Source organism: Bartonella sp. AU15XJBT, assembly GCF_028618615.1.
In the GTDB taxonomy this organism is placed as follows: Bacteria; Pseudomonadota; Alphaproteobacteria; order Rhizobiales; family Rhizobiaceae; genus Bartonella.
On record NZ_JAQITG010000014.1, the window covers coordinates 1 to 45,391 of the forward strand.

Annotated in this window: 48 protein-coding genes, 1 tRNA gene and 4 pseudogenes; 20 read left to right on the top strand and 33 right to left on the bottom strand. The window is 36.8% G+C overall.

What is annotated here, in order from left to right; all coding sequences use genetic code 11:
- The 8 genes and pseudogenes from PVV57_RS10440 to lpxK form a co-directional block, all read left to right on the top strand.
- Positions 1-127: pseudogene (locus tag PVV57_RS10440) on the top strand (DNA adenine methylase); the annotation flags it as partial.
- A gap of 63 nt (positions 128-190) precedes the next feature.
- Complete coding sequence (locus tag PVV57_RS06825) at positions 191-559, top strand: helix-turn-helix domain-containing protein (RefSeq protein WP_273783708.1); 369 nt, start codon at positions 191-193, stop codon at positions 557-559.
- A gap of 105 nt (positions 560-664) precedes the next feature.
- Positions 665-1,024: pseudogene (locus PVV57_RS06830) on the top strand (hypothetical protein); the annotation flags it as partial.
- A 1,291-nt stretch (positions 1,025-2,315) separates the two neighbouring features.
- A complete protein-coding gene (locus PVV57_RS06835) occupies positions 2,316-3,647 on the top strand; it encodes a TldD/PmbA family protein (protein ID WP_273719066.1) in 1,332 nt (443 codons plus the stop codon).
- A complete protein-coding gene (locus tag PVV57_RS06840) occupies positions 3,634-4,437 on the top strand; it encodes a 3'(2'),5'-bisphosphate nucleotidase CysQ (RefSeq protein WP_273719067.1) in 804 nt (267 codons plus the stop codon). Before PVV57_RS06835 ends, PVV57_RS06840 begins: the two co-directional genes overlap by 14 nt.
- A 46-nt stretch (positions 4,438-4,483) precedes the next feature.
- Positions 4,484-4,729 (top strand): DUF4170 domain-containing protein, encoded by a 246-nt coding sequence (locus PVV57_RS06845; RefSeq protein WP_273719068.1) that lies wholly within the window; start codon positions 4,484-4,486, stop codon positions 4,727-4,729.
- Positions 4,730-5,911: 1,182 nt separating this feature from the next.
- Positions 5,912-7,234 (top strand): lipid IV(A) 3-deoxy-D-manno-octulosonic acid transferase, encoded by a 1,323-nt coding sequence (waaA, locus tag PVV57_RS06850; protein ID WP_273719069.1) that lies wholly within the window; start codon positions 5,912-5,914, stop codon positions 7,232-7,234.
- Positions 7,224-8,264, top strand: a complete 1,041-nt coding sequence (gene lpxK / locus PVV57_RS06855; RefSeq protein ID WP_273719070.1) for a tetraacyldisaccharide 4'-kinase — start codon at positions 7,224-7,226, stop codon at positions 8,262-8,264. Before waaA ends, lpxK begins: the two co-directional genes overlap by 11 nt.
- A gap of 11 nt (positions 8,265-8,275) precedes the next feature.
- Here the strand turns inward: lpxK and PVV57_RS06860 are convergent, their stop codons facing one another.
- Together PVV57_RS06860 and mutL are read right to left on the bottom strand one after the other, a co-directional pair.
- Entirely contained in the window at positions 8,276-8,515 is a 240-nt protein-coding gene (locus tag PVV57_RS06860) for a DUF2093 domain-containing protein (protein WP_273719071.1), read from the bottom strand.
- A gap of 105 nt (positions 8,516-8,620) precedes the next feature.
- Positions 8,621-10,474, bottom strand: a complete 1,854-nt coding sequence (gene mutL, locus PVV57_RS06865; protein WP_273719072.1) for a DNA mismatch repair endonuclease MutL — start codon at positions 10,472-10,474, stop codon at positions 8,621-8,623.
- 273 nt (positions 10,475-10,747) lie between these two features.
- Here mutL and PVV57_RS06870 point away from each other — a divergent pair, with 273 nt between their 5' ends.
- The gene (locus PVV57_RS06870; protein WP_273719073.1) at positions 10,748-11,836 is read left to right on the top strand and encodes a 2'-deoxycytidine 5'-triphosphate deaminase; all 1,089 of its coding nucleotides are present in this window, start codon (positions 10,748-10,750) and stop codon (positions 11,834-11,836) included.
- A gap of 1,106 nt (positions 11,837-12,942) precedes the next feature.
- Positions 12,943-14,094 (top strand): FMN-dependent L-lactate dehydrogenase LldD, encoded by a 1,152-nt coding sequence (lldD, locus tag PVV57_RS06875; protein WP_273783711.1) that lies wholly within the window; start codon positions 12,943-12,945, stop codon positions 14,092-14,094.
- Between the two features lie 721 nt (positions 14,095-14,815).
- Here lldD and PVV57_RS06880 read toward each other — a convergent pair.
- The 3 genes from PVV57_RS06880 to PVV57_RS06890 all read right to left on the bottom strand — a co-directional run bounded on the left by PVV57_RS06880 (position 14,816) and on the right by PVV57_RS06890 (position 16,042).
- Positions 14,816-15,433 (bottom strand): transketolase C-terminal domain-containing protein, encoded by a 618-nt coding sequence (locus PVV57_RS06880; protein ID WP_273719075.1) that lies wholly within the window; start codon positions 15,431-15,433, stop codon positions 14,816-14,818.
- 5 nt (positions 15,434-15,438) lie between these two features.
- Positions 15,439-15,741: a hypothetical protein gene (locus PVV57_RS06885; RefSeq protein ID WP_273719076.1), complete on the bottom strand. Its 303-nt coding sequence runs from the start codon at positions 15,739-15,741 to the stop codon at positions 15,439-15,441.
- Positions 15,742-15,901: 160 nt separating this feature from the next.
- On the bottom strand, positions 15,902-16,042 hold the full coding sequence (locus PVV57_RS06890) for a hypothetical protein (RefSeq protein WP_273719077.1): 141 nt from the start codon (positions 16,040-16,042) through the stop codon (positions 15,902-15,904).
- A 2,641-nt stretch (positions 16,043-18,683) separates the two neighbouring features.
- Between PVV57_RS06890 and PVV57_RS06895 the strand changes: the two are divergent.
- A pseudogene (locus PVV57_RS06895) lies at positions 18,684-19,132 on the top strand (phage integrase central domain-containing protein); the annotation flags it as partial.
- A 472-nt stretch (positions 19,133-19,604) separates the two neighbouring features.
- Here the strand turns inward: PVV57_RS06895 and PVV57_RS06900 are convergent.
- From PVV57_RS06900 to PVV57_RS06910, 3 genes are read right to left on the bottom strand one after another with little or no spacing between them, the layout of a single operon-like run.
- Positions 19,605-19,820, bottom strand: coding sequence for a hypothetical protein (locus tag PVV57_RS06900; protein WP_273719078.1), 216 nt, complete (start codon positions 19,818-19,820; stop codon positions 19,605-19,607).
- Complete coding sequence (locus PVV57_RS06905; RefSeq protein WP_273719079.1) at positions 19,753-19,980, bottom strand: hypothetical protein; 228 nt, start codon at positions 19,978-19,980, stop codon at positions 19,753-19,755. The genes PVV57_RS06900 and PVV57_RS06905 overlap by 68 nt, the downstream gene beginning before the upstream one ends.
- Positions 19,977-20,639 carry a lysozyme gene (locus PVV57_RS06910; RefSeq protein ID WP_273719080.1) on the bottom strand — a complete coding sequence of 221 codons (663 nt, stop codon included), beginning with the start codon at positions 20,637-20,639 and terminating at the stop codon, positions 19,977-19,979. The genes PVV57_RS06905 and PVV57_RS06910 overlap by 4 nt, the downstream gene beginning before the upstream one ends.
- 1,062 nt (positions 20,640-21,701) lie before the next feature.
- Between PVV57_RS06910 and PVV57_RS06915 the strand changes: the two are divergent.
- Positions 21,702-21,859 (top strand): annotated as a pseudogene (locus PVV57_RS06915) (DNA-binding protein).
- A gap of 131 nt (positions 21,860-21,990) precedes the next feature.
- Here the strand turns inward: PVV57_RS06915 and PVV57_RS06920 are convergent.
- The 7 genes from PVV57_RS06920 to PVV57_RS06950 all read right to left on the bottom strand — a co-directional run bounded on the left by PVV57_RS06920 (position 21,991) and on the right by PVV57_RS06950 (position 28,275).
- Positions 21,991-22,066: transfer RNA gene (locus PVV57_RS06920), tRNA-Thr, on the bottom strand.
- 1,407 nt (positions 22,067-23,473) lie between these two features.
- Positions 23,474-23,782: a hypothetical protein gene (locus PVV57_RS06925; RefSeq protein ID WP_273719081.1), complete on the bottom strand. Its 309-nt coding sequence runs from the start codon at positions 23,780-23,782 to the stop codon at positions 23,474-23,476.
- A gap of 448 nt (positions 23,783-24,230) precedes the next feature.
- The gene (locus tag PVV57_RS06930; RefSeq protein ID WP_273719082.1) at positions 24,231-24,785 is read right to left on the bottom strand and encodes a biotin transporter BioY; all 555 of its coding nucleotides are present in this window, start codon (positions 24,783-24,785) and stop codon (positions 24,231-24,233) included.
- A 133-nt stretch (positions 24,786-24,918) separates the two neighbouring features.
- A complete protein-coding gene (locus tag PVV57_RS06935) occupies positions 24,919-25,473 on the bottom strand; it encodes a biotin transporter BioY (RefSeq protein WP_273719083.1) in 555 nt (184 codons plus the stop codon).
- 15 nt (positions 25,474-25,488) lie between these two features.
- On the bottom strand, positions 25,489-26,130 hold the full coding sequence (locus PVV57_RS06940) for an energy-coupling factor transporter transmembrane protein EcfT (protein WP_273719084.1): 642 nt from the start codon (positions 26,128-26,130) through the stop codon (positions 25,489-25,491).
- Positions 26,127-26,807, bottom strand: a complete 681-nt coding sequence (locus PVV57_RS06945) for an energy-coupling factor ABC transporter ATP-binding protein (protein WP_273719085.1) — start codon at positions 26,805-26,807, stop codon at positions 26,127-26,129. Before PVV57_RS06945 ends, PVV57_RS06940 begins: the two co-directional genes overlap by 4 nt.
- A 40-nt stretch (positions 26,808-26,847) precedes the next feature.
- Positions 26,848-28,275, bottom strand: coding sequence for an amino acid permease (locus PVV57_RS06950; RefSeq protein ID WP_273719086.1), 1,428 nt, complete (start codon positions 28,273-28,275; stop codon positions 26,848-26,850).
- A gap of 165 nt (positions 28,276-28,440) precedes the next feature.
- On the opposite strand from PVV57_RS06950, the gene PVV57_RS06955 reads away from it, so the two are divergent.
- On the top strand, positions 28,441-28,758 hold the full coding sequence (locus PVV57_RS06955; RefSeq protein WP_273719087.1) for a hypothetical protein: 318 nt from the start codon (positions 28,441-28,443) through the stop codon (positions 28,756-28,758).
- Between the two features lie 1,017 nt (positions 28,759-29,775).
- On the opposite strand, the gene PVV57_RS06960 is transcribed toward PVV57_RS06955, so the two are convergent.
- The gene (locus tag PVV57_RS06960; RefSeq protein ID WP_273719088.1) at positions 29,776-29,979 is read right to left on the bottom strand and encodes a SlyX family protein; all 204 of its coding nucleotides are present in this window, start codon (positions 29,977-29,979) and stop codon (positions 29,776-29,778) included.
- A gap of 937 nt (positions 29,980-30,916) precedes the next feature.
- Here PVV57_RS06960 and PVV57_RS06965 point away from each other — a divergent pair.
- Positions 30,917-32,074 carry a site-specific integrase gene (locus PVV57_RS06965; protein WP_273719089.1) on the top strand — a complete coding sequence of 386 codons (1,158 nt, stop codon included), beginning with the start codon at positions 30,917-30,919 and terminating at the stop codon, positions 32,072-32,074.
- A gap of 130 nt (positions 32,075-32,204) precedes the next feature.
- Here PVV57_RS06965 and PVV57_RS06970 read toward each other — a convergent pair whose 3' ends face one another.
- Genes PVV57_RS06970 through PVV57_RS06985 form a run of 4 tightly spaced genes read right to left on the bottom strand, consistent with a single transcriptional unit; the run spans position 32,205 to position 33,432 of the window.
- A complete protein-coding gene (locus tag PVV57_RS06970) occupies positions 32,205-32,417 on the bottom strand; it encodes a hypothetical protein (protein ID WP_012230750.1) in 213 nt (70 codons plus the stop codon).
- Positions 32,410-32,613, bottom strand: coding sequence for a hypothetical protein (locus PVV57_RS06975; protein WP_273783712.1), 204 nt, complete (start codon positions 32,611-32,613; stop codon positions 32,410-32,412). The genes PVV57_RS06970 and PVV57_RS06975 overlap by 8 nt, the downstream gene beginning before the upstream one ends.
- Complete coding sequence (locus PVV57_RS06980; protein WP_273719091.1) at positions 32,546-32,773, bottom strand: hypothetical protein; 228 nt, start codon at positions 32,771-32,773, stop codon at positions 32,546-32,548. Before PVV57_RS06980 ends, PVV57_RS06975 begins: the two co-directional genes overlap by 68 nt.
- Positions 32,770-33,432 carry a lysozyme gene (locus PVV57_RS06985; RefSeq protein WP_273719092.1) on the bottom strand — a complete coding sequence of 221 codons (663 nt, stop codon included), beginning with the start codon at positions 33,430-33,432 and terminating at the stop codon, positions 32,770-32,772. Before PVV57_RS06985 ends, PVV57_RS06980 begins: the two co-directional genes overlap by 4 nt.
- A 106-nt stretch (positions 33,433-33,538) precedes the next feature.
- Between PVV57_RS06985 and PVV57_RS06990 the strand changes: the two genes are divergently transcribed.
- Both PVV57_RS06990 and PVV57_RS06995 read left to right on the top strand, forming a co-directional pair.
- Entirely contained in the window at positions 33,539-33,862 is a 324-nt protein-coding gene (locus tag PVV57_RS06990; protein ID WP_012230755.1) for a type II toxin-antitoxin system RelE/ParE family toxin, read from the top strand.
- An 11-nt stretch (positions 33,863-33,873) separates the two neighbouring features.
- Positions 33,874-34,185 (top strand): DNA-binding protein, encoded by a 312-nt coding sequence (locus tag PVV57_RS06995; protein WP_120101720.1) that lies wholly within the window; start codon positions 33,874-33,876, stop codon positions 34,183-34,185.
- 53 nt (positions 34,186-34,238) lie between these two features.
- Here PVV57_RS06995 and PVV57_RS07000 read toward each other — a convergent pair whose 3' ends face one another.
- Genes PVV57_RS07000 through PVV57_RS07010 form a run of 3 tightly spaced genes read right to left on the bottom strand, consistent with a single transcriptional unit; the run spans position 34,239 to position 35,471 of the window.
- Positions 34,239-34,517 (bottom strand): hypothetical protein, encoded by a 279-nt coding sequence (locus tag PVV57_RS07000; RefSeq protein ID WP_273719093.1) that lies wholly within the window; start codon positions 34,515-34,517, stop codon positions 34,239-34,241.
- A complete protein-coding gene (locus tag PVV57_RS07005; RefSeq protein ID WP_273719094.1) occupies positions 34,514-35,275 on the bottom strand; it encodes a phage antirepressor KilAC domain-containing protein in 762 nt (253 codons plus the stop codon). Before PVV57_RS07005 ends, PVV57_RS07000 begins: the two co-directional genes overlap by 4 nt.
- Positions 35,268-35,471 (bottom strand): Arc family DNA-binding protein, encoded by a 204-nt coding sequence (locus tag PVV57_RS07010; RefSeq protein ID WP_273719095.1) that lies wholly within the window; start codon positions 35,469-35,471, stop codon positions 35,268-35,270. The genes PVV57_RS07005 and PVV57_RS07010 overlap by 8 nt, the downstream gene beginning before the upstream one ends.
- Before the next feature lie 75 nt (positions 35,472-35,546).
- Here PVV57_RS07010 and PVV57_RS07015 point away from each other — a divergent pair, with 75 nt between their 5' ends.
- Positions 35,547-35,771 carry an Arc family DNA-binding protein gene (locus PVV57_RS07015; RefSeq protein WP_273719096.1) on the top strand — a complete coding sequence of 75 codons (225 nt, stop codon included), beginning with the start codon at positions 35,547-35,549 and terminating at the stop codon, positions 35,769-35,771.
- Here the strand turns inward: PVV57_RS07015 and PVV57_RS07020 are convergent.
- The 9 genes from PVV57_RS07020 to PVV57_RS07060 all read right to left on the bottom strand — a co-directional run bounded on the left by PVV57_RS07020 (position 35,718) and on the right by PVV57_RS07060 (position 42,909).
- A complete protein-coding gene (locus PVV57_RS07020) occupies positions 35,718-36,275 on the bottom strand; it encodes an antA/AntB antirepressor family protein (protein ID WP_273719097.1) in 558 nt (185 codons plus the stop codon). The genes PVV57_RS07015 and PVV57_RS07020 overlap by 54 nt on opposite strands.
- Before the next feature lie 305 nt (positions 36,276-36,580).
- Complete coding sequence (locus PVV57_RS07025) at positions 36,581-37,891, bottom strand: phage late control D family protein (RefSeq protein WP_273719098.1); 1,311 nt, start codon at positions 37,889-37,891, stop codon at positions 36,581-36,583.
- Entirely contained in the window at positions 37,888-38,112 is a 225-nt protein-coding gene (locus PVV57_RS07030) for a tail protein X (protein ID WP_039760481.1), read from the bottom strand. Before PVV57_RS07030 ends, PVV57_RS07025 begins: the two co-directional genes overlap by 4 nt.
- Complete coding sequence (locus PVV57_RS07035) at positions 38,109-38,489, bottom strand: phage tail protein (protein WP_273719099.1); 381 nt, start codon at positions 38,487-38,489, stop codon at positions 38,109-38,111. Before PVV57_RS07035 ends, PVV57_RS07030 begins: the two co-directional genes overlap by 4 nt.
- Positions 38,490-38,494: 5 nt before the next feature.
- Entirely contained in the window at positions 38,495-40,795 is a 2,301-nt protein-coding gene (locus PVV57_RS07040) for a phage tail protein (RefSeq protein WP_273719100.1), read from the bottom strand.
- The gene (locus tag PVV57_RS10535; protein ID WP_081485993.1) at positions 40,792-40,863 is read right to left on the bottom strand and encodes a GpE family phage tail protein; all 72 of its coding nucleotides are present in this window, start codon (positions 40,861-40,863) and stop codon (positions 40,792-40,794) included. Before PVV57_RS10535 ends, PVV57_RS07040 begins: the two co-directional genes overlap by 4 nt.
- A 38-nt stretch (positions 40,864-40,901) precedes the next feature.
- A complete protein-coding gene (locus PVV57_RS07050) occupies positions 40,902-41,189 on the bottom strand; it encodes a phage tail assembly protein (protein ID WP_273719101.1) in 288 nt (95 codons plus the stop codon).
- Between the two features lie 2 nt (positions 41,190-41,191).
- Positions 41,192-41,698 carry a phage major tail tube protein gene (locus PVV57_RS07055; RefSeq protein WP_273719102.1) on the bottom strand — a complete coding sequence of 169 codons (507 nt, stop codon included), beginning with the start codon at positions 41,696-41,698 and terminating at the stop codon, positions 41,192-41,194.
- The gene (locus tag PVV57_RS07060) at positions 41,698-42,909 is read right to left on the bottom strand and encodes a phage tail sheath subtilisin-like domain-containing protein (protein ID WP_273719103.1); all 1,212 of its coding nucleotides are present in this window, start codon (positions 42,907-42,909) and stop codon (positions 41,698-41,700) included. The genes PVV57_RS07055 and PVV57_RS07060 overlap by 1 nt, the downstream gene beginning before the upstream one ends.
- Positions 42,910-43,300: 391 nt before the next feature.
- Here PVV57_RS07060 and PVV57_RS07065 point away from each other — a divergent pair, with 391 nt between their 5' ends.
- The 3 genes from PVV57_RS07065 (at position 43,301) to PVV57_RS07075 (ending at position 45,136) form a co-directional block, all read left to right on the top strand.
- Positions 43,301-43,876 (top strand): antA/AntB antirepressor family protein, encoded by a 576-nt coding sequence (locus PVV57_RS07065; RefSeq protein ID WP_273719104.1) that lies wholly within the window; start codon positions 43,301-43,303, stop codon positions 43,874-43,876.
- A 250-nt stretch (positions 43,877-44,126) separates the two neighbouring features.
- Positions 44,127-44,861, top strand: coding sequence for an antA/AntB antirepressor family protein (locus PVV57_RS07070; protein WP_273719105.1), 735 nt, complete (start codon positions 44,127-44,129; stop codon positions 44,859-44,861).
- Positions 44,858-45,136, top strand: coding sequence for a hypothetical protein (locus PVV57_RS07075; protein ID WP_273719106.1), 279 nt, complete (start codon positions 44,858-44,860; stop codon positions 45,134-45,136). The genes PVV57_RS07070 and PVV57_RS07075 overlap by 4 nt, the downstream gene beginning before the upstream one ends.
- A gap of 46 nt (positions 45,137-45,182) precedes the next feature.
- On the opposite strand, the gene PVV57_RS07080 is transcribed toward PVV57_RS07075, so the two are convergent.
- Positions 45,183-45,391: transcriptional regulator (locus PVV57_RS07080; protein ID WP_404977244.1), on the bottom strand; the 209-nt coding region annotated here is incomplete at its 5' end.

The following is a 45,391-nucleotide window of genomic DNA, read 5'->3' on the forward strand; positions in this document are numbered from 1 at the left end:
TCTGAATGATTGTGATGCGGTTAGAGAGATCTTTAAGGATTTTGACTTTTTAGAAGTTGAGACTCTTTGGACAGCAGGTTTTGTCAAAAAAACGCCCCGAAAAGAACTCTTGATTCGTAATAATTGAAGAACTTTTCAAGAAGATTTGTTAGAATCAGAAGAAATATTTCTTCTTTAACAGGCTTTTTATATGGCTACATCTTTTGGTAAAATTTTACGTAAACTTCGCATTGATCACTCAGAACGCCTCTTAGATATGGCTAAGACATTAGGTATATCTGTAGCGTTTTTATCTTCTGTAGAAATTGGCAAGAAATCAGTACCGGTTGGTATGGAAGAGAAGATCATAGAGCTGTACGGTTTAGATCAAGAGAAGGCTTCATTGTTAAGAAAAGAAGCCTATGCATGTCGAAAGAGTTTTACAATCAAATCTTCAGACCCATTTCGTTGTGAAATTATTGGCATGTTTGTTAGAAACTTAGAGAATTTTTCACAAGAAGATTTAGCAAAACTAAAAAAATTTTTCGAGAAAATCGACGAAAAAAGAGTGCTCCTATAGAGGAATGTTGTAAAATCCTATTCCCCCGCTTTCATTTATGCATCCCTCATGTTCTAAAATATAAATAAAAACATTATATTATTCTCTATAAAATACACATCACGACCTTGCTGGGATCATGAACTTGAATGGGTAGAACTTTCTGGTGCTTTCAAAGAAGGCGCTGTAGGACGCATGAAACCTAAAAAAGGACCAACGGTAACTTTTACACTTGATAAAGTTATAAAAAATGCTTGTTTTTCTGATTATGCTAAACTCCCTCTTACACGCATGAGTTTTAATCATGAATATATTTGTTCAAAAAAATCTGATTCTTCAAATAACAAAATTCGTCATACTGTAACGATGTCTGGTTTACTTTCTCCTTTCTTTGGAATAATTATTGGATCAAAAATTAAGTTACATCTTCGTGCTGCGATGATTGAAATGAGCAGACGTGCTCTTACTGAAAATAAAACCATCTGATGTGTCTTCATAAAGAAGTTGATCTTTTAAAAAAGCTGCAGAAATTATAGCCTTGTTAGAATGAAATCAGTTATGAATATATCACAAATCAATGAGCTTTTGAGTTAGCTGTTGAAATCATGTCAAATCAGCTTACGGGATTAATTTTGCTCTAAGGGTTTTATAAAAGTCATTGGATTTTATTTTATCACACAAAAGCTTAAAAGATGATTTTTTCACTGAAAATAAGAAAATTGCAGAAGCTTATCGCTGCTCTTGTGAAGTTGTAGACCAATATGGTCATGATATTTGTTAGTTTCTAATGTTGCGATAGCTTTTATATTTAAGAGCATTCATAAGAGACATTTTATTTCTTCTTAAATAGTTGTAATTGACTCAACATGGATAGGTTTCTAATGGAGAGAATTTTATGATATTAGGCATCTTTGATGCAAATGGCAAAACAATAAATGATGATTATAAATCAAAGTGTTGATTGAAAAATTACAAGGGTAATTTTTTTGATCACTTTTCTAGAGAATATAGCTCTAAAAAACTCTAGAAGATAAAATAAGCATACACTTCATTCCCATAAAAATGAATCTTGTATCTATATATTTGGTTCAAATGTTTAAAAAATTGAATTTTTAAGATGTATAGAGATGTTCGGCTTCTACAAGTGTTTTTGTATCTGTTAAAACAATTATTGAGTGATAAGGTTTCCAGAACTAATTAAGTGAATGTGTTTATTACAAACTGAATTGAGAAATAGATAGAATGAAAGGAAATATTTTTTACGCTATTGATGTTTTGTTTCATTGACAAGATTACTGTTCTCTTATGAGAGAGCTTATAGAAGTAAAGAAATATCCAAAAAGATAAGTCGTTTTCTTGATTCTTTCTTGAGAATTAAAGAATGCTATAGGAATGAGGGAAGTTATTTGACACTCTAGAGGACAACAGGCGTGTGGTTTAGGTGGTTTTATGCTTTTTGAATTTTTGATGATTTTAACTTAAATCCAAATGTTATTGCTAAGTCTTCTATTGATTTACGAGGTTTTTTGTTGATCTGATTGTGAGTTGCAGATTTGGCTTTTAAAATGAAGGGTCCATGAGAAATCTTGAAACTAAAGAGATTTTACGACATATTACGTCTTTTCATAAAAGGGAAATGATTTAATGCATTAAAAGAAAAAGAATGCATGAGACATGCGTAATTTTATGAATGAACAAACAAGAATTATATTCTAATTTGTATGAATTTATCAGAGTGCGTATCAATGTAAATAATAAAATATTTTAGGGAGTTATAATGACTGACAAAAACCAGATTGAGAAAGCTGTTTCATTGGTTGAAGCGGCAAGGCGTTCTGGGGCGGATGCTGCTGATGCTGTTATTGTTTATGCACATTCCACCAGTGTATCTGTTCGTTTTGGGAAAGTCGAATCGACAGAAGCAGCCGAAAGCAATGATTTTACTTTAAGGGTTTTTGTTGGAAAAAAAGTAGCAAGTGTTTCTGCTAATTTAGCGTCTTATCCGCAAGAACTCGCAGAACGTGCTGTTGCAATGGCTAAAGCTTCTCCCGATAGTTTATTTGAAGGTTTGGCAGATAAAGAGTGTTTGGTTAAACATCCTAAAGATCTTGATCTTTTTGATGATTTTGTCCCAAGCAGTCATTTTTTAACAGAAGATGCTTTAAAAACAGAAGCGGCAGCTCTTGATGTTAAAGGCGTAAGCAATTCTGGTGGCGCTGCAACAGCTTATGGCCGTAGTGGGTTTATTCTTGTGACCAGCGATGGTTTTTGTGGAGCCTATCGCTCCAGTTGTTTTTCACGTTCTTGCAGTGCTCTTGCGGGGGAAGGGACACAGATGGAGCGGGATTATGATTATACAACAGCCTTACATTTTTCTGATTTAGAGGACGCAGAAACTGTGGGAAAGAATGCAGGGCTTGGTGCTGTTCGACGTTTGGGGGCAGTTCGTGCAGCAACAGGAGGTGTTGATGTTATTTTTAATCCGCGTACTGCTCGGGGAATTGCAGGGCATATCGCATCTATGGTCAATGGAGCTTCTGTGGCCCGTAAAACGAGTCTTTTACAGGACTTCTTAGGTAAGGCAGTGATGAAGCCTGATGTTAATGTAACCGATCAACCTTTGCGATTACGTGGCAATGCTTCTCATCCTTTTGATGGAGAAGGAATAGAGGGGCAAACACTTAATATTATTGAAAATGGTATTTTAAAAAATTGGCTTCTTTCATCATCTACAGCACGTGAATTGGGGCTTAAAACAAATGGGCGCGGTGTGCGTTCGGGATCATTGGTGCAGCCGACAAGTACAAATTTTGCTATTGAACCGGGTTTAGTATCCCCTTGCGATATGATAAAAGATTTACGAAGTGGATTTTATGTGACAGAATTATTCGGCCATGGTATTGATTTTATTACCGGTCAGTATAGTCGGGGTGCTTCTGGTTTTTGGATTGAAAATGGTGAAATTGCTTATCCGGTGAGTGAAGTAACGCTAGGTTCTGATTTGCTTCATATGTTAGCGCATTTAACACCGGCCAATGATATTGATCGGCGTTATGGTACAGCGGCTCCAACATTGTTAATTGAAGGGATGACACTTGCAGGAAAATAACACGCATCATTCTTCTGATTTAAATCTTTTGCGTGACGTTTGTCGAGAGGCAGGGGATTTAGCAATGCGGTATTTTGGATGCTCGTTGGATGTTTGGATTAAAGAAGGTGATTCACCGGTCAGTGAGGCAGATTTTGCTGTTGATCATTTTTTGAAAGAGAAGCTTCTTGGAGCACGTCCAAATTATGGATGGATTTCAGAAGAAACAAAAGATAATCGAGAACAACAAGGTTATGAACGCTACTTTGTGGTTGATCCTATTGATGGAACACGAGGTTTTCTTTCTGGCAGTCCTTATTGGTGTATTTCGGTTGCCATTATTGAGAATGGGCGTCCTATTGTGGGCGTTCTACAATGTCCAGCTCAAGGAGATGTTTATGCCGCTGTCACGGGGGGAGGGGCAACATTAAATGGGATAAAACTTCCTCGTTTAGCCTTTCAGGTTCATCGAAAGTATAAAATTTCGCTTGATAAATCCCTCGCACAAAAATTACCAGATGATTTTCGCAATAAAGTCAGTTTTTACCATTATCTTCCCTCTCTTGCTTATCGTATTGTCCTTGTTGCTCAAGATGAGATCGATATCGTATTAGTTCGTCCCAATTGTCATGAATGGGATATTGCTGCGGCTGATCTTATCTTGCAGGAATGTGGAGGGTGTTTTTTATCGCTTGATGCCCCTTTACTATCTTACGGAATTGAACCTTATCAATATGGCCTTTTAATTGCAGGTAAAAATAATTGCTGTGAGGATATGATAGATGTTGTTCGTCAAGCAAAGTTAGTTTAATCACATAAAAGCGCGCTAGAATTATCTGAATGATATGGAGGCACATATGACTAAAGCCAACGAGAAAAAACAATATTTGTATCTTGTATTTGGTGGTGAATTAAAAAATCTTAAGAGTAATCAGTTTAAGAATCCTGATGATTTAGATGTAGTTGGTATTTTCTCAAATTATCAATCCGCTCAAGAAGCATGGCAGGCAAAAGCGCAAAGCAGTGTAGATAATGCATTACAACGTTATTACATCGTAGATTTGCATCAGTTTCTTGATTCTGAAACAGGCGATGCAGAGTAAAGCTTGAATATTTGGTTATTATATCCGCTACCTCACGCTTGTTTATTGTGCTCTCTCATAAGCGTGTCCTTTAAGAAAAACAGAACGCTGTAAAACAAAATGCTATTATTGTTGTAAATTCTATATCCTTTCTTAAGAAAATATTTCTCAAGACGTCAAATCATTCATTTCAGAATGGTGTTCGTCGCAAGGTATAAAATCCGCCATTGTATCACCATCTTTACGCTTAGAATATTAATAATTACATTATTGTATACTTTGCAAACTCAAAATATTAGGATAAACTTTAGCACTTGAGATAGGGCATAAAAGGCATAGTTACCCCTTTTTTCAGTATTTTTTTACTCTACCCCCCCTCCAGCTGTCGTGTAGTGCGTAAGCAAAAAGTTTTGATTACTTTAACATAAGTTGGCTTTAAATGGAAGAACTTTACGATATTCAGGGGCAAGTTATGCAATGATAAATCATTATACATCAATATATTGCTTTGTTATGCGAATGTAGTGTGATTAAGTTTCTGGATTTGATGTCAGAGTACGTAAAAGAGTTCAAAAAAGAGGCAGTACATTTTAAAGCGCCTTTGGTAAAATAACTAGCATTGACTGATGGCAAGGTGGTTTTGCACAAGTTTTTATTGTGCAAGCAATGAGGTATATCCTTTTATTTATAAGATAAATTTATATGACCATTGCAAAGACACAAAGGTGATTATCATTCATTGATTATTGCTTTTTTGCAATAAGTAGTATCGTATGAGAATTTTCTTTGTTCTCAAATTGAGGAAGTTGTTGCTCTATTTTTCTTGGTTTTTCAAAGATAAATATATAATTTACAAAACAGGGTAAGCGTGATTGGAATAGAACAATATACAGCATATCATGTTTATAAAAAAATCTGAGTATTATTAACGTTTGAAATGCCTTTAAATCTGAGAAAAATATGGCTATGAATGTGGATATTTCATATGGAATAGTAGAGAAAGCTGGAACAGAGGCATTGTATAGTCAATGATCTGTCTATTCTATTGTATTTTGTGTATATGCTATTCTTATAGGGAAAAATGTTTTTTATCCAAGATACGGATGGTATGAAAAAAATATGGATGCAACCAATAGTGTTGATGAATTTTTAAACAAAATAAGCCTATAGATATCTCAAAACAGCTGGATGAGGTGATTTTAAATGGCAGAATTAAAGGCACGTACGGCTCTTTTAACCTATCGGATGATTGGCTTTTGCTTATGTCCTGTTATCCCTTTTTATTTGTTTTTTCGTGCTATCCGTGGAAAAGAAGAGTGGTGTCGCAAAAAAGAGCGTTTAGGTAAAAGCTCTCTTCTACGTCCCCAAGGTTCGTTAGTTTGGTTGCATGCAGCAAGTGTTGGAGAAACACTTGCGCTTGTTCCACTTATTAATCATATTTTATCATTAAAAATCAATGTGTTATTGACAACAGGGACCGTAACATCTTCCTCTCTTGTGAAAAAACATTTTGGTAATCGGTTGATTCATCAATATGCTCCTTTGGACTTAGATTTTGCAGTGCGCCGTTTTATTCGTCATTGGAAGCCTGATCTCGTTTTGATTTGTGAATCGGAAATTTGGCCTCTGCGTATTAAAGAACTTGCCAAAATGCGTATTCCGCAGATTTTGGTTAATGCCCATATGTCTGAACGTTCTTTTAAAGCTTGGCAAAAACGGCGCATTCTTGCCAAACATATTTTTAAGGATATTGATTTGGCGATTAGTCAGAATGAAAGAGATGCCATTTATTACCATACACTTGGCGTAAAATCTGTTACGTTTTCTGGTAATCTCAAGGCTGATGTTTTTTTGGTTGAAGATAAAACATTGCTGGCACGTTATCGTAATGCTATCGGCAATCGCCCAGTTTGGGCTGCTATTTCAACGCATGAAGGGGAAGAGGAGATTGCTTTTGAGGTTCATAAGATTGTTAAAAATTATTTACCAGATTTATTGACAATTATTGTGCCTCGCCATCCTGAGCGTTTAGAAGATCTTATCAAAAAATGTGACAATCAGAGTTTACGTTTTATTCGGAGAAGCAGAAATACTCTTCCAGATATGAATACCGACATTTTATGGGGAGATACGATTGGAGAAATGGGACTTTTTCTTCACTTATCGAAAGTTTCTTTCGTTGGTAAGTCGTTATGTGGAAAGGGTGGACATAATCCATTGGAATTGGCTTTGCTTGGCTCCGCTATTTTAACGGGGCCTCATGTTTCAAATTTTCAAGAGATATTTGAACAATTTTTAACGCGTGATGCAGCATGTATGGTTCAAGATACAAAACAGCTTGCGATTCAGGTGTATAAGCTTTTAACAAATGAAACATTGCGACAAGAAATGGTTGATAAGGCTCATGGGGTAGCAACAGGTATGGCCGGTGCACTTGAGCGCACATTAAAGATTTTAGATCCATTTTTACAACCCCTTGTCATACAAACTGGGTTACGTCAGCGTCAGGGTGGATATGCATATTAATGCCCCCCATTTTTGGTGGAAAAATAAAAGCTTTTTGCATTTTTTATTAGCTCCAGTTTCATGGGGATATGGTTATTTTTCACGTCGTATTATGACAAGACAACCTCCCGTGATTGATCTTCCGGTTTTATGTATTGGAAATTTTACATGTGGTGGTACAGGTAAAACGCCGGTTGTTATTGCTTTTGCCAAAGTGGCTAAAGAACTTGGTTTCGTCCCTGGTGTTGTATCACGGGGTTATGGTGGAGCAGTTAAAGGAGTGCATCTTGTAAATGAGAAATATGACACTGCACGCGATGTTGGAGATGAGGCCCTTCTACTGGCACGGCATGCTTTTGTCGCTGTATCGGCTAATCGTTATGCAGCGGCACAACGGCTGAAAAAAGAGGGATGTAATCTTATTCTAATGGATGATGGTTTTCAAAGCCGCCGCCTTTATATGGATTATGCATTACTTGTTGTTGATGCGATGCGTGGTTTTGGTAATGGAGCTGTTTTTCCATCAGGACCTTTACGTGTACCATTAAAAACGCAATTTTCTTTTATGGATAGCGTTTTATTGATTGGTCACTCAGATGCGCGTGATAATGTTGCTGTTCTTGTTGCACGTGCTGGAAAGCCTTTGCATCGTGCTCATCTTAAGGCAAGTGCCTCTGATGAGGTTGCAGGAAAAGCATTTTTGGCATTTGCAGGTATTGGAAATCCAGATAAATTTTTTCAATCCATTAAAGAATTGTCTGGTCATGTGGTGCAAACTTATACCTATCCAGATCACTATTTTTTCACTGATAAAAATTTAACAAGCCTTGTACAAAAGGCTCAAAAACACAATTTATGGCTTGCGACAACTGCTAAAGATTATATTCGTATACAGACAATTCATATGCAAAAAGATTTGAAAAATCTTATTGTTTTTGATGTGGATGTCGATTTTGTTCAAAAAGATTTCTGTCGTATGCTCCTTGAGGAGGTCATAACCCGCTTTAGAAAACGTTCCAGTGAATTTTCTTGCCTGAAAGGCAAAGGTTAAATTTATAGCTTTTAACCTTCTTCTTTTGTTTTTAACAATTGCTTGAGATATGGATTGCATTCAAGTTCACGGTGATAAGAAATTTCACAACTGGCATATGCTTCCTGGCGGTGATGATTCCAATATTTTAGATCATCTATAGGGATTTTTTGTCCGCTAACGGCACAAATAGTATAGGTTCCATATTCTACAATGTCATATCCATTATTAGAATAATGAACTTTTGCTTCGCATTCACCATTGGAAAACATTTTAGTTCCTTTTTACTTGAGATTATTATTCAAAAAATGCCATAAGTATATTATAAGGTCGAGAGTTAATTTAAAAATATTTTTCTTATCAAAATGGTTAAGCTTTTATTTTCTGCCAAAAAGCCGTTCTATATCTGCTAATTTGAGTTCAATATAAGTAGGGCGTCCATGATTACATGTACTTGTATTGGGCGTTGCCTCCATTTGTCGCAACAGTGTGTTCATTTCTTCGGGGCACAAAAGGCGCCCTGACCGTATTGAGCCATGACAAGCCATCGTTGCTGCGACATAATCAAGCATTGCTTTTAAATTGTTTGTTGTATCATACTCAGCCGCCTCATCTGCGAGATCTTTAATAAGGGCTTGTACGTTGATCTCTCCTAACATGGAAGGTGTCTCGCGTACAAGAATTGCACCAGGACCAAATGGTTCTATTCCTAATCCAAATTTTTGCAAAGCATCTTTGTGCGTTAAAAGGCATGTTGCATCCTCTTCAGAGAGTTCTACAATTTCAGGAATAAGTAATAATTGTGAAGGAAGTGGTTTGGCATAAAGTGCATTTTTGAGTGCTTCATAAACCAATCGTTCGTGCGCAGCATGCTGATCGACAATGATCAAACTATCTTGAGTTTGGGCAATAATATAGTTTTTATGGATTTGTGCTCTGGCTGCACCTAAAGGATAAGATAACTCCTCTGATGAGGGTATAGTGCTTGGAATGTAGGTAGCACCACTTGGTGTATTTAAGCCCTCCATAATAGGAGTGGCATCTTCTTTTAAACCAAAAGAGCTGGTACTATCCAACGGTTTGTGAACCATTGAAGCGGCGGAAAAATGATGAGGATGTGGGCTGTAAGAAGAGGATTGGTGAGCATTTTTAAAATTGCCCAAAGGTTGTTGTGTTAATGGTTTTTGTGTTTGAAAAGCTGCGAGCATTGCTTCAGAACGGGTTGAAGTAGGGCGAATACCAGATTGCTGCAATGCTTCACGAATTGCTCCAACGATTAAACCACGAATTAATCCTGGATCACGGAATCGTACATCAGCTTTGGCTGGATGAACATTAACATCGACATCAGCAGGTGGGAGATCAATAAAAAGAATAGCGACAGGATAACGATCTCGTGTCATGACATCAGCATAAGCGCCTCGAATTGCACTCCATAGAAATTTATCACGCACAGGACGCCCATTAACATAAGCAAATTGATGAAGGCTGTTATTTCGGTTGAAAGATGGCAAACAAGCAAACCCCGTTAAGCGCACAGATTCGCGTTCAGCATTCAGTGCGATGCTGTTAGGCGCAAATTCTTTTCCCATAATTTGGGTAATACGTTGTAATTGTCCTTGAGTATTATTTTCTGTCGCAGACAGTTCCATAGGTGTTCTATCTAGTCCTGAAAGAGAAAAGCGGATATGTGGAAATGCGATAGCAATTCGCTTAATCATGTCACTAATAGCATTTGTTTCAGCCCGATCAGTTTTCATAAATTTTAATCGTGCGGGTGTGACAAAGAAAAGGTCACGAACTTCAACAATTGTTCCCAGATTTGCAGCAGCTGGTTTGGGGCCTACAATTTTTCCTGCAGTAACAGAAATTTCAGCAGCATTCTCGGCCTCTTTTGTTCGTGAAATGAGTTTGAGTTTAGCAACAGAACCAATAGAGGGGAGGGCTTCTCCTCTAAACCCAAGGAAGCAGATATTGTGCACATCATCGGTAATTTTTGAGGTACAATGGCGAGAAACGGCTAAAGTTAACTGATCAGCCGGAATCCCACAACCATTATCACTTACCTTTATAAAATTTTTTCCACCATTTGCTGTAATAATTTCAATGCGCGTTGCACCAGCATCAATAGAATTTTCAACAAGTTCTTTGACAACATTTGCTGGCCGTTCAATCACTTCACCAGCGGCGATTTGATTAATAATATTTTCGCTAAGATGTCGTATAATCATCATAAATTCTAACAAGATTCTTAAGGAGTTTATAGAAAATTATGATAACATCATTTGTGCAACATTCAAGAATGAGAAGGTACGAGAGGTAATATTTCTAAACGCTTCTTATTTTTTTTGAGAGTGATTATACTAAATGTTTTTCATTATTCGAAGTATTAACAAATGACTTGGAGAAAATAGAAAAAATAATTTTTATCATCCTAAAATAGCTTGCACCAATTTATCATCTAGGTCAAAAAAGAAACAGTGTAAAAAGGGAAGGCAACATATATGGCGCGTATAAGCGGTATTTTAGCAGATAGTGATATACAAGCTTTGATTGATAATAATTTTCTGAAAGCTCAGAGCACGTTTGATAAATCTCAAATACAACCAGCAAGCCTTGATCTTCGTTTAGGGGAGAAAGCTTATCGTATACGTGCTTCCTTTATGCCGGGTCTTGATGCAAAAGTTTTGGATAAGCTTGAACGATTAAAGTTGCATGAGTTTGATTTACGAGATGGAGCTGTTTTGGAAACGGGGTGTGTTTATATCGTTCCGCTTTTAGAAAATTTGGCCTTACCAGAATTTTTATCTGCTATTGCCAATCCAAAAAGCTCGACGGGACGATTAGATATTTTTACACGGGTCATTACGGATAATGCTCAAGAGTTTGATAAAATTTGTGCTGGTTATCATGGTCCGCTTTATTTGGAAGTTAGTCCACGAACATTTCCAATTTTGGTGCGTACTGGCTCGCATTTATCACAGCTTCGATTTAGAAAAGGGCAAAGTTATTTAAATGAAATTGAGCTGCTTGCTTTGCAAAGGCAAGAAACACTGATATCGGATGATCTTCCTAATATTAGCGCTGGTGGTATTGGGCTTTCCATTAATTTAAAAGGAAACGAAAACGGGCTTGTAGGTTATCGTGCTAAACATCATACAAGTGTTATTGATATTGATAAACGTGCTACTGCCCATGTTTTAGATTTTTGGGAACCTCTTTTTGATCGTGGTCAAAGGGAGCTGGTTCTTGATCCTGATGAGTTTTATATTTTAGTTTCACGAGAGTCTGTTCATGTGCCTCCGCTTTATGCTGCAGAAATGACTCCTTTTGATCCCTTAGTGGGTGAGTTTAGGGTGCATTATGCAGGCTTTTTTGATCCAGGATTTGGGCATATGGAAGCGAATGGTAAAGGGGCAAGAGCGGTTTTAGAAGTGCGGAGCCATGAAGTTCCTTTTATCTTAGAGCATGGTCAAATTATTGGCCGTTTGGTCTATGAGCATATGCTTAATCGACCATCAACCCTTTATGGACATGATGTTGGATCACATTATCAAGCACAGGGTTTAAAGTTATCCAAACATTTTAAATGATTTGAAAACGACGAATTTTGATAAAATGTATGCAGGAAATGCATTTTAAGTAAGAAATTTGTTCTTCACAAAATCGGCACCATGCATTCTATTTTTAGTTTTAAAAGTTATGACTGCCCTTGCATTTTAGAGGATATGAGAGGAATTTTTACTTCTTTTTTAAGAGTTTTTATCCATGCAAGTTCCGTTTATGATGAGAAGAAGAATAGTTTCAATTGTTTCATCGTGAAAAGATCTAAAATGAAAGAGCTTTACTGTATTCAATTCTTATTCAATATGTCATGCATATGTATTATGATAATAAATCAATAAGTTAATAGAATTCGATATAACAAGCTGCTATTAATTTCATTTTTTTAGAGCTTAAATATCTAGTATATTTTATTTTGTATAAAACTTATCATTAAGAGCCAATAATTAATTTTTTCACTACAGTTCAGTAATATTTTTAATGAATAGTTTTTTAATTTTAGGAACTTATTTATAGCCTTAAGCTATAATATTGCTAGAGAATTATTGAAGGTGAAGGTCTTTTATTCGTATAAATATTAAAAGTTTTTTATATTCTATGTGAATGAGATAATGTTAAAATTTTATGAAAAAGTAACTGATCTGAGTTTTGAATATTAATATGAGAAGATTTCTAGATGTATGCGACAGCTTTATTTCCCGTATTAATTAAAGGCTTTTTTCATTTTTTGGGGAAATTATGGTTTATACTTAATGAGTATAGACTTTCTATTCTTATAAAAGATAATGTAAATAATCTTTGGAGGGAGAGACGACTTTAAATTACAACGAACCAACTGGCGAAGTAATGACTTTCGAAGAGGTATCTATTGACAGCAAGTATAGTACTTCAATTGTCCATGAATAATGTATGAGTGCATACGTTATTGATCCTACTCCATACTGTGATGTTTTAAAATTGGAAAAGAGAAAGAAAGGCGTTGTTTTTATCAATTAGTTTTTTTAGAAAGTTGCAATCCCTGTTATCTTTATCTATTCAATAAAGCGTTTTGTGAGAATATCAAATAGGGGGTACAGGGGGCTCTTATGTGTTTTAGAATGTCTTCTCTTTTCATTTAGGAACAATGGTGCCATCAATGATTATTTCTTCAACATTTGATTATCGCAAGGCTGCAAAACGTCGGCTTCCTCCTTTTCTTTTTCACTATATTGATGGTGGTGCTTATGCTGAGGAAACACTGCGACGTAATTGTACAGATCTTCAAGCACTTGCACTGCGTCAAAGGATTCTAAGGGGAGTGGGTACAGTTGATCTTTCAATCAAGCTTTTTGATCAGAGACTTGATTTACCGATAGTGCTTGCACCTGTTGGGCTAACGGGTATGTATGCACGTCGTGGTGAGGTGAAAGCAGCGCGTGCCGCAGCAGCAAAAGGGATCCCTTTTACTCTATCTTCTGTTTCAGTTTGCCCCATTGCAGAAGTGCAGGAAGCGGTTGGGGCGGGATTTTGGTTTCAGCTTTATGTTCTCAAAGATCGTGGTTTCATGCGTGATGCATTAGAGCGGGCTTGGTTAGCTGGTGTACGCACGTTGGTTTTTACCGTTGATATGCCAGTTCCAGGTGCACGTTATCGTGATGCACATTCGGGTATGTCTGGTCCTTATGCTGGATTACGCCGTTTTTTACAAGCTTTTACGCATCCACATTGGGCTTGGAATGTGGGTATTATGGGGCGCCCCCATGATCTTGGAAATGTTTCTACCTATCTCAAAAAGAAGATTGCATTGGACGATTATGTTGGTTGGCTTGGGGCCAATTTTGATCCATCAATTGGTTGGCATGATCTACAATGGATTCGAGATTTCTGGAAGGGAAAAATGATTCTGAAAGGTATTCTTGATCCAGAAGATGCACGAGAAGCAGTACAATTTGGTGCTGATGGTATTGTTGTTTCCAATCATGGTGGGCGCCAACTCGATGGTGTTTTATCAACGGTGCGAGCATTACCAGCAATTGCTGAGGCTGTAAAGAATGATTTGGTTATTTTAGTCGATTCTGGTGTTCGTTCTGGACTTGATGTTGTACGCATGGTCGCACAAGGTGCGGATGCTGTGATGATTGGTCGTGCTTTTGTTTATGCGCTTGCAGCAGCAGGTGAGAAAGGTGTTGTTCACCTGCTTGATCTTTTTGCCAATGAAATGCGGGTAGCTATGACACTGACTGGTGTTCAGACACTCAAAGAGATTACACGCGAAAATTTAGTGAATACAGATATCTTTAAACAATGAAAGTCATATTTTATACTACTTTTAGGAAAAGAAAGCCTTTTTTATAGAAGAGCATAATTGTATTTACAGATATGTTGACAGTTAGCATTAAAGAAAAAGGTCAAAATTCTTCTCCATAAAACAACAAAAAATACCCAATAACTATAATAATAGTAAAGAAAAAATCTTAATAATAATCAAAGCAAAAATGACACTGCGGACACCTTTTATTCACTTTTTTAAAGGCTTATTCTAAGGATAAAAAGGAACAAGCGCTGCGAGTAAAGGCATAACAACTGTTGATATAGAAAAAATAGATATAAATAATGCTGTGAGCATTTTCCTCTCCTATTTATAAAAATATAATACATTAATTATGTTTTATTTTTAATAACAATTAAACACATATAGTATATAATTAATTTTATTTAAAGAGTCAATATGTATTATTAATAATATATAAATTATAATAAAAAGTGGAGATATATTATATAATATCTATAGTATTTATGTTGAGTTTACTGAATAATATATTATATGGATATGTTATTGTCTTTTATGGAATGAATTTTAAAACAATGAAAAATACGATGTAGTATCTTTTAAATAAAACGCGTTCACTAAGAAAGCAAGACAATGCGATTTAATGTGTTTATCAGCCCTTGTTTCTCGTGCTCTCAATGACTTATGATAGTTTTGAACTGGTGAGCATATTGAGATGCAGTTTAATGTTTTTTGTATCTTATGTCATTGCTAATACAATTTTCGTTATACTTTTTCGATTTATTCCATAATTTACCAAAACATCCCATTGGCTTCCATTACAGATTGGCTCCTCCGGTATTTCTAGCGTTACAAATTTGCATGTAATACTATATTCCATAAGTAATTTCGCAATCGCTTCTCCAAGCCCCCCATGAATGCTGGGCTCTACACAAACAATGATAGATCTGTGAGGTCTGCAGAGTTCTATAACAGATGTATCATCTAAAGGTCGGATTGTTGGTGCACTGACAACTGTTGGTATAATTTCATATTTTTGGAGTTTTTCAGTCGCATCAAGACAAATCTGAACAGTCTCACCCGTAGCAAATAAGAGAACTTCTTTTCCCTTTTTGATAACAGAATCTTTGCTGATATCAATTTTTGCAGCACTCTTATGAATATTTATAACAGAGTACTTTCTTAGCTGTATATAAACAGGCATAGGATTGCTTAACATCGAGAAAATTGCAGCTTCTGTTTTTTTATTATCCGCAGGAGCAATAATACGTATGTTAGGAATGACGCGAAGCGAAGCAAAATCTGAAATAGCATGATGGGTTGCCTCCAGTGGTTCATAGCTGATACCAGCACTCATGCCAATCAATCGGAGAGGATTTTCACAATAAGCAACATCTCCTTTATTTGTTCAAGGGTACGCCCTGTCAAAAAACAAGCCTGCGAAACAATAAAGGACTTTTTCCACATGAAACAAAACCAGCAGCAACGCTTACCCAAATTTTGTTCAGCAATTCCAACTTCTACAATCCGTTCTGGATAAAGCTTTGCGAATTGATCAATCTTTCCAGATATTCGTGAATCAGTTGTTAAAACAACAATATTCTTATCAAATTGCGCTATTTTTATAAGAGCCTTATTTAAAATTCCGAGGTTTGAAAATTTCACGGCAGTTTGTGTCTAGTGATGAAGATTATCCATTGCTCCTATTAATTGAATTTTTGACTCAATTCCCTTGACAGCAAGATTATATTTCTCATCTGTTGGAACTTATGGTGCCAGGTTATGTCATTTTCCATAGTGGAAATTCCACACCCTTTTATTGTGTTCATAATGATTGCTGTTGGTTTGTCTTTATGAGAGGGGGTGATCCTAATGATGTTTTCAGTTGCGTTATATCGTGACCATCGAGTTCTACAACATGCCAGCCAAAACGTGTAAATTTATTGGCCAAGGGGTCTGTATTCATTAAAACATCTGTTTGTATTCGTAATTTGTAGCCGGTTTCTATAGACAACTGCTGTGAGATTGCTGAGTTTATAATGTGCTGAAAAAAGTGCCGCTTTCCAAACAAAGCCCTCCGCTATTTCGCTATCGCCAAGAAGCATAAAACAGGATATGATTGAGAATTAAGCTGTCCAGAAAGAGCATTCCTGCACCTAGAGACAAACCATGACCAAGAGAATCTGTACTTTGCTCAATACCAAGAACTTTTTGGGTGACATGACCAATAAAATTTGACCCAAAGCTCAAATACGTCTCAAGAAGTTGAGGATCAAAATATATCATTTCTGATAATAGAATATACAACGCTTCGACCGCATGTCCCTTACTTTGGATATATCAATCGCGATTGGGATTATCGATACGCGTTGGATTTATTTGAAGAATATATTTGTATAAGATATAGATAAAATCAATACAGGAAAGACTTCCAGCTGTGAGACTAAATTTTGCTTTTCTAATGAGACCAAGTATTTTAAGGCGTAAACGGAGAGCATAAATCGCGTCATCAATATCTGCTTTATTCGTTGCATAACCTATGTCTTCTCCCCTTAGAAGATTTATAACATCATCACTTCCAAGCGCGACTTTGTGTGCTATTTCTCCTCTGTTTTAAACGGTTAGCACTGTCATTCTATTTTCTCGTTTCAAATATTGCAACAGCCTTTGCATTTAAACGTTTTATAAGAAGCATTCTTAATTCCTTTTTTGTACAGTGTTTTTCACACAGCAATCCTAATTGTAGCAAGCGCCAATAGTTTTGATTGATTTATTATGAACAAATTTGAAATAAGAAAATTTTACGGCATTAGGTTTCCTTATTTAATACGTAAAACGTTGAAATATTATAAAGCAATAGATTATTCTTAGTATGAGAAGAGGACGGATCGGCTAGCATTATAGAAAGTGTTTTTTTTGGCATTAAAATGGCATCCCAAAATCATGTTTTATCAACCACTTCTTCTCTAGGACTTTCGTGGAAAGTCTCATGGTGTTGAGCCACTTTCGTTCCCCATTGCTATGAGCAGACGAGCAGATATACCACAAAAACGAGCTTAGAAGCACCAAACATGAGTCAATTAATCTAGCGAGAATAGAAAATAAAAGGTTTAAATAGCCACTTTGATCGGTTGTGAAGCATTTTTGATCGGTCGTGAAGCATTCTGAGAATAAAGTATAAATTTTGCATTCCAGTTTGAGGGGTAAGAATAGGAGCAAGATGATCCAATTGCTCTTGTAAGCAATAGGTAAAATTTACCCTATAACTAAAGGAAAAGCTCTCTCTAATAGAGGCTGGACTAGTCATTCAGCCAACGAAGACAGTTTTGCGATGAATCGGTTCGATATAACACAATTTAACATCGCATACTTTGTTATCACAACGTACTGAGAATACGGTTAATATAGCTGACAAGAGTATTAAAAATAATGGATATACTTTACGTATGGAAAATTAAAATATGTTGATTCTATTACACCAGCGGCTGCTGATATTGGTGACAAAAGAAATTTTACCAAAATTATTAAAGATATTTCTCATAGCATGTACACAAAATCTTTTGTCTGCATGAGGGTATTTTCTTTAGATAGAAATTCATTTTATTCGCTGAAAGCAGCAAAAATCATCTCAAATGATGTCGTAAATTTTTTGGAGGCTGTTTCAACGCCACGATCGTCCTTTTATGAAAACTGTTAGCGTTTCAGATGAGACGCTGTGAGGTGTTTCAACGCTTAATAAAGCAAGATCTAGAAACTCTCTCGGACTTAGAATGAGCCTCAAGGTTTTATATTTTACAGCGATTATTAGCGAAAAGGTAGGCAATCTTGTACGATGAGAGTTGAAACCCGTTGTAGCCGCGCGGGTTTAATCCTTTCCAATTTGAAGGCGTGCTAAAACTTATTGACCGCTGTTTAGCAGGTGTTCGCATTGAACATTTACGCTGATCTGATTTTATTGTACATTATGAAAGTTCAAACACCTTGTTTTATTTTGAATCACCTTATTGTGGTGTTGAAGGTTATTACGGAAAGGATTTGTGTCAGTGGGAGAATTATCAGATGATGGCGCGGGTACTGCGCAAATAAAAGGAAGGTGTCTTTTGTTTTTAAACAATATGCTAGAAGTTCGAAAAACTTTCAGTTAACTTCAAAAGAGATTATACCATCGATTGCTCTTCAAATAATGCAATTGTTGTTGAGGAATGGGGCGTTACTAAGTTTGATTTCTAAAACAAAGAAACAATATCCATTAAAGGTTTTTTAATTTTGAAGGTTTGTTGAGAATTCTTTCATAATTTTTTGAAAAAAGTGAACTGATATAAGATATTTCTATCAAAATATAGAAATTTTTCTAGCAAGTTACGAATAAATCTAAAAAATATATGTTAAATAAAAAATGTTGCAACATGTTACCAGAAAGGGCTTTAGAAATGAGGAGCAAAGTGTATAAAAATGCGCAAGAATACATTGCTACACATCTTTTTATAATTCAATAAAAATAAGAATTAAAGAAAAAATTCTATATCAAAAATTAAAGAAGGTCTAAAGGGCGGATCAAAAAAGGTGAACAGGCAATGCGTGAAAAGGTAGATAAGAGGGTAAATTAGATAAGGGCGCTTCATAGATTTATCAGCAGCATTCGTAGAAGAATCCCCTCAAGGGAGATATCGTGATGGGGCAGGGGGGTGAATGTTCGAAAAGACAATATACACTTTTGGTTGTTCCATTATACACATCACAATAAGCGCTGTGAAATGGGGCTTGATCCTATCACAAGTCTTTACTTTAAAAGAAGTACAAAAGCTTGAAAGAATTATAGCGATATTCTCAAAGAAGGCAATGATCCTATTGTCTTTTGAGAACAAACTGTCTTAAAGCAGCAAAGAAATATTTTTCAAGAGATTGCCCAGGCGACTTTTGAAAGTAAAAAAAGCGGAAAAATGAAGGCAAAAATAGGCGTTGGTTTTCTCCATTGGAGTTGCATGTTATTCCGCAGATAGGAAGCTTACCTATAGAAAAATTAACAGCCAATATCATTTGCAATGTTCTTACACCCTTTTAGCATAAAAAAAATAGACACAGTGTGAAAGGATTTAGTTTATCTTCAGGAGTATGACGGTAAAAAAGCCGGAACAATATTATTGACAAATCGCATAAAAAGCCCATATTCTTGTACAGTTCTGTGGACTGATTTTTTCAAGCATGGATGGGTCTATAAACATCATCTTTGCTGAAGACAGCTCTTTTATCTGATCAGATCTTTGAACGGCAATAACAGGGCAATTCATAGCATATTTTTTCTTTTGTTTTGATCAGATAACAGAGATACCCTAGAATATATTGATATACTCAATCATTTTACGCAAATATAACTAGTTGAATCCTTTTGTTTCAAGCTAAACACCTCCCCTTGTTACTTCAATTAAATTAAGCCACCAAAGTGTTTTCACTCTTTAAGTGCCTCTGCTTTTAATTTGAATGTACTCACCCCTTTCAAATTTTTCATTGATTAATTTTTCAGAGGAGTTTCATTTCACCTTTCGTGTATGTTTCCACCCACATAAACGCTCACCTTGTTCGTTATGTTTTAGAATATCTCTTGCCAAATTGGGGCTAATGACATTGATGTCTTGTCGATTCAAATAAATTGGCAGCCATCCAATACAAGAATTTCGTTCATTCGTCGCGCAACCAGTTAGAAAGCTTATTGCGCACATCAGCATCACTTTTCTTGTTAATTTCATTTTCTACCTCAAGCCGTGTTTTCGCTATATTAAAAGCTTCCTTTGTTTGTTTTTGCTTCTCAACTCTTTTCCCAAGGAAAAAGGCTTTCACTAAAGCTATAAAAAAAGCAGCTATGATTGCTGACGTCGTCGTCAGATATTTTTTTATCCATAAGATCATAGGCGGTGTTCCTGAAAACGTTTAGCAATATATACCATAGCTGTACAAGCAGCTAAAACCATAATTCCTGCTAAAGCCCATTGTACAGGGCCATTTCCTGCAAAAAGTCCCCCAAGCCCTGAAAAAGAGCCTATGATTGGTGCAAGAGCTTCTATTTTGCAAATACCTGTCACACCTTCTGGTTCTACTACATGATAATTAGGGGCAACATGAGCACCTTTCGCCCATAATCCTGCTTCGGCAGCTCGACGATTGGCAAGACCTTGGATACGTTTTCCTCCTACTCTTGTCCATTTTTGCAATTCAGTCGGTATCGCTTCATATTCACCATTATTGAGTTTTTTTAAAAGTGTAGATTTGCCAAAAGCCGTTATTCCTACATTATAGGAAAATGATACTAAAGCTGCGAATTGTTCATCACTTAAAGGAACGGTAACAGCTTTTTCAACAGTGACTTCACACTCTCTCAAGTCCTGACAAAGGATCTCTTCAGCTTCTTTTTCCGTAATTTGCATGTCTTTATGGACACTTGGGGCTCCAGCTGCACTTGTATGCCCATAACCAATTGTCCATATTCCACCGGAATCTTCATAAGCCCTTAAACGTAAACCCTCCCATTGCTTAATCAGTGCAAGCCCTTCTGTTGATATTTTTCGCATTATTCTTATCCTATAAAAAAACCTACACAAAGCAGGATATGAATTCAAAACTTACATTTACTCAATTTTAAAGAACGGAATAGTGAAAGGGTTCAATTGAGCAAAACACCATAACGGATTATATTAAAACCCATATCATCTTTAACTATAACAAATACTATATTAACCACTATTTATTTTGTGGTAATTAATTTTCTCTTGAATCTCAATATAATAACTCTTTATAAACCAATTTATAATCAGATATTCCACCTATAAATACAATTGATCTAGAATGATTTAGAGAAAAGTTACTTGAAAAACTTCAATACTTTTAGCAAATAAAATCTCTTTACAATAAAAATATAATAGTTAATTAAATAACAGGAATTGATTTTTAAATAATTTTATAATCCATAACCTACATCATAGAAATTTTTATAAAAACAAAAAGATAAATTATAATTAAACCATTCTACATCTACCAATTATTTAGAATCAAAGAATCGAATACACAACGTATTATACATATTGAATCGAAAAAGCTATAGTTAATTTAATTATTCTTTATTTTTTCCTCTAATTGCTTAATTTCCTTAAAAACAAACCTTTATGAAGGATTTGAAATAAGCTGTTACATAAATTTTGTTATAAATAAAATATATTTACATGAAAACATAATGGATATTTTACTCCTCTCTTATAGTCAGTTTCTAACTGAAACAATATATTAGAGGAACATATTCCATATATAGATCAATGATATTTGATTGTTTTTTAAGAATATTGTACTGTAATAAACTTGAACAATAGTCTTGGTTATGTTTTTTCCCATATGAATAACGTCTTCGTCTTCTTCATATGAAGTGTTTTGTGGGGCGTTTGGGTCAATGGTATCATCTTTGTCTGGTGTTGTATTGGCTACGTTTCCAGCAACATCTTAAATAAATCAATCAAGCTTTTGAAATCTGTTTAGGTGCAATAACACAAGGGATACAAAAGATTTTGATAAAAGCCGCTTGAAGTTAGGGAGGGAATTTTTCCCTCCCAACATTTTACCCATTTATGTAATATACAAATGAGATGCTCTTTGAGAATGGCGATAGATATATCTCACCATAAATGTGCACAGCTTTTTAGTGTATCCACAACAACGATTCGAGCTTGGAGTCTTCAAAGTGGTACTTCCAGAGTTATATAAGTGAGGCAGAGTCGTGCGGTGGAGAAAAAAGAAACCTTAGCCTTTTACTCAAAAGAAAAATATGGAAAAAATAACAATAAATTAGGTAAAATCGTATAAATCACAAGAGGTGAACTAAAAACAGACAATTAAAGAAAAATATATGTATTTCAACGTATTAAGCACAAAAAATGGTGCCGCATGCCGGATTCGAACCAGCGACCCCATCATTACGAATGATGTGCTCTACCAACTGAGCTAATGCGGCATAGATTTGTAAGTCAATGAGACAAAACTAATTTGAGGGTAATAGCTAAAAGTACGTATAAAAGCAAGTATACATTTTTTTCAATAATTTATAAGATGTGATCATAATTGAATGAGGAGAACTGTACAAAAGTCATGGGGGCAGTATTCTTTGATCTTAATGCTATAAAACGCTTTCCGATTTATGATAGTGTTTAAATTAAGATTCTGGAGACCAGTTTGACGTAGGTCTTATACTCAATGGGATTACGATAGAAAGACGTGATAGTTTATTGTTTTTATATACAATTTTTACCATTAAATGCACGTTTTGTCAAAATGGATTTTGACAGTTTAAATTGTAAAAAAGTCAAAAATGGCAAAAATCGGAATTTGACGGTAAAAATGAGAAAAGGCTTTGAAAGGTCTTTGAAGACCCTTTAAGACCCTTTAAGACCCTCTTAAAAACCCTTTGAAAAAAATAAATTGATGCAAAACCTGCTGTCAAATTTTGCAAAACCCAATGACAAGCTACAATCTTTAGGATAGAAAATGGTGTTAAGATATCTTAGTAAAGATAAAAATATTTTCTGTTTCTAAGACAAGGGAGAAATTTATTGAATAAGTGCTTAGGAAACTAAAATTTATCATAAACCAGCTATAGCGACATTGGAACTGGCAAAAGTGTATGATGATATCGACTTGCTCCTTCATAACTGTAAAGATGCTGGTGTCCTAATATATTATTCGTGAGGGCTTTAGTATTTATACTATTCACAAGCGTCCTCACGAAATAGGTGTGACGTGCCCTAAGAGATATCTTTTTAAAACAAACTCGTAAATTAACAACAACAAGTATACTGCATTTGAGCTGTTCTCTTTGTAAATGAGGGACATCACCCTATTTAAAAATGTGAAACATAAAAGCGTAAAGCAATGCGTAATTTCCATTATTAAAAAGATATTGATGTGGGTGTTTTTAAAAAGTCGGAAAGCCAAATTAAAAGGGAAGGGTCAAGCGATTGATTGCTTTGCACCTCCCCCACATCATTTTCTCTAAAAACTTTATGAAATGGATACTCATCCATTTTTAAAAAATTAAAAGACTTACAAACCTTTTTTCAAAATAAAACTTACACCATTCTTTCAACAAGGTAAAAATTTAAAAATCAATTGGCACAAAGTTTGAACATAATTATTACAAATAAACTAATCACTCTCATAGTTTTATAAAAATATTAGTATTTTTTAAAGCTCATTATAAAAACTGATTAATTCAGCTTTGAACGCTTACCTATTATAACCTACTGCTACAATATATAAAATTCTTCGAATATTAATATACATAATTTATTTATAGGTATATACATATCTTGTTATTTATTATCTTTATGAGAAAATTATTTTATTATCTAAAAAATTAACTAATCTACCATTTAAATATGGATAATATTGAATAATATAAATATATTCCTAAATTAATATACACATGTTTTGCTGTTTGAAAAATAAATATCATATTTTCCCAAAATAAATTATGATTACCAGGATGAGCTGGTAAAATAACTTTATTTAATAAAGAATCTTTCTGTTTACTATGAAGTAAATCTGATACACTCATATTATGAGTAATAGTAACAGATTTTTCTCCTTGAAAAACTTTATATTCAGATGCTTTCACTGTAGATAAAAAAATTAATAATATAGCACATATAGCAAAGAAATATTTTATAGTCATTTTTATAATTTACCTCCATTAATAAATATTCATAATGGAATTAACATAAATCTATTTTTGTGTCTATATTATATTTAAAATAAAAAATACGAAAAATAATATTTTATTATCTAAAAGATTATTTAATATTAATCGTTATTAGTTAAATAAATTTTATATTAATTTATAATTCATTATATTTATATAACTTTTAAAAGTCAGTTGTGTAAGTTATGAAAATATTTTTATATGCGTATATTATTCGCAAATTATTTATAAGATATATTTTATAAAACAAAATTAAAATTTATAATAAATATACTAGATAATATATAATACATCCATCTTTCCTAGATATTCCATTTCATTAGAATAAAAATAAGTAATATAAAAAATACTTTATTTTGTTACTATTTGTGTTCTAGCTTTCTCATACAAAGTAATACAAAACTTCATTCAAGAATCAGAACTACTCTTTCTCAGAATGAATGAGAGGGACGGTTTGTTTAATGGTAAGCGCTACAAACGATGCTATAAGCACTTTTAAAAAACCACCAAGTAAAAAAACTAATGAACTTATTAAAACTGTCAGCAAAGACACTTGTGTCATATACGCTGTCCATGGAATACCGAAAGCATAGACAACACCTATACCACCCACAGTATTTATCAAGAATAAGAGTATAAAATTTAATCGCTTCCAAAATAACTCAACCAGTAAGCCAATGAAAAATGCAGCAAAGGGAAAACTGATGAGATAACCGCTCGTAACTCCTGAAAAAACACTAATTCCACCACGACCACCAGACAATAGAGGCAATCCAATCGCAACAAGAACAAGGAAAAGAAGTGATGCGAGAGCTCCCCTTTTGGCCCCAAGTATAGACCCTGCTAACATTGGAGCCATAGACTGAGCTGTAATAGGGACACCTAGAAGAAAGGGAAGAGAAATAGGAGGGAAAAGGCTCAAAACATCATAAATAGCGGCAAATAAAGCTATATAGACTAAATCTTTTGTATTCACTGATATTCCTTCATTATGGCAAAGCCTTAATTATTGTTGTATAATTAATTAAAAGTATCAGATCTATAAAAGAACTCGTCCAATGCCTTATATATCAAAGAGAAATATTATAATAATACATTCAAAATAAAGCCTATTTTTTCTTTGAATGAATGAGAGGAACAGATCTCTTAATCGCGAGTGCAACAAAGGATGCAATCAACACTTTTAAACAATCACCTATCAAAAAACCTGAGGAAGCGATTAAAACCTTCAGTAAAGAAACTTTAGTCATATATGCTGTCCATGGAACACCAAAAGCATAGACAATTCCTATACCACCCACAGTATTTATCACAAATAATGTTATAAAATTTAACCTCTGCCAAAACAATTCTACCATTAAACCAATAAAAAATGCGGCAAATGGAAAACCTATCAAATAACCACTTGCAATCCCTGAAAAGACACTGATTCCACCACGACCACCAGGCAACAGAGGCAAACCAATCGCAACAAGGACAAGAAAAAGGAGCGATGCTAAAGCCCCCCTTTTAGCCCCAAGTATAGACCCTGCTAACATCGGTCCCATCGACTGAGCTGTAATAGGTACCCCTAGAAGAAAAGGAAGATAGATAGAAGGGAAAAGGCCCAAAATAGCATAAATAGCGGCAAATAAAGCAATATAGACTAAATCTTTTGTATTCATTTGATTCTTCTTTCACTATAAAAAACTTGGATTATTATGAGATGCTGTATCAATAGTATCATCAGCATCATAAGAACGCGCTTCCAATGCTTCAGCCACTTCTGAAGCCATTCTGATGGTTCGTATAATTAAAGGTATTGCAAGAGCGACAATGTTCGTATTAAGTCCCCGTGCTTGCTGTGCTTCATGGACTTCATTAAACTTTTCACTCAAAAGAGGAATAAACCTGATTGCCATAGAGATAACCATACTCACTTTTGATGGATTTATACCAAAACAACGAAAGGGCTGAAGCCCTGCTTCAATTGCATCCACCATATCTGAAACTTTTGTTGTGAATGAAATAAGTGATGATAAAGAAAAGAGGACAACAAGACGTAATATAACCTCCACTCCCGTAAGCCATCCGCTAAAAATAGTTTGAAATAAAAATAGAAGAATTAAAAGCAATCCCATCGATTTAAACTGCTTTATCACAGTGCTAAAAGGAACCTTGGCAATTCTATAAAATAAGGCAACAAATAATAAAAAGAGTCCAAGAAGCGCTATGGAAGAAACCATTATTATAAAAGTTCCACAGACTGTAAGAAATAATAGCTTAACCCCAGAACTTAATCTATGAATAAATGTATCCCTTGGAATATATAAACCGATCATGACATTCTTCTTATATACTCCTTGATAGCAACAAAAGGTACCTCATCAATTGCTATCTCCCCCTTATCAAAAACTAGCACTCTATCAAACTTTTTCAAAAACTCCAAATCATGCGATACAACTATTGCCGTTTGTGGTAATTCTTCTATCACTTGCGTAACGCGATGCTTATTTCGCAAATCAAGTAATGTCGTCGGCTCATCAAAAATAATGTAATCTGGTTTCATTGCTACTACACTGGAAATAGCGACGAGTTGTTTTTGCCCACCACTTAATAAATGAACAGCGTGATTTCTGAAATCTTGAAGTTCATAGCGCTGTAAAATTTCATCTACACGCTCCTTAATTTCATCTTTACTAAGCTTCAAATTTTTAAGACCAAAGGATAAGTCTTCTTCTACTAATGGTAAAACAATTTGGTTGTCAGGATTTTGAAAAACAAATCCTACTTTACGCTTTACCGCCTTTGCATCGCGTTTTGTATCAAGCCCATCAACACTTACAAAACCATGAGATGGTAATTGGAGCCCATTGATAAGACGAACAAATGTACTTTTTCCAGAACCATTTGCACCAATAACAGCAATCCGTCTTTCGGTAAGTTGCACAGTAATATTCTTTAAAACACACAATTCACCAAAGACTTGTGTTACCTTATCAAATTTTATAATCCCCAAGATTTATTCCAATCAATCCCTTTTATTAGCTCTTCTTTCGTTATTGTTTCAGTTTATAGCCTAAAAGTAAAAACAAGCACCATAGAGGAACAATGATGACTGCCAAACTCATATCAGGCATCTGTACAGGGATATATATTTCAAGAAAGGATACCCTGATTCCTATCATCTCAAAAAGTCGAGCCATTAATCCATTTTTCCCAAAACCACTTATAAACATTATACAAAATAATAAAACAAGAAAGCATAAGCAAAGATAGTTAGCGTAAGGATATAAACCAAACGCATAAATAAAATTTCCTTTTCTGTTCTTATGGGCCTTTCGAAACTTCAAATGAACAATAACAATAATGGTCCAAGTAATAACGGCTGCCGCTGTCGCAAGAGCCATGATCCGCATAAAACTATTATCAGGAATTAAAGCATTAATAATAAGGATTATTGCCGTACAGAACGATGAAAAAAGAATAGAAACATAAGGAACACGAGCAGCACTCAGTTTACTGAAAATATGTGGAGCATTTTTTTGTATAGCTAAACTATAAAGCATACGACCATTAGAATAAATGCCACTATTGTAAACAGAAATAGCCGCCATAATAACCACAAAATTCAAAATATGACCCGCAGCGGGAATTCCTACAGTTTTAAAAATTGTAACAAAAGGACTACCATTTTTTCCAATCATATTCCACGGACTGATTATCATAATAACGCTGATAGAACCAACATAAAAAATTATAATTCTCCACATAACTTGACGAATAGCCGCTGGAATTGTTTTTTGTGGATTAGATGCCTCTCCAGCAGCAATACCAATAAGCTCGGTTCCTCCAAAAGAAAACATTACTACAGAAGTCGCCAAAATAACCCCTATAGCCCCATAAGGGGAAAAACCGCCGTGATCCCAAAGATAATAGATACTCGCTTGATTTTCCCCCATTCCAGAGACAATGAGAAAAATCCCAAAAATAATCATACCAATAACAGCAGCAACTTTGATTAAAGCACAACCAAATTCAAATTCTCCATAAAAACGGACATTAAACAAATTAACTAACGAGACAAACAAAAGTACAATGAAGGATGACTTCCAATGATCAATCAAAATCCAGTGATCAAGATAAAATCCAATCACTGTAAGTTCAGTCATGCTCACAAGAATATATAAAAACCAATAGTTCCAACCTGTTATAAAACCTGCTAAACTTCCCCAATATTTATAAGCAAAAAAACTAAAAGCTCCTGAAGACGGTTCTTCTACTGACATTTCACCAAGCATTCGCATAATGAAATACATAATAAGCCCACCGATGAGATAAGCTAAAATGACTGAGGGACCTGCTAATTGAATTGCCTCGGTTGATCCATAAAAAAGTCCTGTCCCAATAACACCACCCAAAGCAATCATTTGAATATGACGATTTTGAAGGTTACGTTTTAATTCATTGTGCTTTTTCTCAAACATTCTGTCTCATTACTTTTGTTGAACCTAACCTCAATTTTTATCGAAAAAATTATGCGCCTTTTTCAAAAAACACAAAACAAACGTAAATTTATTTTCTTATCATAATGCAACTCCGTATTTTTCTGTGCATTATACGTATGTCCTGTTAAAACTTTAGGAAAAAACATGCTCCGCCCTTTATTTAAATTAATGACCTTCATTTTCGTGACACTAACAATTATAGCATTGGTTATTGATAATGCACACTCTGTCATCACATCACATTGGACAATAACCCCCCTTAATAAAATTCTAGTAAATCTTCTTCAAACAGATATCTATAACCTTAATCAATCTCTCTGCAAGATAATGCCCGATTTTCTGTCCTCCATTTGCATTACTCTCACTTATCTACCAGCATGGACTATCTTTGGTGCTTTAGCAATAATATTTGGTATTTTAAATTACGAAAAACAAAAGCCTTTTCACAAAATATATACATAAAATGAAGAGTACATTTAAGCTTGAAAAAGACCTTTAGCACTCACTGTACTATACACAACCGATGTAGCTTAGAGTACCTCATCCTATCAACACAACTAAAAGTCTTTTGATCATAAGAGCGGATTAAAATGCTTTATTATAATAAATATATTGCTCAATCACGATTTCTAATCGATAACGATAACATCATTTTATTTGCATCAATTCAAAGAAATTAGCGAATAAATTTCCCCCCTGCCTATAAAAAAACACTGTACAGAAAAAATTAAAATCCATTGAAGTCTCTAGATTTTTCTACGACTGCAGTTTTATACTCTACAAAAACCTTTCTTCATTTTAGTACTAGAAATCACATATAAAAAATGTCTTCCGATATCAGCACGCCTTATAAGATTGAAACTTCTTGAAATTAATGAGGAAGCTTATAAAAACTGTTCTACATGCTAAAAAATGCATTAAATAAAAACTAATCTGTAAATAATGCATAATCGTGATAAAGCACTTTTCGCCCCTTTCTCTCATTGTGAGATTCACCTTATCTCATCTAAAAAACAAGAGGCTATTACTAGAAAATTTTTTAAAAAAATATCTTCATAGGGGCGCGCCTTTCCCATAAAATAGAACACCATTGGATTGCGAATTCATGCGCTTGTTTTGAAGAAATATCTCTCAATATGCCCAAGCCCATTTCGTGATGTAAACCATAAATGATATAACGGCAAATCCATTCAGCACCTCTAACTTTACGTTAGTCAAGTAACAAGCCGATACCATTACATTCCTTGCCAACCCTAAAATGTTGCTACAGCCCTTGGTACTCGAGATGATTCATAAGAAGCATTTTTAGCTCTTTCTTAATAGTTTTTTATCTACCCGGGCCCATCCTGCTTGTAACGTGCAAAAGATACGGTTTTGACTTGTTCAATATGAGGGAGATTTAAAAAGAGGGGATTTACGGTATTCAAGATTTTAATTCAAGTTGAATAACGATAAATTATTATAAATCAGCATGTTGCTTTATTTATAAATTGGCAAAATAATAGTTTCAGTAAGGCTTTGCTCTTCTAAATCTGAAAATCGTCTCGCTAAAACATCAACTTTTTTAGACATCTCATCCAAACTTTTCCATTGATCAGTGACCACACGAGAAAGCTCCTCAATGAATTTTTCTTGGTAAGCTAGCTTCGTTTCTAGTTCTATTAGCCGATTTTCATCCGACATGATTTCGACTCCATTTTAAGTAAAAAACATGACTAATTTTATTAACCCTCTTCCTTTTTCTTTCTATAAAATTGAAAAGTAACTCAACTAATTTTACGCGTCTTATTTTCACATTATAGCTCTTGGCTCTGGATGGTTCATAAAACGTTTTCTATCCACATGCTAGCCACCCTTGTGGTGTGCAAACCAGTGATTTTAATTGATTAAATATAAACAAATTTTAAATGAGAAATCTACGATATTCAGGTTTTCTCATTCAACATACAAAACAATAAATTATCATTACAAATCAATACATTGTATATTTACAAAGACTTAATGTAAATTTAAAAAACTTTTATAAAAACACGTGTTTTCTTTGATGTTCTCAATAATTTTGTAGTGAAGGCTTTGGCATTTCTTAGAAAGAGTAATTATCCCGTGGGTAACTTTGATACAGATAATACCATTAATATGACGCATATCATCAAAAATTTTCGGGACAAAATTAACGTTGAAGTATAATAATTTTAATGAAATTAGAGATATTTCTTGAGAATTCATCTTGTTAGAAACTAAAATATTTTGAGTGTCCGAATCAACTAACATCCCTCGAGAAGAAGTCTTAACTTACAGTAATTAAGAGACATGTTGGAAAATCCTATTCCCTCACTTTTATTTTAGTGCCCTAACCCTTTAAAAAACCTAAGAAAAACAATAAATTATTAGAAATAAAAAAGAGAGTGGTGCCCAGGCGCGGCAGACAGGGCTTTAGCAACAAGAATCAAGTTATGTAAATATGTGCAAGAGCTATTGATGTCTATAATTTTTTATGTTCCAATAAAAAAATTAAGAATTAAAGAAAAAATCTCAAATCAAAAAATTAAGGTGGTCTAAAAGGTGGCCCCAAAAAGGTGGACGAGCAATGTGTGAAAAGGTGGACGAGAAGGGAAATTAAGTGAGGGGGATTCATAGGTTATCAGCATTACTTGTCAAGTCTGCTTCTCAAGGTAAGTATTGTGACGGGGCAGGATTATGGTTGAATGTTCGAAAAGACAATACGCGCTCTTGGTTCTTTCGTTATACATACCATAACAAACGCCGTGAAATGGGGCTTGGTCCAGTTGCACAACTTTCTCTAAAAGAAGCGCGCGAACTTGCCAAGCATTATAGTGCTATTCTCAGAGAAGGCAATGACCCTATTGTCTTTCGAGAACAAACTGTCTTAAAACAGCAAAGCAACATATTCAGTGAGATTGCAACAGCGGCTTTTGAAAGTAAAAAAGCAGAGTTAAAAAATGAAGGCAAAAATGGGCGTTGGTTTTCTCCGCTGGAATTGCATGTTATTCCACACATAGGCAGCCTCTCTATAGAAAAATTAACGGCTAATATCATTCGCAATGTTCTTGCTCCTCTTTGGCATGAAAAAGCAGACACTGCACGAAAAGCACTTAATCGTATTAACATTTGTTTGAAATATGCTGCGGCTCTTGGTTTGGACGTTGATCTACAAGCTTGTATGAAAGCACGCGCCCTTTTAGGAAAAGCCCGTGCAACATCAACAAATATTCCTGCTATGCCATGGCAAGAAGTTCCGGCATTTTATCAAAGCTTGGATGATAAGATTCTTTCAAATTTAGCACTGAAGTTGCTTATTTTGACTGGAGTACGGTCGTATCCATTGCGCTATTTGCGTCTTGAACAAATAGATAAAGATATATGGACTATACCCAAAGAAAATATGAAGGGCATTGTAGGAAAGGTTTCAGATTTTCGCGTGCCATTGAGTGATGAAGCTTTAAAAGTGATTGAAAAATCTCTCCCCTTTGAAAAAAATGGTTTTCTCTTTTCTGGTCTTACCGGCAAACCAATTTCTGATGCAAGCATGGCAAAATATATGACAGTTTGTGGTTTGACTTATCGCCCCCATGGTTTTCGTTCCAGTTTACGTGACTGGATAGCAGAAACAACGTCAACACCCTTTGAGATTGCCGAAACTGTTCTTGCGCATTCAGTTGGGAGTTCAGTGACAAAAGCTTATATGCGGACAGATTTTTTAGAACAACGCCATGCTCTCTTGGAACAGTGGGCTGCATTTATAACAGGAGCGACCTAAGGGGATCAAATTGTTAATGTTTTGAAAACCACTGTTTGAGATGTGTAAAACGATATTATCTCTCGCATCTTTGAGACGTGCTAAATTGATAATTTATTTGCTAAACAGTTTCGCACGTTTCAGAGTGTATTTAGAGTCGGATATTTGGTTTTTGTGTAAAAATATTTTCTACAGCATCTATAAGACGTGAAAAATCAAGTGCTAATAAGAGTATAATGAGTACAATCCATTTCGTATAACGTGACATCACTTTTATACTTTTGTAGGTCATGATGATTTCTTGAAGGATTTCTTTTTCTCCTTCTGTAAGCTCTATATCGTCTTGTGTTCTTTTCCTAGCCATGTTTCCACCCACACACACGTTCGCCCTGCTTGTTATGCTTTAAGATCTCTCTTGCTAAGCTCGAACTGATGACGTTGACATCTTTTCTCTCTAAATAAATTGGCAACCAACCAACACAAGAGACATACTTATTTGTCCCGCAACCAACGAGAGAGAGCAGCACGCACATCAGCATCACTTTTCTGATTAACTTCATTTTCCACCTCCAGTCGTGTTGTTGCTGCCTTTAAGGTTTTTTCTGTTTGCTTTTGCTGTTCTGCCTTTTTCCCAAGGGTGAAAGCTTTTGCCAAAGCTATAAAAAAAGCGGCTAGAGCCGCACCTGTTAACAGCAGATTTCTTTTCATCCATAAGATCATAAACGGTGTTCCTGAAAACGTTTAGCAACAAAGAAAATGCCAGCACATGCGGCTAAAACCATGATAGTGGCGAGCGCCCATTGCACTGGACCATTGCCGGCTAATAAGCCGCCAAGTCCAGAAAAAGAACCAATGACTGGAGCAAGAGCTTCGGCTTTGAAAAGCCCGGTTGGCGCTTGCGTTTCTACGGTTTGGTAGTTAGAGGAAACAAAAGCACCTTTCGCCCATAATCCTGCTTCAGCTGCACGCCGATGTACAAGACCTTGCAAGCATTTACCACCGGCTTTGGTCCATTTCTGTAATTCGGTTGGGATTGCTTCATATTCACCGTTATTGAGTTTTTTTAATAGGGTCGAATTGCAAAAAGCTGTTGTTCCTACATTATAGCAAAAGGAGACCAAGGCTGCGAATTGTTCATCCGTTAAGGGAACTTGAACCGCTTGTTCAACGGCATTTTCAAATTGTCTTAAATCTTGGCAAAGAAGTTCTTCAGCTTGTTTTTCAGTGATTGCCATGCCTTTGTGAACAAAAGGTTTTCCGGCATTGTTTGTATGTCCATAACCAATGGTCCATACCCCAATGGCATCTTTATAGGCATTCAAACGCAAGCCTTCCCATTGTTTAATCAGTGCTAGCCCTTCTGGTGATATTGTTCTCATGTATTGCTCCTATAAAAAAGCCCCACACAAGGCGGGGCTGAGTGAAAATCTAAAAATAAATTTCTTTCGCTCTTGACAAGCATTCGTTTATAAACGAATATACATTATGTTTGAAATACGTCACTACCTTACCTCTGATGGCAAAGACTTGATAGCCGATTGGCTGCGAAAGCTCCGTGATGTGCAGGCTAAAACTGCAATTATTCGCCGTCTTAATCGTTTAGAGCAAGGAAACTTTGGCGATTTCAAGCCGCTTCGTGATGGTGTCTATGAACTGCGTATGAATATTGGTCCTGGTTACCGAATTTATTATGCTCAGTCTGGAAAGACCGTATTATTGTTATTATGCGGTGGTACCAAAAAAACACAAGACACCGATATCACTCGTGCATGTGCTTGTTGGTACGATTGGCAAAACCGTGAAGATTAAGGAGTGCAAAGATGAAAGACCGTAGCCATGATGATGCAATGGCAGAAATATTCCATAATGACCCTGAAGTAGCAGCAGCGACCCTTGATGCAATCCTAGCAGATGGTGACCAGGGGGAACTGCTTGTAACACTTCGTCAAATGGCAAAAGCCTATGGTGGTGTTCAAGCTGTTGCCAAAGCAGCCAAATTGAATCCTACGCAACTTTATCGTACACTTTCAGAAAAAGGCAATCCAGAGTTCCGTAGCCTAAATGCGTTACTGCATACCATGGGGTTGCGTTTGGCTGTACAACCTCTTGAACGACCCGTTCCACACGTTTAATCTGTATTAACCACCTCCCCATTTTTAAGAACGAGGAGGGGTATATATTTTACTTAAGCAACTTTTCTAATGGGGTTCTCAAAATTTGGTTCATAAGCGCGCAACAAAGGTTCCATGCTATGCGACAGTTCTGAATCGCCAAAATCTGTTAAAACTGTTAAGATTTTAAGTATACTTGGCATCTCATCTTGAAGTTTTGAAATCAAAGCTTTTTCTATGACAGTCATAGTATCAACCAGAGCAGTACAATCTTTATCATTCATATTTTCATGTCTAGAAAATTGAGATAATGCTATCCATAAATCACATAAGAAGTTGGTATCTATCTTCATTGTACACCTCCATGGATTTGTTCTCTTAAACATGCCAATCCTCTAGATGTGATTTTAGTTGAAGGCAGCACCTTCTCTGTTCCGTCCGGTCTTTGAATGGTGATAGCAGGGCAATCCATGAATCCTTTCTTAATTTTCTCTTGATAAGGTAACAGAGGCGCCCCTGGAGCACGTCGATACACCCAATCATGTTTACGCAAGTAATCCGTTAAGTCCTTAGGTCGTACCTCTAACATCTTTGCTGCTTCAATAAGACCAAACAAACCATCAGAGCGCTTTAAACCATCCAAAGCTTTTGCCTTTGGTTCTAATTTAGCAATGATATTGTCTTTCCGCTCGTTTTCATCTTTTAAATGCGTTAAGACACCAAGCAATACTGCTGGACTGGAGTAGTCGATCGATTGAACATAGGATTGCTTTATCTCGCCCCTACGCCATGCAACAAATAACTTAATAAGCATATAACGGACTTGAGAAGATTTTTCTGTATTCGATAATGTCGCAATCAATAACGCCTGCTCTTCGTTAAGCCAATATTCTGTTACGTTATTGCCCTTTATTACGTGCGCCACAGTGGCGCACCTCCCAAACCGTTCTATTTCTTGCATATTTCTTGTAATTAATTTTCTAACGTCACGTGTACGAACAAACCCTAATTTTTCTGCTAAGTCCACATCGCGAACACGAGGCTCGTTTTCAACTTCTCGTAATTTGATTAATTTGTCTTTATTGATAGGTAAGTATGTGCTATTATTCATTGTAATTGACCTCTTTCAGGTTAGTTAGATGTAAAGCGTTAGAGAGAGTTTTTGCGGACTTATGCTCTAGCGCTTTTTCTTTTTTGAGAATGTTAATTATTTCAGATGAAAGAGAGCGATCATTCTCAGTTGCCCGATTAAACAACCACTCCTTTAATGTACGTGGCATATTTATTTTATATTGGATCGTTTTCATTTTACCTCCATATGCACATATTTAGTACCATAAAGGTACCTTGTGTCAAGTGTATTTTAGGTATATTTTAGGTGCATGACAAAAAAAGATCGTGTGCAATTTAAATTTCTCATTCCAATTGAACTGAAAAATCAATTGGAAGAGCTTGCTGAAGCAAATCATCGTAGCCTTACGGGTGAAATTCTTGCTCGTTTAGAAGATTCTATCCGCACTACCGTTACATTAAATCACTTAATGGCAATGAATTCAGAAGATCTCAAAAAGCTCCTTGAACAACCACTCGTGAATAAAAAACAATAAGATGCCACATATAGCCCCATCAGAACGCTTTAAGCCATCCAAAGCTTGTGCTTTTGGAGTTAGTTCTGCAATCACATGATCTTTCTGTTCGATTTGGCTTTGTAAGTGATTCAAGACACCCAGTAAGGCTTCGGGTTTGGAATAATCAACTTGTGGAGCGGCTATCTGTGGAGTAGCGACTTGTTTTGCACGTCTTTCACATTCGATAAAGTATAAACGAGCTTCTCTACCTTTTTTATTGTTCTCCACCATAGAAAGCTCTTTAGCTACGCTTAAGCTGAGAGCATAATCTTTGGAGGGACGTCCACCTTGGAGGTTTTCGCCAAAATTGGTGAAAACTAAATAATCCTGATTTTCTAATAAATTATATTTATTGATGCGATCTTTAATCCAATTGGAAAAGTCTCGTTTTGCCTCTAAGAATGTGTGTAGATTACGTGCATTTACTGTTTGAACAGTTTCCTGTCCAACAGTTTGTTCCGATATCGGAATAAGAGTATTCATAATGAATTCCTTATGGTTAGATGTTTGTTAATGACACTCTAAAAAAGAGTGCCGGGCGCTAACAAACACGGCCATAAGTCCGTCGTTACACTTTCCCCGCAAGGGTATTGTATAGCGTAACCACACCCGACAATATTATTATACGCATGTAGCATATAATGAGTCAAAGTCTTTAATGTATAGAAGACTGATTATTTCGGTAACCAATCCGCTTATGGTTTAAGGTGTTCGTTAGGCACCTGATTCGAAAATACACATTGCATAAATAATGTCAAGCAACTTTCTATAATTTTTTGATATTTTTGCTAATTGATATCCTCTTTATCCATATGGATTACGCCTTCGCCTTCGTCGCATGCGTTTGGTGGGGCGTTTGGATCAAGGGTATCATCTTTGTCTGGTGTTGTGTTTGCAACGTTTCCAGCCGCATCTTCTTGGGTTTCATCAAAAAGTTCACAATCTATTTTTGTGGTGTAACCACCTGTTTTATCAAGCTTGTGTTTAACGCTTTTGATACGCCATTCTGCTGGAATATAGGGGCGGAAAGGGGGCTCTTGAACAAGCTTTGCTTCTGCTTGCACAAAGGGATCACCTCCGATATCACATGAGAAAGAAGATTTGCCACGCGATGATTTATTGCGATAAGCCGCAATAGCCGCAACAGCTTCTGATTGATTGTGGTAGGTGTATTTGAGTTCATGAAACGGTGCTTGACCAACCTTGACTTCCTTTTTTTCACCACTGCGGATATCATGATAGCTTGCGATAACACCGCCTTTTTTCTCTTCTTCTTGCTCTTGATTTTCAGGTGTTTTGGCTTCCGTCTCTTCTTTAGGCAAATTGGGGGCGTCACTTTCATCCATATGGATAACATCTTCGCTGTCATCAACGTCTTCTGGTTCTCGTGCATCAGCGGCGGCTTTTTGGTCATCTCCTGCATCTGTTGCTAAGCCATTGGCGGCACCTGCTTCATCGCGTGCACTGTATTTAAAATCCCAAGAGGTACATTGTTTTTCATGGATGACAACGACGGGCAGTGTTTCACCGGTAATGGCTTTGCCTTCGCCCCGTTTAGCTAAAACAAGCTTGCCATCAACGGGTTTTGCTACCGCATCATAGTCTTCTGCAAGGCGTGTGGCAAAAGCCATATCGCTTTCAGAAGTTTGGTCAATGTGACGCACAACAATTTTTGCAAGAGCAGGGTCAACTTTTGCTATATAGCCATTGCGCTGTGCTATCTCTTGAATAATATTGCCAAGGGTTTGTTGGTGATAGGATTGGCTTTTGGGTGTTCTATAAGACGTGTTCATAGAGGCGGCGCGTCCTGTCACGCTTAAACTTTGTGGGGGGCTGCTTACAGAGATTTCATCAATCAGATAGGCGCCCATATCGCGGTTTTTGCCGCCTTCATAGCCAAGTGTTACGGAAATGATTGTTCCAATGAGAGGAATATCAAGAAAGCCATTGTCGCACTCACGGGCGCGGTCATCAAGTTCTATGGTGATGCGGTCACTTTTGTCTTCTGCTTCATCGGTAATTTCAATCGACAAAACATAGTCCATCAGCGTTCTTGTGATGTCCTCTCCATTTGCCATCACTATGCAAAAAGGTTTCATGATTGACTGCCCCAAATTCTAATCACCGGTGTGGCTTTAGGATAGGGGAGGGTTGGCAAAACGATTGTGATGCCTGCTTTTAAAATGGGTCCATAGTCTGCAAGACCAAAATTTGCTGCATAGACGCGTTCAACAGCAAGAGCTTGTTGACCCTTGGCATAATATCTCCAGCAAATGGCATCAACCATATCGCCTTCTTTTGTCACGTAAAGATCACTCATAGCTCTTCACCATATTCTCTCAATTTTATTGTAAATTCTTGTTTTTTGGGGGAGCCGTTTTGGTGAAAAATGCTTTGTTTTTCCTCTACGGAAAGAATGACAAACTTGCCTAAAATCTTGCCTTGACCCGTCACAAGGATATGAGGACCATTATGCGCCATTTGTCGCAAATATTCGATTTGTCCGTGACCGCCTTTAAAATCTGGATAGATCACACCGGTTAAAGAAAATTCCGCATTTGCAAAGGCAGGCAATTGAAGTGCTGCTTTGCGCCCCAATCGCCCTTGTTCAACCCATGGAATGCCATAAGACATATCAAGGGTTTGATAGGCTGCCGTTTCAATGGAAAAGATAAAACCACCCAAAGCTAACATCATGATGTTTAATCCGAAAGGCTAGAGGCTATAGCCAAGCGTTGCTGTTTGGCATAGCGTTCAAGGGCTTGATTGACGGCGTTTCTGATTTCATCTTTAAGACCATTGGGGACGGAAATATTTAAATTTGAAATCATCACGCGGGCATCTACTTCTACCGGCTTATGAACGGTAATGGGCTTGGGAGCTTTGAGGGAACCCACTTTTGCATTTGGAGCTTCCATATGCCTTGTTTCAACGCCCCCTGTATTAAAACCACTCTTGCGTTTTTCAGGGGGGGTATTTGTAACCACAGCTGTATCGAGCATTTTTTTTGCCCGTGTATTGGTTTCTTCGGTAAAGGTTTTAATGGTCTCCGTTGAAGTTTTGTTGATTGAAACATTAAACCCTAACTTTTCTTTCATCCAGTTTGGCATCCAATTGGTTAATTTATGCATCATGCCGCTCAACCAGTCAGACAGAGCGTTCCATTTGCTTTTGATGCCATCCCAAAGCCCATTAATAAGATTGGAGCCTACTTCCATTAAATCGACACCGAACAGCCATTCAATGAGTTCATTGATTTTTTTCGAAATCCAAGAGAGTGGTGAAAAGTTTTTAAAGAGCGCCAAGAGGTTATTAAAAACATTACTACATAAGCTTGCAAAAGAATCCCATAGCTTGCTTATAAAGCTTATGACTGTGTCCCAATTTTTGTAGAGCAGATATCCGGCAGCAACAAGAGCTGCAATGCCGCCAATAATCCAGCCAATAGGTGTGGTCATGATAGCAACACCAAGCGATATAAAAGCAGAACTAACGGCAGTTATTGCTGAAATCAGTGTACCTACAAGAGTTAAGGCAAAACTGGCAACTGCGGAAGCAGCTGAGGCTAATGCTAAAAGCAGTGATCTTCCCAGAGTTGCGGAAAATCTAATAAAAGCTTTATCTGCTGTGATTATTTTTGAGAGCAGGGATTTTCCAAGGTTTACAGCCAGACCGGTAATTTTAGCACCAACAGAATTGAAGGCCGCAAGCACTGGTCCTGAAAGAGCGAAAGCAAGCCTGATAAAAACTGCGCTTACTATGGCTAGTGATGTAAGCAGCCAGCCATTGATTTTGTCCCAATTTTTGTAGAGTAAATATCCGGCAGCAACAAGAGCTGCAATACCACCAATGATCCAGCCTATGGGGGTTGTCATAATTGTGATACCAAGGCTAACAAATGCGGCTCCCACGGCTGCTAATGCGGCAATGAGTGGACCAAAAATGAAGGAACCAAGAGCTACAAGCCCCACCTTGAAAAGAGTTATTTCACCAATTAGAGGCTCTAGCCATTGGAACCAGCCTTTAATCCTCTCTGTAAGATCACTGATACCCTTTCTTAAATCAGAGGTAGGATTAAGCAAATCTTGCAAGACTTTTCTTAAGGTTTTCGCCCAGCTCGCAACGGTTGTTTGAATGAGGTCACGGTTTTCATCAATCAACTTTGAAAAACCGTCAACCATATCATTGATCACGGGCATGAAACGTGCACCAATAAAGCTCGCGATACCCCCTATTTTTTTCTTAAAGGCACCAAGCTTGTCACTTAAATCTGCGGCATAGCGTGCGACATCAGCACCTATCAGCCATTTTCCTTTTCTCGCCTTTGCAAACAGCTCTTTGATGGGCGCCATGCCTTGTGAGAGCATGGATGCCATCTCTTTACCATCTCCACCAAACAGTAAGGCAGCAATGTGCTGTCTTTGTGCTTGATTTTTCATCTTACTCATCTTGTCGGTAATTTCTTCCAACAAGACAGAAGTGGATTTGAGTTTTCCAGAAGTGTTTTTGACAGAAATGCCAAGCGCTTCAAAGCCCATCATGCCTCTTTTTTGTCCAGCATAGGCTTGTGCCGAACGCCTATTTAAAACCGCTAAGGATTGTTGAAAGAGTTCGGCGGAAGTGCCTGAATTATCGGCTGCATCACCCCATAATTGAAGTGATGCAACACTCATATTTAAATGGCGTGATGCGTGATAAAGACTATCCCCCAGATGCATGGTTTTCATGGTGAGGGCAGTTACACTTGCCACAAGCCCCCCACCAGCAAGCCCTAAAACACCGGTAAAGACCGAAGCACGACTTGCTGCTGTGCTAAGAGCACCTTGAACACCATGAAGACTTTTTGTCATGTTTTGTACAGCAGCAGAAAAGCGCGGAATACCCAAACTATGTGAGAGTGTTTTTGAAAGTGTATCGAATTTCTTTTGTATACGTTTAAGAGGCGTGGTGAGTTCGTCTTCAAGTGACAATTTCACCTTTGCATCAGCAACTTTTTCACTCATTTTGTCTTATACCTTTCTGCTGCTTGTTTTCGCCAGAATATGAGTTCTTGTGGTTCCATTTCCATCATCTCTGAAAGGGACCAATGGAACACAATGGCGATATCGGCTATGAGTTTTGCGGCGGTTTCCCAGTCGAGGTATCCCGCCGTTTGATAAAAGACTCCAAGATCTCTCCAATGCTTGACAAATCATTGATATCAAGTTCACTAATAGCCTCATGCGGCCATCCAGAAAGGCGTGCGATCATAGCGATTGTCTGCTCTATACCTTCTTTTTTGTCGATTGCTTGCAAATCTTTTGTTTTGGGGCGCTGTAAGGTAATTGTGGTGTGCTCTTTTCCTTCAAAGGCAATGGGTATCAATAATTTATGTGTAATGCTTGTTTGGACGGTCATTTTTATAATCCTATGTTTTCTCTGTGGTCTGCGAGTTGATTGACGCCATTGAATTTTCTGATGAGGTTGAGGACGTCTATCTCAACAATTTCAACGTCTTTCTGGACATATTTGAAATATTGCAATGTGAATGTTGCTGTAGAAGTTGCTTTGCCTCCCGGTTGCCATTCTGCCATTTCAAAGCCTTTGCAAAGTCCTCTCATGGTAATAACAACACCTTCTGCGGGTGTGCCTTGTGCTTGCATTGAACTGCGCAATGAGATGTCGACATCGGTGCGTCCCAACAGCGCCATTAATTCTGGTGAACAATCAGAAATGGTCATGCTCAGCGTGAGGGTTTCAAGACCAAGATCAACCTCAATGGAGCTATCCATGCCACCGCCGCGATAACTCTCAACGACCAAACTCAAATTCGGTAGGGTGACACTTTCACATTTTGCTTGATAGGGAATGCCGTCAACAAAAATGTTAAAATATTTCAAAACTCTTGGTAATACAGGGACTGTCATTAAAAGATCTCCTCTAGGTAATCATTGATGATTTGTGAACGGAACGTGATGTGTTCTGCGGGTGTTGTGGGCGTGAATTCCACATTGAAATAGACTCTGCCGCTTTCAATGGCGCTTGCTGTATTAAGCTCTAGATCAGGTGTACAACGCCCACCAAGAATAGCGCCTTGTGCTTTCAAATCACGCAAATAGGCATTAACGCTTTCACTGACATCATGCATGTAGGTTTTTTTGATATTGCGGTCGACAGCCCATAGGTGTCCGCGCAAAATAGCATCATTGATCATATCTGCGGTGCGCACCACGGATAAAAAAGCAAACTTTGTATCGCTTGAGAGTGTGCGATTTCCCCAAAGGCGATAGCCATTTTCGCGAATGATTGTTGTGATGTTTTGTTCGTTGAGAAGGTTGGCACGGCTTGATCTGTCACCAATGGAAAAATCAATGGGGCGCGCAGTTCCCACAATTCCATTGATCACTTTATTAGAAGGGGAATGCCAAAAGCCATGAGTAAAATCATTTTTGGCAATGACGCCAGCAACCGCTGCACTTGCGGGCTGTTCTATGATCTTTCCATCACGATTTACCTTTACAAACGGGTCAGTGAGAATAGCGCGTTTTGAATCAAAATCCTTTGCTGTGCTAAGGGCTGCTTCATCTGTTGTGTTTGGAGCATCAAGCACCACAATAGCGCGCAAACGCTCTGCAATGCCAATCAGTTCTGCTGCGACGGGGTTGGCAGTCGCATCAGTTCCGTTCTCTTCAATACCCACACTGGAAGGGCGCTGATGTGTAAAGCCTGGCGCAATCAGAATACGTGGTGTTTGTCCTAAAACAGATTGTGCTCCAATGAAAGCATGAACACCTTCATAAGCGCCATTTGCATTTACACCACCTAGAATATTGGTGAGTGTCGCATTTTCGTTGTCACCTTCTTGCACACGGATGACAACGACAATTGCGCCTACTTGCTTGAAAATAAGATCAAGGGCATTGGGTAATGTACCTTGACGCTTACCAGTTTTATCGAGTTTTGCGGCTTGTGAAAGAGAGCCCGCTACCAAAACCGGTGTGTTGAGGGGGAATGCTTGTTCATCGGCATCGGGTGCTGTGCCAACAATCCCGATAACGGCAGACTGAACCGCACGAAGGGAGCGGGTGCCGTCGTCAACTTCAACGACTTCAACACCGTGTAAAAAACCTGTTGCCATTTTATACTCCTTTGAAATATTGGCTAGAAATGAATGGGAAAATGAAGGGGATGATTGCTGTGTTTTAGGCGTCCAGCATTTATAGATGAAATTAACAAAAATATAGAAAGGTGCTTGACATTATTTATGCAATGTCTATTGTCGAATCAGGTGCCTAAGAAACACCTTAAATCGATAGCGGATAGATTGCCGACACAATCTCTTCTCCGCACATTAAAGACTTTGACTCATTATATGCTACATGCATATAATAGATTTGTCGGGTGTAGTTACGCTATAAAATACCCTGTTATGGGAAAAGCGTGACGACGGACTATGCACCGTGTTTTTGAGCACCCGGCACTTTTCATTGAGTGTCAATCAAAAACGTCTAACTGCATAGGAATTCATTATGAATACTCTTATAGAAATTAGAGAACAGGTTATTGATCAGGAAACTGTTCAAACTGTTAACGCGCGTGATTTACATGCGTTTTTGGAAATAAAGTCTGAATTTAGAAATTGGATTAAAAATCGCATTAAAGAATGTAAGTTTCTCGAAAATATAAACTTTATAACGCTTACTAAAAATTTAGTAAGCGGTGGAAAGGTAAAAGAATACCACATTACGTTAGACATGGCTAAACATCTTTCAATGATAGAGCGTAATGATAAAGGGCATGAAGCACGTCAATACTTTATCAAATGTGAACGGCTTTTGAAACAAGTAGTGACACCACAAGTTGACTACTCCAAACCGGAAGCATTGCTTGGTGTTTTGAATCACTTACAAAGTCAAATAGAGCAGAAAGATCATATTATTTCTGAATTAGCACCAAAAGCAAAAGCTTTGGAAGGCTTAAAACGCTCTGATGGTTTGTTCGGTCTTATTGAAGCAGCAAAGATGCTTGAAGTACGACCAAAAGATTTAACGGATTATTTTTATAAAAATATTACATTGCCACTTGACAATGTAGCAACAATATGAATAATCGAATCAGGTGCCTCAAAAACACCTTAAATACCAAGCGGACGAGCTACCGAGATAGTTTATTTTCCGCACATTAAAGGCTTTGACTCATTGTATGTTACACGCATATAATGACCTCGTCGGGTGTGGTTACGCTATACAATACTCTTACGGGAAAAGCGTAACGACGGACTTGGTACCGTGTTTTTGAGCGCCCGGCACTCTTCATTGAGTGTCAATCAAAAACGTCTATTACCAAGGAGTTCACATGAACACTCTTATTCCGATATCGGAACAAACCATTGATCAGGAAACTGTTCAAACCGTCAATGCTCGTGATTTGCACACATTTTTGGGAATCACATCAAAGTTTGCAGACTGGATTAAAAATCGCATTAAAGAATGTAACTTTCGAGAAAATATAGACTTTATAGGTTTTTCTAAAAATTTAGAAAAAGGTGGGCGCCCAAGCATAGAATACTACCTCACCTTAGACATGGCTAAACACCTTTCCATGATCGAACGTAATGACAAAGGGCATGAGGCACGTCAATACTTTATCAAATGTGAACGGCTTTTGAAACAAGTAGCTATACCACAAGTTGACTACTCCAAACCCGAGGCATTACTTGGTGTTTTGAATCACTTACAAAATCAAATAGAGCAAAAAGATAACACTATTGCCGAATTAGCACCAAAAGCACAAGCTTTGGATGGCTTAAAGCGTTCTGATGGTTTGTTTGGTTTGATTGAAGCAGCGAAAATGTTAGAGGTGCGACCAAAGGATTTAACAGATTACTTGCGTAAACATGATTGGGTCTATCGACGGGCTCCAGGGGCGCCTTTGTTACCTTACCAAGATAAAATCAAGAAAGGCTTTATGGATTGTCCTGCTATCACCATTCAAAGACCGGATGGTACAGAAAAGGTACTCCCTTCAACAAAAATCACATCGAGAGGATTGGCATGTTTGAGAGAACAAATCCATGGAGGTGTGCAATGAAGACCAGTATTGATTTTTTATGCGATTTGTGGATGGCGTTGTATCAGTTTTCTGATCGTGATGATATTGAAGATAAGGCTTTTAATACTCTCATTGAGACTATGGATGCAATAGAAAAAGCTTTAATTTTTAAGCTTCAAGACGAAACCCCAAATGCACTGAAAATTTTGGCAATGATTACAAATTTTGGAACTTTAAGACCACCTCCGATTATAGAGTCTTTGTTAAAATCTTACGAACCAAATTTCGAGAGCCCCATTAAAAAGGTTGCTTAAGTCATAAATTATGACTCATCTCCCCGTCTTTAAGGTGGGGAGAAGGTTACGAATGGCTATGTTCCATTTGCGCATTCATTTCTCTAGCTGTTAGTGTTGGAACTTTGCTAACATCTGTTTCCCGTTCTGCATGCCAAGCATCATAATTGGCTTGAAGCTGTAGCCAAAGGGCTGGTCTATTTCCTAACAATTTACCAATGCGAGCTGCTGTTACGGCTGTGACTGGACGTTCTTCTTTAAGGATACCGTGCAAGT

Bases quoted from the DNA above. Each gene is read 5' to 3' on its own strand.
- PVV57_RS06825 (WP_273783708.1), top strand. From the start codon at position 191: ATGGCTACATCTTTTGGTAAAATTTTACGTAAACTTCGCATTGATCAC.
- PVV57_RS06835 (WP_273719066.1), top strand. From the start codon at position 2,316: ATGACTGACAAAAACCAGATTGAGAAAGCTGTTTCATTGGTTGAAGCG.
- PVV57_RS06845 (WP_273719068.1), top strand. From the start codon at position 4,484: ATGACTAAAGCCAACGAGAAAAAACAATATTTGTATCTTGTATTTGGT.
- waaA (WP_273719069.1), top strand. From the start codon at position 5,912: ATGGCAGAATTAAAGGCACGTACGGCTCTTTTAACCTATCGGATGATT.
- lpxK (WP_273719070.1), top strand. From the start codon at position 7,224: ATGCATATTAATGCCCCCCATTTTTGGTGGAAAAATAAAAGCTTTTTG.
- PVV57_RS06860 (WP_273719071.1), bottom strand. From the start codon at position 8,515: ATGTTTTCCAATGGTGAATGCGAAGCAAAAGTTCATTATTCTAATAAT.
- mutL (WP_273719072.1), bottom strand. From the start codon at position 10,474: ATGATTATACGACATCTTAGCGAAAATATTATTAATCAAATCGCCGCT.
- PVV57_RS06870 (WP_273719073.1), top strand. From the start codon at position 10,748: ATGGCGCGTATAAGCGGTATTTTAGCAGATAGTGATATACAAGCTTTG.
- lldD (WP_273783711.1), top strand. From the start codon at position 12,943: ATGATTATTTCTTCAACATTTGATTATCGCAAGGCTGCAAAACGTCGG.
- PVV57_RS06880 (WP_273719075.1), bottom strand. From the start codon at position 15,433: ATGAGTGCTGGTATCAGCTATGAACCACTGGAGGCAACCCATCATGCT.
- PVV57_RS06890 (WP_273719077.1), bottom strand. From the start codon at position 16,042: ATGAATACAGACCCCTTGGCCAATAAATTTACACGTTTTGGCTGGCAT.
- PVV57_RS06900 (WP_273719078.1), bottom strand. From the start codon at position 19,820: ATGAAATTAACAAGAAAAGTGATGCTGATGTGCGCAATAAGCTTTCTA.
- PVV57_RS06905 (WP_273719079.1), bottom strand. From the start codon at position 19,980: ATGATCTTATGGATAAAAAAATATCTGACGACGACGTCAGCAATCATA.
- PVV57_RS06910 (WP_273719080.1), bottom strand. From the start codon at position 20,639: ATGCGAAAAATATCAACAGAAGGGCTTGCACTGATTAAGCAATGGGAG.
- PVV57_RS06925 (WP_273719081.1), bottom strand. From the start codon at position 23,782: ATGACTATAAAATATTTCTTTGCTATATGTGCTATATTATTAATTTTT.
- PVV57_RS06935 (WP_273719083.1), bottom strand. From the start codon at position 25,473: ATGAATACAAAAGATTTAGTCTATATTGCTTTATTTGCCGCTATTTAT.
- PVV57_RS06940 (WP_273719084.1), bottom strand. From the start codon at position 26,130: ATGATCGGTTTATATATTCCAAGGGATACATTTATTCATAGATTAAGT.
- PVV57_RS06950 (WP_273719086.1), bottom strand. From the start codon at position 28,275: ATGTTTGAGAAAAAGCACAATGAATTAAAACGTAACCTTCAAAATCGT.
- PVV57_RS06955 (WP_273719087.1), top strand. From the start codon at position 28,441: ATGCTCCGCCCTTTATTTAAATTAATGACCTTCATTTTCGTGACACTA.
- PVV57_RS06960 (WP_273719088.1), bottom strand. From the start codon at position 29,979: ATGTCGGATGAAAATCGGCTAATAGAACTAGAAACGAAGCTAGCTTAC.
- PVV57_RS06970 (WP_012230750.1), bottom strand. From the start codon at position 32,417: ATGGCTAGGAAAAGAACACAAGACGATATAGAGCTTACAGAAGGAGAA.
- PVV57_RS06975 (WP_273783712.1), bottom strand. From the start codon at position 32,613: ATGAAGTTAATCAGAAAAGTGATGCTGATGTGCGTGCTGCTCTCTCTC.
- PVV57_RS06980 (WP_273719091.1), bottom strand. From the start codon at position 32,773: ATGATCTTATGGATGAAAAGAAATCTGCTGTTAACAGGTGCGGCTCTA.
- PVV57_RS06985 (WP_273719092.1), bottom strand. From the start codon at position 33,432: ATGAGAACAATATCACCAGAAGGGCTAGCACTGATTAAACAATGGGAA.
- PVV57_RS06990 (WP_012230755.1), top strand. From the start codon at position 33,539: ATGTTTGAAATACGTCACTACCTTACCTCTGATGGCAAAGACTTGATA.
- PVV57_RS06995 (WP_120101720.1), top strand. From the start codon at position 33,874: ATGAAAGACCGTAGCCATGATGATGCAATGGCAGAAATATTCCATAAT.
- PVV57_RS07000 (WP_273719093.1), bottom strand. From the start codon at position 34,517: ATGAAGATAGATACCAACTTCTTATGTGATTTATGGATAGCATTATCT.
- PVV57_RS07005 (WP_273719094.1), bottom strand. From the start codon at position 35,275: ATGAATAATAGCACATACTTACCTATCAATAAAGACAAATTAATCAAA.
- PVV57_RS07010 (WP_273719095.1), bottom strand. From the start codon at position 35,471: ATGAAAACGATCCAATATAAAATAAATATGCCACGTACATTAAAGGAG.
- PVV57_RS07015 (WP_273719096.1), top strand. From the start codon at position 35,547: ATGACAAAAAAAGATCGTGTGCAATTTAAATTTCTCATTCCAATTGAA.
- PVV57_RS07020 (WP_273719097.1), bottom strand. From the start codon at position 36,275: ATGAATACTCTTATTCCGATATCGGAACAAACTGTTGGACAGGAAACT.
- PVV57_RS07025 (WP_273719098.1), bottom strand. From the start codon at position 37,891: ATGAAACCTTTTTGCATAGTGATGGCAAATGGAGAGGACATCACAAGA.
- PVV57_RS07030 (WP_039760481.1), bottom strand. From the start codon at position 38,112: ATGAGTGATCTTTACGTGACAAAAGAAGGCGATATGGTTGATGCCATT.
- PVV57_RS07035 (WP_273719099.1), bottom strand. From the start codon at position 38,489: ATGATGTTAGCTTTGGGTGGTTTTATCTTTTCCATTGAAACGGCAGCC.
- PVV57_RS07040 (WP_273719100.1), bottom strand. From the start codon at position 40,795: ATGAGTGAAAAAGTTGCTGATGCAAAGGTGAAATTGTCACTTGAAGAC.
- PVV57_RS07050 (WP_273719101.1), bottom strand. From the start codon at position 41,189: ATGACCGTCCAAACAAGCATTACACATAAATTATTGATACCCATTGCC.
- PVV57_RS07055 (WP_273719102.1), bottom strand. From the start codon at position 41,698: ATGACAGTCCCTGTATTACCAAGAGTTTTGAAATATTTTAACATTTTT.
- PVV57_RS07060 (WP_273719103.1), bottom strand. From the start codon at position 42,909: ATGGCAACAGGTTTTTTACACGGTGTTGAAGTCGTTGAAGTTGACGAC.
- PVV57_RS07065 (WP_273719104.1), top strand. From the start codon at position 43,301: ATGAATACTCTTATAGAAATTAGAGAACAGGTTATTGATCAGGAAACT.
- PVV57_RS07070 (WP_273719105.1), top strand. From the start codon at position 44,127: ATGAACACTCTTATTCCGATATCGGAACAAACCATTGATCAGGAAACT.
- PVV57_RS07075 (WP_273719106.1), top strand. From the start codon at position 44,858: ATGAAGACCAGTATTGATTTTTTATGCGATTTGTGGATGGCGTTGTAT.